Below are 57,671 nucleotides of genomic sequence, written 5' to 3'. Positions count from 1 at the left end.
ATGGGGAAGGCCAATTTAAATTATATCGAACAACTTGCATATGATTATGAAATTGAAAGCGTGCCATGTTTGCTTATTTCTGAACATGGTAAAGTACGCGAAAAAGTGTATGCTTTTCAATCCGTACCAAATTTGTATGAAAAAATTTTAAATAAGTCATTGACGTAAAAATAACAGAGTGTTAAAGTAGGAAGCAACAATAAAACAAAAACTTATGTCGTTACTCTTATTTAGAGAGGTGGAGGGAAGTGCCCTATGAAGCCCGGCAACCGTCGCAATTTGTGATATGGTGCCAAATCACGCAAAGTCTTACTTTGGGAGATGAGAGAACGGTTTGACACGATATGTTAAACCCTTCTGTTACTCTTTAGCAGAAGGGTTTTCTTTTTTTGTTAAAGAAATCCAATAGTAAACATCGTGAATTGTTGGCATATAAATAATCAGAGATTTCGAAAGTTTTAGAATAAGGTGGAGTGACAGTGATACAGTTAGAAAATGTTTCAAAACAATATAAAACAGCAAACGGCTCTCTAACTGCTGTCGATAATGTGAATTTAACAATCCAAGATCGTGAAATCTTTGGCATTATCGGATACAGTGGCGCCGGGAAAAGTACGATGATTCGCTTACTGAACGGTTTAGAACAACCAACATCAGGCGACGTCATTGTGAATGATGTCAATATTTCAAAAGCACGCGGCAATGCGCTACGCAATGCGCGTCACAATATTAGTATGGTGTTCCAACACTTCAATCTATTATGGTCACGTACAGTGGCAGAAAACATCGCCTTTCCACTAGAAATCGCTGGTGTGAAAAAGGCGGCCCGCGCTAAACGTGTCAAAGAATTAATTGCACTCGTTGGCTTAGAAGGTCGCGATGATGCCTATCCATCGCAATTGTCTGGTGGTCAAAAGCAGCGTGTCGGCATTGCCCGTGCACTCGCAAATAACCCGACTGTATTGCTTTGTGATGAAGCAACATCAGCGCTTGACCCCGAAACGACCGATGCGATTTTAGACTTACTAGTGAGCATTAACGACAAACTAGGCTTAACAATCGTCTTGATTACACATGAGATGCACGTTATTCGAAAAATTTGTCATCGCGTAGCGGTTATGGAAAAAGGGCAAGTCGTCGAACAAGGTGATGTGCTTGAAGTATTCCAAAATCCACAAGCGCCGATTACAAAACGTTTTGTGACACAGGTGACATCATCAGGTCAGAAAGAATCGGTGGCGCAAATGCTCGAAGATTACCGCGACGGCGAATTAATTAAATTATTTTTCGTCGGCGACCAAACCGAGCAACCGGTCATTACTGAAATTATTCGTACATTTACGGTAGACGTCAACATCGTCCACGGGAATATTTCACCGACAAAAAGTGGCCCGTACGGCACATTAATCGTTCAGTTAACCGGCGCAGATGCCGATGTCGCCGCTGCGATTCATTATTTAGAAAACAAAGGAATTAAATCGGAGGTGATTCGTGATGCTAACTGATTTATTTCCAAACGTTGAGTGGGACCGCCTTTGGGAGGCGACACTGCAAACACTCTATATGACGGCTGTGTCAACGGTCATCACGTTTATTTTAGGACTCGCATTAGGGATTATCTTATTTTTAACAAGCCCGTATCAACTATGGGCAAATAAATTAGCGAACTGGATTACCGGCGCATTCGTCAACGTCTTCCGTTCGATTCCATTTATCATTTTAGTCATTTTATTAATTCCGTTTACAACATTTTTATTCGACTCGATTTTAGGAGCGAATGCGGCATTACCAGCGTTAATTATCGGCGCTGCACCATTTTATGCACGCATGGTGTTAATCGCCTTACGTGAAATTGACAAAGGCGTCATTGAAGCATCGCGCTCAATGGGAGCTAAAACATCAACGATTATTTTTAAAGTGTTGATTCCAGAATCATTACCGGCACTTGTGTCAGGTATTACGGTAACAGCAGTAGCGCTTGTAGGATACACCGCGATGGCCGGTATTATCGGTGCTGGTGGACTAGGGGACTTGGCGTTTGTCGACGGTTTCCAACGTGGACGTACCGATGTAACATTTGTCGCAACCATTTGCGTGTTAGTGATCGTCTTTATTATCCAATTTATCGGCGACTTCTTCACAGCAAAATTTGATAAAAGATAACGCGAAAGCGTATCAAATATATAGAGGGAAAAGGGGATTTATTATTATGAAAGCTTCAAAAAAATTAGTAGCAAGTTTATTAACAGCATCATTAGCACTTAGCCTAGCAGCATGTGGCTCAGACGACAAAGAAAAATCAGGCGGCGATGCAAATGACACAACGCTAAAAATCATGGCTTCGAACACACCACACCAAGAAATCTTGAAAAAAGCAGAACCAATTCTTGAAAAAGAAGGCGTGGACCTTGAAATCGAAACAGCGCAAGATTATGTTATTCCAAACAAAGCATTAGCTTCAGGTGATATCGATGCGAACTATTTCCAACACATTCCATACCTTGAACAACAAATGAAAGACAACAAAGATTATGATTTCGTCAATGCGGGTGGTATCCACATCGAGCCAATCGCAATCTACTCGAAACAATACAAATCATTAGAAGATTTACCAAAAGGCGCAAAAATCGTTATCTCAAAATCAGTAGCGGACCAAGGTCGTATTTTAACGCTTCTTGAAGCAAATGGCTTAATCAAATTAAAAGACGGCGTTGATAAAACAACAGCTGAAATTAAAGATATCGCTGAAAATCCAAAAGACTTAAAAATCGATCCAGCGGTAAATCCAGAAATGCTCGTACAAACGTACAACAATTCAAAAGATGTAGATGCCGTTGTCATCAACTCAAACTTCGCCATTGATGCAGGCTTAAATCCGAAAAAAGATTCAATTGCGATTGAAGATGATGAGTCACCATACGTAAACGTTATCGCAGTGCGTAAAGACGATAAAGACAGCGAAGCGATTAAAAAATTAGTGGACGTATTACATTCTGAAGAAATCCAACAATTCATTACAGATGAATGGGGCGGTTCTGTCGTTCCTGTAAGTAAATAGAGGCTTTGACAACACATTTCATTAGTTCGCAACGAAAAACCGGAACCGCGCTACCGCGCGATTCCGGTTTTTTTATGCTCATCTGAGAGGGTGTTGTTACACGCCTGTCTCAGCCTCTAATAAGCGCTCCAACCAGCGTCTGCAGCTAATGCTACACCGTTGATTAAATCTGACTCGTCTGATGCTAAGAACAGCGCGATGTTTGCGACATCATCAACTGTACCTGCACGTGACATTAAGTTTGTCCCACGAATGGCTGCTTCCATACCGAATTTATCGACATTGGCCATATTCGCCGCGAAGCCTGTTTGGATTTGTCCTGGAGCGATGGCGTTACAACGCACGCCTTGTGCACCGTATTGTGACGCTACGTTCTTTGTCATGCCGACAATCGCATGTTTAGCCGCTGTATAGCCTAAGCCGCCACGACCGCCAAATAACCCTGAAATCGAAGCCATATTGACGATTGTTCCTTTACCGCGCTCTGTGAAGTGAGGCAGAACTTTACGAATGCCGCGCATAACGCCTGTTACGTTAATGTCAAAGACGCGTTGCCATACGTCATCAGTTACGTTGCCTGCTGCTTGCATATTATCGCTCACACCGGCATTGTTTACTAAAATATCGAGCTGACCAAAGTGTGCAATCGAATCATCAATCATGCGTTGCACATCTTCTTCTACTGCTACGTTCACTTTGACGCCGAATGCTTCATGTCCTGCAGCTTGTAATTCTTTCACAGTGTCTGTTAACGCGGCTTCGTTAAAATCAGCGATAACGATTTTGGCACCTTCGCCTGCAAAACGTTTCGCGATTTCCTTGCCAATCCCTGCACCACTACCTGTAATAAGTGCGACTTTATTATTTAAACGATTCATTTATAAAACCCCTTTCAAAATGCTTGCGTACAGTAGTATAACGCAAAATATTTTAAAATTAAACTAAAACGATTTGGGGTTTCTTCTATTATATAGTATTTAGTGGAAACGCTTTCTTTTTTAGGTTATGAAAAATCCTTCTGAAGCGCTTATCAGAAGGATTTGCATTAACGGAATTGTGTCAGACGCGAGAAAAAATGACCAACGAATTCTAAGAAAATTTCTTCCGATGGTGCGAGTTCACGCGTGCTTGGGAAGATGACACCGACGTTGCGTGTGAATGGTGGCTCGATGAGTGATAGGCGCACGGTGCGTCGCGGCGTGGCGTCATAAAATGCTGACTCTGGCAGTAGCGTAATACCAATGCCCGCTGCAACAAGCCCTTTTAACGCATCCATGTCCTCTCCCTCTGATGTAATATTTGGCGTAAAGCCAACCGACTTACACGCATCTACAACAACTTTATTTAAAATGAAATCCTCTGGGAACAATACGAAGTTTTCGTTGCGTAAGTCACCAAGCTGAATTTCTTTCTTTTCGGCTAGACGGTGGTTTTCTGGAACGAGTGCGGAAATATTTTCGGTAAATAAAATTTTTGTATCGATCAATTCATCTTTTTGTGGCACAGGTCCAAGGAATGCTAAGTTGAGCTCGCGATTTTTAACGGCGTTAATTAAAAAGCGATAAGACCCTTGGCGCAAGTGGAATGACACATTCGGATGTTCTTTTTTAAATGCTGAGATGACAGTAGGTAGCAAAAAGCTTGCTAGGCTCGTCGGGAACCCGATTTTAATCGTGCCTTTCTCAGGATCTAAATATTCATCGACTTGTTTTTTTGCAAAATCAATCGCTTTTAACGCGACGACGGCATGTTCTAAAAACACATGTCCGATTGGTGTTAATTTGACGTTGCGGCCGATGCGTTCAAACAATTCAGCACCTAATTCAGATTCCAAATTGGCGATTTGTCTACTGACAGCAGATTGTGCAACATGTAAATTTTCAGCAGCTTCTGAGATATGTTCACGTTCAGCAACTGCGACGAAATAGCGTAGTTGTCGTAATTCCAAGGCATGTCAACTCCAATTCATCTATTTTTTAGATTGATTCTATATAAAGTATATATTGTTTGCATTGATTTGTGAATTTAAAATAGATTCACAAGGGAGGGATTTTTATGACGTTTCAAAATATTCAGAAAGAACAAGGGCTTTATCATCCAAATTTCGAGCATGATGCATGTGGCATTGGCTTTTATGCGAGCTTAAAAAATGAACCGACACATGACATCGTCGTGCAAGGTTTAGCGATGCTTTGCCGCCTAGACCACCGAGCAGGACGTGGCAGCGACGGTAAAACAGGTGATGGTGCTGGGCTAATGGTGCAGATTCCAGATGCGTTTTTCCGTCAGGTGACAACATGGGCGCTACCACCGAAAGGCGAATACGCTGTAGGTCAGTTGTTTTTCACAACAGATGACGCTCAGCGACGACGAATTGAAGAAAAATTCAACGCGGTCATTGCAGAGGAGGGTCAAACGCTGATTGGTTGGCGTACTGCTCCGACAAATACCGAGTCGTTAAGTGAAACGGCAAAGCAAACAGCGCCGGTTGTTCGCCAACTATTCATTGCTAGTAGTTTGTCAGAAAATTCCCTCGCATTTGAACGAAAACTGTATGTCATTCGCAAGCGTGTAGAAAATTGGGCGAAAGCGCAACATCTCACGTTTTATTGTCCAAGTTTATCAACGCAAACGATGGTATTCAAAGGTTTATTAGCACCTGAGGAAGTGGCACAGTTTTATGTGGACTTACAACATGAGCAGTTTACGTCCGCGATGGCACTTGTGCATTCACGTTATTCTACGAATACATTCCCGTCGTGGGAACGCGCTCATCCGAACCGCTACATTATTCATAACGGCGAAATCAACACCGTACTTGGCAATGCCAATTGGATGAAAGCACGCGAACGACAATTGGTTTCGGAAGCGTTTGGCGATGACCTTGAAAAGGTACTCCCAATTATCAATGCGGAAGGCTCTGACTCAGCGATGGTCGATAATGCGTTTGAGTTTTTCGTATTAGCAGGTCGCTCATTAGCAGAAACAGCGATGATGATGATTCCGGAACCGTGGACAGAAAATCCGCATATTTCAGCTGAGAAAAAGGCGTTCTACCAATACAATAGCACATTAATCGAACCTTGGGACGGTCCAACATCAATCGCGTTCACAAACGGTCAACAAATTGGGGCGATTTTAGACCGCAACGGCTTACGCCCAGCGCGTTATTATGTAACAAAAGACGATTATATTATCTATTCTTCAGAAGTCGGGGTCATTGACGTAGCTGAAGAACAGGTGGCGTATAAAGAACGATTAAGCCCAGGGAAGATGCTTTTAATCGATTTAGAACAACGTGAAATTATTGCCGATGATGTCTTGAAAAAAGACATGGCAGCAGCGAAACCATATCAACAATGGTTAGACGAGCATTTAATGAAGCTCGAACAGCAACGAGAAAAGTCAGAAAATATCGATGATTTATTGCTTCATCAAAAGATTTTTGGTTACACATATGAAGATGTCCATAAATATATCGTGCCGCTTGTAACAGGTAAAACAGACCCATTAGGTTCGATGGGCAATGATACGCCACTTGCGGTTTTATCGGATAAGCCGCAATCTTTATTTCATTATTTTAAACAACTATTTGCGCAAGTAACCAACCCGCCGATTGACTCGATTCGTGAGCATTTAGTGACGTCGACAATGACGCTACTTGGAAAGGAAGGCAATATCCTGCATCCAACAGCAAAAAATTGCGAACGGATTTTTTTAGAAACACCCATTTTAACAAATGGTCAATTTGCGCAGCTAAAACAGCATGACCACAAGCAATCTGCTGTTATTGAGTTAACGATGACGCATGATGTGGCGAGCGATTTAGCGCGCATTGCAGCGGAAGCAGACGTGGCACTTCGCCGTGGTGTCGAACTGCTTATTTTATCGGACCGCAATGTCACAATCGACAAGCCGATGTTGCCGATTTTACTTGCTGCAAGTAGCCTTCATCAGCATCTTGTGCGCACCGGCGAACGCACACAAGCGAGCATTATCGTAGAAGCGGCGGAAGTACGCGAAGTGCATCATCATGCCGCATTAATCGGCTATGGTGTCGATGCCATTAACCCATATTTAGTGTTTGCGACGATTGATAAAGCCATTCGCGATGAGCATTTGGATATGAGTTATGAACAGGCGCTTGCACGCTACGTTTATGCGGCAAGTCAAGGCGTCGTGAAAGTGATGTCGAAAATGGGCATCTCAACAATCCAAAGTTATCGCGGCGCGCAAATTTTTGAAGCAGTCGGCATTTCACAAGACGTCATCGACAAGCATTTCACCGGTACAGCAAGTCAGCTTGGCGGTATCGATCTTCAAACCATTGGTGAAGAGGCACGTCGCCGTCATGAACAAGCAGTTGAGTCGGGTGACAAGGGCTTACCACCGGGCAGTGACTATCAATGGCGAGCAAATGGTGAGCATCATGCGTTTAATCCAAAAACGATTCATACGTTGCAGTGGGCAACGCGTAAAAATGACTTTGGCTTGTTCCATCAATATACAGAAATGGCCAATGAGGAGCGCTTAGGCTTCCTGCGCAATTTATTAACGTTTAAACCAACCGAAAGTATTCCATTAGAAGAAGTCGAGTCCGCTGCATCGATTGTGAAACGTTTTAAAACAGGCGCGATGTCATTTGGCTCGATTTCACAGGAAGCACATGAGGCGCTCGCAATCGCGATGAACCGCATTGGTGGTAAATCGAATTCTGGTGAAGGTGGCGAAGATGCGGCACGCTTTGAGCCCGATGCAAACGGGGACTTACGCCGCTCACAAATTAAACAAATCGCTTCTGGACGCTTCGGTGTCAAATCGCATTATTTAGTGAATGCCAATGAGCTTCAAATCAAAATGGCGCAAGGTGCAAAGCCGGGCGAGGGCGGTCAGCTTCCGGGGAATAAAGTGTATCCGTGGGTCGCGGCGGTGCGTGGCTCAACAACGGGTGTTGGCTTAATTTCACCACCGCCGCATCATGATATTTATTCAATTGAAGATATGGCAGAGCTCATTTATGACCTTAAAAATGCAAACCGTCATGCGCGCATTTCCGTAAAACTTGTCGCCAAAGCGGGCGTTGGGACCATTGCTGCTGGTGTCGCAAAAGGGGCGGCTGATGTCATCGTCATTAGTGGCTATGATGGTGGTACAGGGGCCTCGCCAAAAACGAGTATTAAACATACCGGACTACCGTGGGAGCTTGGTTTAGCAGAAGCACATCAAACGCTCATGCTTAACAACTTACGTGACCGCGTAACGCTTGAGACAGACGGTAAACTGATGACCGGGAAAGACGTCATAATGGCGGCGTTATTTGGCGCTGAGGAATTTGGTTTTGCGACGGCGCCATTAATCGTGTTAGGTTGCGTGATGATGCGTGCCTGTCATTTAGATACGTGTCCTGTTGGTGTTGCAACACAAAATCCAGAACTTCGCGCAAAATTTATCGGCTCGCCAGATCATGTCGTGAACTTTATGCTATTCATTGCCGAAGAAGTACGCGAATATATGGCGAAACTCGGCTTCCGTACATTTGAAGACATGGTCGGTCGTACGGATTTACTTACAGTGAGTGACCGTGCCAACACGCATTGGAAAGCAAGTCAGCTAGATTTATCGAAACTGCTCTATCAAGTAGATGGACCACGTACGAAGCAAGGAGCGCAACAACATAAACTAGAACAGACACTCGATTTACGCGAAATTTTACCGCGTGTTGATTTTGCGATTAAACATGCGTCGCCGATTTCGCTGACGTTCCCGATTAACAATACCGACCGCGCAGTAGGAACGATTGTCGGCAGCGAAATTTCAATGCAGTACGGCGCGGTTGGTTTACCGGAAGATACGATTAAACTGCATTTTACCGGTTCTGCAGGACAAAGTTTTGGCGCCTTTATTCCAAACGGGATGTTGATGTCAGTCGACGGTGATGCCAATGATTACTTCGGTAAAGGGTTATCAGGAGGGAAGGTACTTGTTTCGGCACCGATTAAAGGGCGCGACGAGGCGAATGTCATTGCTGGGAACGTTTGTTTATACGGTGCGACAAGTGGCGAGGCGTTTATTAATGGGCGCGCCGGCGAGCGGTTTGCGGTGCGCAATAGTGGCGCTGACGTTGTTGTTGAAGGCATTGGTGACCATGGGCTTGAATATATGACCGGCGGCAATGTCGTGATTTTAGGGGACGTCGGTAAAAACTTTGGTGCGGGTATGTCTGGTGGTGTCGCCTACGTTCGTCCGACAAATATCGAGGCGTTCAAAGCGGCGTGTAATTTAGAAATGATTGAGTTTACGACACAATTTACACAGCAAGATATGGAATTGTTAAAAGCATTACTCGAAAAACATATTCATTATACGGATAGCTCAAAAGCGAAAGCAATCTTACGTGATTTTGCGACCGCGATGGATGGCTTTATTAAAGTCGTACCAACCGATTATAAACAGATGCTTGCGCAGATTGCCTCGTTTGAACAGCAAGGGTTATCGGAGCAAGAAGCGGCGATGAAAGCATTTGCAGTCGTGACAGCACCGAACGATCGAGCCGTGACAAAATCTTAAAGGAGCGTGACTTAGAATGGGAAAACCAACAGGATTTATGGAATATGATCGCAAGAAAGTAACGGAAAAGGCACCGCTAGCACGCGTTAAAAACTTTGAAGAATATACGGCGCGTTTATCGGATGCCGATTTAACAACACAAGGGGCACGCTGCATGGATTGCGGTACACCGTTTTGCCATATGGGGATTGAGATTCGTGGCTTTGCGGCGGGCTGTCCGATTCAAAATGTTATCCCGGAATGGAATGACCTCGTTTATCATGGGCAGTGGCAGGAAGCATTAGAGCGCTTAATGATGACGAATAACTTCCCAGAATTTACAGGTCGCGTCTGCCCAGCACCATGTGAAGGCTCTTGTACGCTTGGCATTAATGAGCCAGCCGTTGCCATTAAAAGCATTGAGCAGTCGATTATTGATAAAGGCTTTGAAATGGGCTGGGTGCAACCGCGCATTCCACAGCAGCGCACAACGAAAAAAATCGCCATCATCGGCTCAGGTCCAGCTGGTTTAGCAGCAGCCGATGAATTGAATCAATGTGGGCATCATGTGACGGTTTTTGAGCGCGATGATCGTGCAGGGGGCCTGTTGATGTATGGCATTCCAAATATGAAGCTCGATAAAAAAATCGTTGAGCGCCGCATTCACTTACTGCAAGCGGAAGGCATCCATTTTGAGCTAAATACCGCCGTTGGAATAGATATTACAGCAGACGAATTAAAAGCGCAATACGATGCCGTTGTGCTGGCAACAGGCGCCACGAAAGCACGTGAACTACGGATGCCGGGGAGCGAGGCGCAAGGTGTCATTCCAGCGATGACCTATTTACATGGCGTGACGAAAAGCTTATTAGACTCAAACTTTGAAGACGAGCGCGCGCTGAATATGAAAGGGAAAAATGTCCTCGTCATCGGTGGCGGTGATACAGGTGCTGACTGCGTGGCAACAGCTGTGCGCCAAGGTTGTCAATCGGTGCATCAATTTGGGAAGCACCCAGCACTCCCTGTGAAACGTCAACAACAGCAACCGTGGCCAGCAGACCCACAACTATATAAACTGGATTATGCGTATGCTGAAGCGGACGCCAAATTTGGCGGCGACCCGCGCGAATATTGCATTCAAACGAAAAAAATCGTCGCTGATGAACAAGGGCGCGTCAAAGAGCTGCATACGGTTCAAATGAATAAAATTGTTAATGATGAAGGTTATGCCTATTTTGAAGAAATTCCTGGCACTGAAAAAGTATGGCCGGCTGATTATGTCTTTGTGGCGATTGGTTTTGAAGGTACCGAATCGGCACTTGCACAACAATTTGGCGTGAACGTCTTAAACAATCGTTTGTACGCATCAGGTCGTGATTATGCGACAACCGTCGAAGGTGTCTTTGCGGCAGGTGATGCGCGCCGCGGTCCATCGCTCATTGTATGGGCGATTAAAGAAGGGCGCGAAGTTGCCGCACAAGTAGCGAAATATTTAACGGAAACACAGGCGTTAGCACAATAACTACGATAGGAAGGCTCGTAAACATCGCTTACGAGCCTTTTTTTATGACACAAGAAATGTCATTCAAAACGTGATATAATGCGGTTTATCATCATTTTAATAGTGAAAACCAACGATCTTTATTGAAATCAATTCTCAATTAGAAAGCGCTTATTGAAAATGAGAAAATTTTAAAAGAAATGCACTTTTTACGTCGCTACTATTATAGGAAATCTTTTCATAGCAACGATTAAGGAATCTACTTGAGAATGAAATTCAAATGGTTGCAATCACTTTTTAATTAAGTTAAGATTAGAATGATTTAAATTAAGAATGGATACGCCATTCGGGAAACGCAAACGGAGGGTATTAGAATGTCAACTTTAGAAATTAAAGATCTTCATGTTTCAATCGAAGACAAGGAGATTTTAAAAGGCGTTAACTTAACGCTAAATACAAACGAAGTACATGCAATCATGGGTCCTAACGGTACTGGTAAATCAACATTAGCTTCAGCAATTATGGGTCACCCTAAATACGAAGTAACTTCAGGTGAAATTTTACTTGACGGTGAAAACGTATTAGAAATGGAAGTAGACGAACGCGCTCAAGCTGGTCTATTCCTAGCGATGCAATATCCATCAGAAATCGCTGGTGTTACAAACGCAGACTTCTTACGTTCAGCAATCAATGCTCGTCGTGAAGAAGGCGATGAAATTTCAATCATGAAATTCATCAAGCAATTAGATAAAACAATGGACTTCTTAGAAATGCCAGAAGAAATGGGCCAACGTTACTTAAACGAAGGTTTCTCTGGCGGTGAGAAAAAACGTAACGAAATTCTTCAATTAATGATGATTAAACCAAAATTCGCTGTACTTGATGAAATCGACTCAGGTCTTGATATCGATGCACTTAAAATCGTGTCAAAAGGGATTAACGAAATGCGCGGCGAAGGCTTCGGCTGCTTAATGATCACGCACTACCAACGCTTACTTAACTACATCACACCTGACCACGTTCACGTAATGATGCAAGGTAAAGTTGTAAAATCTGGTGGTTCTGAACTAGCACAACGTTTAGAAGCGGAAGGTTATGACTGGATCAAAGAAGAACTAGGCATTAAAGATACAAACGCAGTAGTAGAAGAAGCATAATCGAGGAGGACGAGCACAGATGACGGTTGAAACAAAACTTGCTTTAACAGCCGAAGATGTACGCTCTTTCTCTGAAGCTCAAGGCGAACCAACATGGTTTGCAGAGCTTCGCGAACGTGCTCTTGCGGAAGTTGAAAACTTAGATATGGTTAAACCAGATAAAACAAACATTGAGAAATGGGACTTCTTCAATTTCCCAGCTCATACAGTTGAATCTGACACATACGCTTCATTAGCTGAGCTACCTGAAGCTGTAAAACAAATCGTAGACGTTGAAGGTCAACAAAACGTTTACATCCAACGCAACAACACACCAGCTTTCCTTCAAGTAACTGAAGAGTTAGCAGCACAAGGTGTCATTATGACAGATATTTTCACAGCACTGAAAGAGCATGGCGAGTTAGTACAAAAATTCTTCATGACAGAAGCTGTGACAGTAGATGAGCATAAATTAACAGCATTACACGCAGCATTAATGAACGGTGGCGTATTCATCTACGTGCCAAAAGATGTTGAAGTAGCAGCGCCATTACAATCTGTATTCTACGTTGATAATGCAGATGCTTCATTATTCAACCACGTATTAATCGTGGCAGATACAAACTCAAAAGTAACATACGTTGAAAACTATTTCTCAGGCGTAGCATCTAACAACACACAAGCAAACATCGTAACAGAAGTGATCGCTCGCGATGGCGCGAAAATTACGTTTGGCGCAGTTGATACATTAGATGCAGGCTTCACAACATATGTAAACCGTCGCGGTGAAACATTACGTGATGCTGAAATCGACTGGGCATTAGGCTTAATGAACAATGGTGATACAATCGCAGAAAGCATTACACATTTACGCGGTGATGGTTCTGTAGCAGATACGAAAACAGTTGTTGTTGGTAGCGGCAAACAAAACCAAAACTTCACAACAGAAGTTCGTAACTGGGGTAAAGCATCATTAGGTAACATTTTAACGCATGCCGTTGTAAAAGATTCAGCACGCGCTATCTTTAACGGTATTGGTAAAATCGAACACGGCGCAACAAAAGCAGACGCACAACAAGAATCACGCGTTTTAATGCTTTCAAAAGACGCTCGCGGCGATGCGAACCCAATTCTTCTTATTGAAGAAGACGATGTAACGGCAGGACACGCAGCTTCAGTAGGTCGCGTTGATGAAATGCAACTTTACTACTTAATGAGCCGCGGTATTTCTCGTACAGACGCTGAAAGACTTATCATCCATGGCTTCCTTGAACCTGTTGTTTCTCAACTTCCAATCGAAGGTGTGAAAAAACAATTAATCGAAGTTATCGAAGGGAAAGTAAAATAATGATCAAAGACGACATTCGTAGCTATTTTCCAATCTTAAACCAAGAAATTAATGGTAACCCACTTGTTTATTTAGACAGCGCGGCTACTTCGCAAAAACCGATTCAAGTAATTGAAGCACTTAAAAACTACTATGAGTTAGACAACTCGAACGTACACCGTGGCGTCCATACGCTAGGTAACCGTGCTACAGACGCTTATGAAGGCGCTCGTGAAAAAGTTCGTCAGTTTATTAACGCAAAATCAACTGACGAAGTTATTTTCACACGTGGTACAACTACTGGTTTAAATATGGTGGCAGCAAGCTACGGTCGTGCAAACGTTTCAGAAGGTGATGAAATTGTCATCACGTATATGGAACACCATTCGAACTTAATCCCATGGCAACAACTAGCGAAAGCTACTGGTGCTACATTAAAATATATCGATATGCAACCAGACGGTACATTAGCGATGGCTGATATCGAAAAAACAATTACCGATAAAACAAAAATTGTTGCGATGACATTCGCATCAAACGTTTTAGGTACACATAACCCAATTAAAGAAGTGGCAGCGATTGCTCATAAACACGGTGCAGTCATCGTTGTTGATGGTGCGCAAGGCGTTCCACACTTCCATACAGACGTACAAGATTTAGATTGCGATTTCCTGGCATTCTCAGGTCATAAAATGTGCGGTCCAACTGGTGTTGGTGTATTATATGGTAAAAAAGAACACCTCGAAAAAATGGAGCCTGTCGAATTCGGTGGCGAAATGATTAACTTTGTTGGTTTATATGACTCAACTTGGGCGGATCTTCCAGCTAAATTTGAAGCAGGTACACCAATTATTGCCGGCGCAATTGGTCTTGGCGCAGCAATCGATTTCTTAAACGATATCGGTATGGATAATATTCTTGCGCATGAGCAAGAATTATCAAAATATGCGTTCGAAGCGTTAACAACGATCGATGGCCTAACGATTTACGGCCCTCAAGATCCAATGGAACGTTCAGGTCTTGTGACATTCAACATTGATGATGTTCACCCACATGACCTAGCAACGGCGCTAGACAGCCAAGGTATTGCCGTTCGTGCAGGGCATCACTGTGCACAACCATTAATGAAATGGTTAAATTGCGTAGCGACTGCACGCGCAAGCTTCTACGTGTACAACACGAAAGAAGAAATCGACAAGCTCGCTGACGGGGTGCGCTTCACGAAGGAGTATTTCGGAAATGTCTAATTTAGATCAACTATATCGTTCAGTAATTATGGACCACTATAAAAAACCACGTAACAAAGGAACTCTTGAAGGCTCGAATGTACAGCTTGATATGAACAACCCAACATGTGGTGACCGCATTCATTTAACACTTCAAGTCGATGACAACATCGTAACCGATGCAAAATTCGAAGGCGAAGGTTGCTCAATCTCGATGTCATCTGCATCGATGATGACACAATTGATTAAAGGCAAAACCATTGATGAAGCGGTAGAACTAGCACACACATTCTCAGAAATGATGCTAGGTCACGAGCACGATGAAGATGTAGACCTTGGTGATGTGGAAGCATTACAAGGCGTATCTCAATTCCCAGCACGTATTAAATGTGCAACATTGGCTTGGAAAGCGATGGAAAAAGGGATTAACGAACAAATTAAAAAATAAGCTTTGAACGGAGGAGAAATAATGGCTAAACAAATGCCCGAAATCAGCGAGTACGAATATGGTTTCCACGACAAAGACGTATCGATTTTCCGTACAGAACGCGGTCTTACTCCTGAAATCGTAAAAGAAATTTCTCGTATGAAAGACGAACCACAATGGATGTTAGATTTCCGTCTGAAATCTTTAGATATTTTCTATTCAAAACCAATGCCACAATGGGGTGGCGACCTTTCAGGATTAGACTTCGATGAAATTACGTACTACGTAAAACCATCTGAAGGCGCTGAAAAATCTTGGGATGAAGTACCGGATGAAATCAAAGCAACATTTGATAAATTAGGTATTCCTGAAGCTGAACAAAAGTATCTTGCTGGTGTATCAGCACAATACGAATCTGAAGTTGTTTACCACAACATGAAGGAAGACCTTGAAAAAATGGGTGTCGTCTTCAAAGATACAGATTCAGCACTTAAAGAAAACGAAGAGTTATTCAAAGAATACTTTGGTAAAGTAATCCCTCCTGCAGACAACAAGTTCTCAGCACTTAACTCTGCAGTATGGTCAGGTGGTTCATTCATCTACGTACCAAAAGGTGTTAAATTAGACACACCTCTACAAGCTTACTTCCGTATTAACTCTGAAAACATGGGTCAATTCGAACGTACGCTAATCATCGTTGATGACGACGCATCTGTACACTACGTTGAAGGTTGTACAGCGCCTGTTTACACAACAAGCTCTCTTCACTCAGCAGTCGTAGAAATCATCGTTAAAAAGAACGCTTATTGCCGTTACACAACGATCCAAAACTGGGCAAACAACGTTTACAACTTAGTAACAAAACGTACGGTTGTAGAAGAGCACGGTACAATGGAATGGGTTGATGGTAACATCGGTTCTAAATTAACAATGAAATACCCAGCATGTATCTTAAAAGGCGAAGGCGCACGTGGTATGACATTATCAATCGCTATCGCTGGCCGCGGCCAAAACCAAGATACAGGTGCAAAAATGATTCACTTAGCACCAAACACATCTTCAACAATCGTATCAAAATCAATCTCTAAACACGGCGGTAACGTAACATACCGTGGACAAGTGAAATTCGGTAAAAAAGCGACAAACGCGCGCGCCAACATCGAATGTGATACGTTAATTATGGATAACGAATCAACATCTGATACAATTCCATACAACGAAGTTATGAATGACCAAATTTCTTTAGAGCATGAAGCAAAAGTTTCAAAAGTATCTGAAGAACAATTATTCTATTTAATGAGCCGCGGTATTTCTGAGCAAGAAGCAACAGAAATGATCGTAATGGGCTTCATTGAACCATTCACAAAAGAACTTCCAATGGAATACGCAGTAGAAATGAACCGCCTAATCAAATTTGAAATGGAAGGTTCGATTGGTTAATTAAGTGATGAAAACACCGTTTAGTGCTGACGGGCGTTTATAGTTCCTGACAAGCGGCGTTCTTCGTCGCGTCGGAAGGAACGAAACGACCCGAAGCACTGGTGTTTGAATCCGGATAGGGTCTGCTGGACGCAGACGCGGTAAGCGTTGCCGCAAGTATGCGGCGAAGTTAGCTTACCTTCCTTTGTCACAAAACAAGGACCAATCAGTTACAAAAAGACGAAACTCTTAACGAGAGTTTCGTTTTTTTATTTATTTGAAAGAATATCGGAAGGAACGAAACAACCCAAAGAGTTAGCGCTTGAATCCGGATAGCCAGTAAGTGATGAATCGACTCGTTCTGCTAGACGCTTACCCACCTTAACAAAACCAATTAACTGCATTAAAAAACGAGGTCTCGCTTAGAGATCTCGTTTTTTTGTCTTGGCTTCTCATGAATGCGCCGTTGCACTTTGACACAGTGCCATGCGAACGCGCTTGTCGTATTTGAGCTGTCAGAACTGGCTATGAGCTCAAGAAGCGTGTTTTGGATACAACATAGTTGAGAATAAGTGACAAAACGGGACCATTCACGTGCGAAAAAATATACGTTTACTAAATATAATGCAAATCCTGTCAACAAAAATTTTTATTTAGGATAACAAGCGCATATTTTTAGTAGTTGCAAGCAAGCGAGTGGGGATGTTTTTACCGAAAACAGGACAAAAGCGGTCGATTTTAGCGCTCTGACGGGCATTTTTTGCATGAAATTTCGCGCTAGAACAAGAACGGTGTCATTTATTCAACGCAAAACAAAAAAGCGACATCGCGTAATGTTTTGCGTGGTGTAGTGATGCGAAATCAGCCCGTAAACAACGAAACAGGGTCAAAAATCGTCCTCTAACGGGCATTTTTTGTGCGTTTTTGTTGACGCTGTTTACAATCATTTCACAACTATCGCCATAGAACTAATAATTATATGTCATTTGTAAATAATGAAACAAATAGTTATGAAAAGTGTGAGGCGATGTCCTTAGTGTTGGCGCATAGTTGGAAATATGTCGTATCGAAAACACGCTACTTGGGCTCTCAGCTATTTTTTGATGAATGATTTCTAACGATCGATGAGGTTTTAAATTTTTCGTTTCTTTTGAGTGCAACGCGTAGAGCCAATGAAATAGCTGTGATATGATATTTAATATTAGAAATGGAGGCTGAACATGATGATTTATGTAGGCTTAACGGGTTGGGGAGACCATCCAGATGTTTATAGTGAAACGACATCTGCACGCGATCGTTTATTTGATTATAGTGGTCACTTCCCAGTAGTCGAGGTGGATACATCGTTTTATGCGATTCCATCTGAGAAAAATGTCTTGAAGTGGGTTGATGAGACACCTGATCAATTTAAGTTTATCGTCAAAGGTTATCGTGGGATGACCGGACATTTACGCGGGGAAAAAGATGCTTATTTTGAGACGAAGGACGAGATGTTTGAAGCATTTCGAAAAGCGATTGCGCCATTTCAACGAGCTGGAAAACTAGCAGCAGTTTTGATGCAATTTCCGCCGTGGTTTGATTGCCAGTTTAAAAACGTGAACTATTTGCGTTACGTCAAACAACAGCTTGGCGATTTTCCAGTTGCAGTTGAGTTCCGAAATCGTACGTGGTACACCGAGCAATATATGGACGGAACGCTGACGTTACTGCGCGAGTTAAAATTTATTCATACCGTCTGTGATGAGCCACAAGCAGGTGAAGGCTCGGTGCCACTTGTGCCAATCGCAACGGCAGATACCGCGTTTGTGCGCATTCATGGTCGTAATGTACATGGCTGGTTACAAAATGGGCGCAGTCAAGAAGATTGGCGTAAAGTGCGCTGCTTGTATAATTATAATGATGCGGAGCTCCATGAGATTGCGGCGCACATTCAAAAGCTCGCAAAAACGACGCGGCATGTCTATGTCGTGTTTAATAATAATTCTGGCAAAGATGCGGCGCATAACGCCAAGGAGCTGCTTGAAATTTTAAATGTGCATTATGATGGGCTTGCACCAAAGCAACTTGATTTATTTGAAGGAGACTAACAGATGACGGCAGCATTGTTGATTATCGTATTGGCGATTTTATCAGGCATCGTCGGCGCAGTTGTAGGCCTCGGCGGTGGCATTATTTTAGTACCGGCATTACTGTATTTTGGCATTTCACAAGGATTGATGAGCGATTTAACGCCGCAAAGCATCGTCGGTTTATCGGTTGTCATGATGATTTTTACGGGCTTGTCATCGACGCTTGCTTTTATGAAGGCGAAAACAGTTGATTATAAAAGTGGTTTTATTTTCTTTATCGGCAGCGTTCCAGGGGTTATTTTAGGAGCTGCGGTCAATCGTGTCATGGACGTACCATCATTTGAATTGTATTTTGGTATGTTAATGATTATTCTCGCGCTTATTTTAATCATGCGCGACCGTTTAAAGCCCGTCAATTGGTTTGTCGAGCATGGTACGAAGCGTACGCTCACCGATGCAGACGGGCATACATACACGTATGGCTACCCAATTTGGTTTGCGATTTTGGCGTCATTTTTCATTAGCTTTGCGTCGGGATTATTTGGCATTGGTGGCGGTTCGATGATCGTGCCGATGATGCTAATTTTATTTTTATTCCCGGCACATGTCGCCGTTGCAACGTCGATGTTTTTAGTGTTTTTAACGTCAATTGTCAACTCTGGCGCGCATTGGTATTTTGGTCATATCCCGTGGCATTACGTTATTCCGGTTGTCATTGGGGCAATGATTGGGGGCAAACTAGGCGCAGAGCTAAATAGGCGTCTAAACTCAAAAACCGTCGTATTATTCCTGCGTGTGATGTTATTAATTATGGGGATTCGCTCGATTGTGTCGAGCTTATTATAAAGAGGTGAGTGGACTTGGAAAAAATTCATATTTATCATACGAATGATGTGCACAGCCATCTCGAGTCATGGCCGCGTACGCGAAGCTATTTGCAAGAGCGCCGCGCGTTTCATGAACAGCATGACGAAGCTTGTTTTGTATTAGATATTGGCGATTTTATTGATCGCTCGAATATTTTTACGGAAGCAACATTAGGAAAATCGAGTGTGACATTATTAAATGAAGCAAAGTATGATGCCGTAACAATTGGCAATAATGAAGGCATAACACTGGCGAAAGAGGCGTTAAATCAACTTTATGACCAGGCTGATTTTGATATTATCGTCAACAATTTGAAGGAATCAAATGGCGAGATGCCAGCATGGGCACAGCCCTATCATGTTTATACGCTTGCATCGGGTGTGAAGTTAGCGGTTGTCGCGGCAACTGCGCCATTCCCGGATTATTACAATAACTTAGGCTGGCGTATTGACGATCCGTTTACGTGCTTGCATGAATCGATTGCTGAGGCGCGTAAGAAAGCGGATATTATTGTCTGTATGTCGCATTTAGGTTTAACTGCCGATGAACGACTTGCTGAGCAGGAGGGCGATGTAACGCTTATTTTTGGCTCACATACGCATCATGTGCTTGAGCAAGGGAAATACATCAATCAATCGCTTTTAACCGGAGGCGGCAAATATGGCCGTTATATCGGGCATTCGATTATTCATTTTGATGATGGCGTTCAACACGTTGAAACCGAACTTATCGAGACAGCGAGCTTGCCACCAGAACGCGGCGAGCATCGCGAAGTAGCGGCACAACAGCGCTACGGCGAGGAGTTACTTGATGTCGAAGTGTTTGAAACGACACGCTTTTACAATAAGGAATGGTATCATTACTCGAAGTTGTCGCATTTTTTTGCCGAGGCGCTGCTTGATTTCTCAGATGCGGACTGTGCCTTTTTCAATGCCGGCATCTTTTTAACCGATATGAATAAAGGTGCTGTGACGGCGCTTGATATTCATCGAATGTTGCCGCATCCAATCAATGCGTGCGTTGTGGAATTAACGGAAGCACAACTGCGTGAGATGCTGGCGATTATTGATGACGCGCACGATTGGCCGCGCCGTGAATTGCGTGGCTTAGGCTTCCGCGGGAATGTCGTTGGGAAGATGTTGACGTATCATATAACGCAAAAAGATGGCAATCTAGTTGTAGATGGCAAGCCATTAGTGCCAGGTGACACCGTAAAAGTGGTCACGCTTGATATGTTTACGTTTGGCTGGTTTTTCCCGGAATTAAAAGTATTGCCAAAAACGTATTTATTACCGCAATTTTTGCGCGATATACTAACAATTTATGGTTATAAATACTTTGCGTAATGTAAATTTTAGAAAATTACATATTCTTATAGGCGCGTATAGTATATAATGTATACATGATTATAGAGTAAATGAGGACAAAAGTATGAGGCTTATATCAACGAAAGTTCTACGAGAAGAGATGGTGATCGCCAAAACGATTTGGAATGAAGCAAGTATGCCACTATTACAACAAGGTGTCCATGTTACAAATCGGATTATTCAACGCTTACAACAGTTAAACGTACAGTATGTTTATATCGATGATAAAATTTCAAAAAATATTGAAGTAGCCGAAGCGATTCCGATAAAAATTCGCAAAGAAGCGGTCAGTAAAATTGAGTCATCATTTAAAACATTAAAGCGTTTAAAAGGGACAGATATTACGTATTGCTTAGAAAAAAGCTCAAAAGATTTCACGAATATTATCAATAGTTTAATGGACAGTATTTTTGATAACGAAGAGTTGCTGACGGTGTTAAGCGATGCGTTTATTTATGATGAATACATTTATCAACATTCACTACAAGTAACAATTTATACGATTTCGATTGCTCATGAAATGAAATATAATGCTGAGGAAGTGCGTCAAATCGGCATTGGCGCGATGCTTCACGATGTTGGGAAAATGTTGATTCCACAAGATATTTTACAAAAACCAGGCCGCTTGACGAACGAAGAGTACGATACGATGAAAAAGCATACCGAGTACGGTTTTGATATGTTGCGCAATTTACATACGATTTCGCTGTTATCGGCGCATTGTGCATTCCAACATCATGAACGTTTAGATGGTAGTGGCTATCCGCGTGGGCTTGTCGACTTTGAAATTCATCCATATGCAAAAATTATTGCAGTAGCAGACGTTTTTGATGCGGTGACGTCAAATCGCGTTTACCGCAATAAATTGCTACCATCAGACGGCTTAGCGATAATTAATGAAGGGGCCGGCACATTGTATGATAAAAAGGTCGTCGAGGCGTTTAATCGCATTATTGCCGCGTATCCAAACGGCACCGTTGTATTGCTAAGTAATGGTCACCGAGGCATCGTCTCAAAGCAAAATCCGACGAATACGATGTGTCCGAAGCTGCGTATTTTTGAAGAGCATGGCGAGCTTGTGAAGGCGACATATGAGCTCGCTTTAGCAGACAGTGACGTCACAATCGTCAAAGTTGAAACCGATTATTTAGAAGCGGAAGAACAAGCGCATACAATACAATAACAACGCGGAAGGCATGTGCTTTTCGTGTTTTTTTGTGTGAAAAAATCCGTATTTGAAATTTCCTAATTTACTGTATTATTAACAAAAAATGTGTTACAGTGACAGATGGGGACGTCATTTAATACACATTTATGAGGAGTTGAAGTTCTATGTCATCATGTAAACCGACATCGAAAGACGAAAAACGACAACACGTCCGCAAACCGGATTGGTTAAAAATTAACATTAAGGCAAATAAGCAATATAAAGAATTAAAAACCTTAATGCGTGAGAAAAACTTGCATACTGTATGTGAAGAAGCGCGATGCCCGAACATCCACGAATGTTGGGGAGAGCGCCGCACAGCAACCTTTATGATTTTAGGCTCTGTTTGTACACGCGCCTGTCGTTTCTGCGCCGTCAAAACAGGTTTGCCAACAGAGCTTGATTTAGCTGAACCGGAACGCGTAGCAGACTCCGTTGTATTAATGAATTTAAAGCACGTCGTTATAACAGTAGTAGCCCGCGATGACTTGAAGGACGGGGGCGCGAGTGTACTGGCTGAAACAGTGCGCGCTATCCGTCGTAAAAGTCCGCAAACTTCGATTGAAGTGTTACCATCTGATATGGGCGGCGTGAAGGACAACATTCAAATCCTAATGGATGCGAAACCCGATATTTTAAACCATAATATCGAAACAGTTCGCCGCTTGACTCCGAGAGTTCGTGCGAAGGCAAAATACGACCGTTCGCTCGAATTTTTACGTCGTTCAAAAGAAATGCAACCTGACATTCCTACAAAGTCATCTCTTATGGTAGGATTAGGGGAGACGGAAGAAGAAATTCTCGAAGTAATGGATGACTTACGTGCCAACGATGTAGATATTATGACAATCGGTCAATATTTACAGCCGACGAAAAAGCATTTACCTGTGCAAAAATACTATGCGCCAATCGAATTTGGTCGCCTGCGTAAAATTGCGATGGAAAAAGGCTTTAAACACTGTGAAGCGGGTCCACTTGTGCGTAGTAGCTATCATGCCGACGAGCAAGTAAATGCTGCCACAAAGGAACGCCAAATGCAGGCCGGTATGTAAGTCACCTAGGAGGGTGAACTATGATTGTTGCGGATCAATATGAATATGAAGTCGTGCAAGATTATCGCAACGCCTTTAATGAAGAAGAATTTAAAGGTCGCTATGCCGACATTTTATCAAAATACGATTATATCGTAGGTGATTGGGGCTACGGTCAATTGCGCTTAAAAGGTTTCTATGAAGATCGAAACCAAAAGGCGACATTCGATACGAAGATTAGCACGCTTGAAGACTACTTATATGAATATTGTAATTTTGGATGTGCTTATTTTATCGTACGAAAAGTCGGCAAAATTGTACCGCCAGCACCGGAGAAAGAAGTTACAGAACAAGTGACGGAACCAGTGCAAGAGCCAACGGAAGCTGCGCCTGAATAGGTGTACTTTTGCTGGCTCAATGAAAAACGGGAATCGCTATTTGCGACGCCCGTTTTTTGTTTACACTAATTCATGTAAGTATTCACGTAGCTCCTGCGCTTCGTCAGCAGGGCGGTTGTAGACGTGCTCTAAGTATCCAGGCTCATCTAAATCGTCTGAACCAATGATCGCAAATTTGCTCATTTGCATGTCCATGACGATGATTTTTCCGTAAAAACGCGTGCTTTGCATAATCGCTAAATCATAGCGCTGACTCTCGCCTGTAAAGCTCACAAAGCGCGTTTGTGTATCTTCCATATCATCATATAAGAAAAATCTATCCATGTTTAATTCTCCTTCCGGTGTTAAAGATATGGTACTATAGTGGAGGAAAGACTATCAACTTTTTTCAATTGGAGGAATTGCTGTGTATTTTATCGACAGTAAAAAAATCACAAAGAATTTAGCATATATGGATGACATCACTGCTGTATTTGAGGCGCGTGACAACTGGTTGGAGGATGCGGTTTCAACGCTTGCATTAGAGCGTATCGCAAACGTTTATATTGAAGCGATTATTGATATCGGGAATACGATGATCGATGGCTTTATTATGCGCGACCCAGGTAGTTATGAAGATATTATTGATATTTTAGTAGATGAAAAAGCGGTACCACCAGAATACGATGCCGATTTAAAATTACTTTTAACATTACGCCGCGTGCTCGTGCGCGACATTCTCGAAGTAGATGACGCCGAAGTATTACGCGTATTAATAGCAGTCGTACCAACAATTAAAAAATTACGTGCGGCAATCGAAGCCTTTGTTGAAAAAGAAATGGGTACGGTTGTGACAGCATTTATTCCTGAGGAAGACTAGATGAAGACGTATGAAGCGTATTGCTTTGACTTAGATGGTACAGTTTACCGCGGTGCGGCGGCGATTCCAGAAGCGGTGGCGTTTATTCACCACTTGCAAGCACAAGGAATCGAACCTTTTTATGTCACGAACAATGCGAAATATACGCAAGCAGCTATTCAACAAAAATTAGCGGTAATGAACCTAGTTGTGCCGGCAGAGCGTATTATGACGTCGTCGATTGCGACGGCGAAATATATCGCAAAACACTATCCGAATCAAACGGTAAAAGTGCTCGGTCAGCAAGGGTTACAACAAGCCATCGCAGCGGAAAATATTCGTGTTGTAAGCGAGCAGCCGGATATTGTTGCGCAAGGATTGACCGTAAATATTTCGTATGAGGCGCTAGAAGATATTTGTTATGACATTCAAAACGGAGCGAAGCATATTGCAACAAATGGCGATTTGAAATTGCCAAACGAGCATGGCTTTGCGCCGGGGAATGGCTCATTCGTGCAGCTCGTGCAAAATGTGACGGGTGTCGAGCCGCTTTATATCGGCAAGCCAGCACCGCATATGTTAGAAATTATTCGCGATAGCTTTGGCTTTACGAAAGCGGATATGCTCATGATTGGTGACAACTACGATACGGATATTTTAGTCGGCATTGATTATGGGATTGATACGCTCCATGTCGATACCGGCGTGACGCGTCAAGCGGACGTTCAAACAAAACAAGCACAGCCAACGTACTATGCGAAAACATTAGCAGCGTGGCTATAACAATAAAAAAACGGGTACATGTGTCATAGCATGTGCCCGTTTTTTTTAAAAATCGTAAGCTGAAAACATCGGGTTATTGTCGATGGCTTCGTAAATATTTTTCAGTAATTCTTCTGGTGTGGCCCCTTCGACAATATCCCCTTCAACGACTGCATATAATGATTCTGAGCAACGGGTACAAAAGCTAAGGCAACCGTACTCAAGCACTTCAACGTTTGGGTCTTTTTCAAGTGCTTCATAGACGGATTGCGCGCCCATTGCTAGATTGCTGACACAAAATTCTACTAATGGATTCAAGTTTGTCACCTCTAATAGTGAATCGTACTATAGATTTATGCGCCGCGTCAACGAAACGAAATTTAATTGTGAAAGTTATCACAAAGATATTGTGAAAAGTATCACAATCATTTATACTCGTAAAGGATAGAAAAGTTTGTAACTAAATTGTCACATAAAAAAGGAGCATCCCTGATGAAAAACTTAGTATTATTAGGCGGCGGTTACGGTAATATGCGCGTATTATTACGCCTACTTCCGAACAACCTTCCCCAAGACGTTCAGATTACATTAGTAGACCGCGCCCCATATCACAGTTTAAAAACAGAATTTTACGCACTTGCTGCAGGTACAACACCAGAGAGTCATATTCGTGTACAATTCCCTGAACACGAACGCTTAAAAATTGTCTACGGTGAAGTCGTAAAAATCGATCGTGCAAACAATGCTGTTGTTTTCGCAGATGGTCAAGAATTAGCATATGATGACCTTGTTATTGGCCTAGGTTGTGAAGATAATTATCACAACGTCCCTGGCGCTGAGGAGTTCACGTATTCGATTCAAACGATGGCGAAATCACGCATTGCGTACGATAAAATTAGTGCACTACCAGCTGGCGCAACTGTAGCAGTAGTAGGTGCTGGTTTATCAGGTATCGAGCTTGCATCTGAATTACGCGAAAGCCGTTCAGATTTAAAAATTAAATTATTCGACCGCGGCGCACGTATTTTAAAAGACTTCCCAGAACGTCTTAGCCGCTACGTGCAAAAATGGTTCGACAAAAATGATGTTGATGTCGTATCAGAATCAGACATTACAAAAGTCGAACAAGGCGCACTTTACAACCATGAAGATCGCATCGATGCGGACTTAATCGTGTGGACAGCAGGGATTCTTCCGGTAGCGGTTGCACGTGAAGTCGATGGTGTTGAAATGGAACGCGGCCGCATTAAAATTACAGAACATTACCATTTACCAGTAGATGAGCACGTCTTTGTTGTTGGCGACTGTGCACATTCTTCAGTAGGTGGACCAAGTGCGCAATTAGCCGAAGAACAAGGCGAACGTATTGCGATCGTTCTTCAAAAACGATGGAAAGGTGAAGCCGTTCCTGCACAGCTTGCACCAATCAAATTAAAAGGCTTTATGGGCGCATTAGGTAAAAAACAAGGGTTCGTTAACTTAGGTGATGCGACGGTAACAGGCCGCGTAGCACGTATGATGAAATCTGGTTTATTATGGATGTACAAAAACCAAAACGGTTAAGCAGTTGTTCATGCTGCAACATGGATAAATGCAAAAAGGAGGTATCGCTTCGCGCGATGCCTCCTTTTTTATGTTCTATGTTGCTTATGCTTGTTTTTCGGTAGATGCTGGTGCATCCCATGTCCCTTTTTTCACATGCGCCTCTTTATCGCGGAATGCTAGGATAACGAATAACATGTTGATCACTAATAACACGATAACGGCAATCATCGCTGGCGTGTAGCTACCAGTGAAGTCTAATACATAACCATAACCTGGTAAGGCAACGATTGATGCTACTGCTAGACCAATTGAAACACTTGAATAAATACGGCTATAATCACGTGTACCGAATAACGCTGTTGTTAATGCTGGTGCAAGTGTTGTAATCGATGCAGAAATGAAACCGAACAATACAGCGGCTACAAACAGAATGCTTGGTGTAGAAGCAAAGAGGATAAATAAAAGAATACCGATAATCCCCATAGTCATAGCGCCAATCGCTGTAAATTTAGCACCGATTTTATCGACTAAGACACCAAAGACAAGTGCACCTACTAAAGTACCGATAGCATAGACACTCATTAGTGTACCTGCAAATGCTACACTGTAGCCATTTTGTGCTAAGTACGTTGGAATGTGCACAGCGAAACTCGCAACACTTGTAATAATAAAGAAGAATGCAGCTAATAATAAAAATGCTTTTGATTTTTTCGCGTTTTCAAATGCCATACCAACAACTGAGTCATCGATAGCGCCATCGGCATGTGCTGTTGTTTCTTCAGCGCCTAACGGTAAGATGTTTTTATCTTGTGGACGAGAGCGTAATAATAAGATTGCCACTGGTAAAACGATGGCGATAATTCCTAAACCAACTGAAATATAAGTCATACGCCAGCCGATTGATTCAATCATATTCCCAACAATCGGTTGAATAATCGCTGCTAATAAGCCTGCAACCGCTCCCATAATACCAAGTGCTAAACCGCCATGTGTTTTAAACCAACGAGCGATTAAAATAGGACCTAACAATAGTGTAATTGGTACTGTACCAGCTGCTAGTGGAATCGCAAGGATGTACCAACCCCATACAGAGTTCATTAAACCGAAAGCTGCAAATGAACCACCTTGTAAAATAACGGCGATAGAAATAAGTAAACGAACGTCATACTTTTCAAACAGTTTACCAGCGAATGGTAACATAACGAGTGTCATAATGGCCCCAACGCTTAAATAAAGTGTTAAGTTCCCCATACCAATGCCTAAATCCGTAGAAACAGGTGTTAAAAATAGACTAGCGCCGTTTGTGATAGCACCTTTCGCTAGACCAAGTACAAGACTAATGCCGATTAAAATAACCCAGGCAAAGTGAAATGATTTTTTTTGTGTAGACATATGAATGCCTCCTTAAAGGAATATATTATTTAGCGCTGTATTAATGAGTGCCAAAACTGTACTATATAAAAATCAACTAGTATAGGTATAGATGAGTTTTTTAACTCTTTAATTCTTCACTCCATGAATTTTAATGTTAAAAGTTTTTAAAATAAATGTTTTTGTTTCATGTTTCTACAAAAATACTCGTTTTTCGTCCTTAAAGGTTAAAAATAACGTATATGTGACAGGGATATTGCAATTTTAACGTTACATAGACGTCTTTTTCGCTGAGATTGTTAGCATTTGTTTGCAACTTTTATGTGCATAAACAAAAAAACTGTCATACTATCGAATTTTCGAATAGTGTGACAGTTTCCGCTAAACATTAAGCGTGAAATCCTAATTTTTCAAGTTCTTTGTAAATCGGTTTCAATTGAATATAGCCTTCGCCGATCACTTCATTGTTAATGAGGACAAGTGGATAAAAGAATTCATCGTCTTGTACGCGCGATGCCCAGTCTTTATGGCGTTCATTCTCAATTGGCTGTTCGATATTAATGTAATTGATAGTATAGACTTGCCCGGGATATTTGCGATCAATTGCTGCTTGCAACCATTCATAAGTGTCTTTTGACGATGGCGCATTCACGCAACTAGCGCACTGAACGTCTGCCCCAAAAATTTCAATTTCAATTGGTTCATTTGTCATTTCTTTGCCCTCCGTGTTTCTTTAATGGATTTTTTAGCTTATAGACATTATAATGATTTTAGAGAGAGGAGTCGATACGAATGTTAGATCAAGTACAAGAAGTTCTAGACAAATTACGTCCGTTCCTATTACGCGATGGCGGCGACTGTGAATTAGTAGACATTGAGGATGGCGTTGTAAAATTACGCTTACTAGGTGCATGCGGTAGCTGCCCAAGTTCTACAATTACATTAAAAGCCGGTATTGAACGTGCACTATTAGAAGAAGTGCCAGGCGTTGTTGAAGTAGAGCAAGTATTCTAAGACACAATGAATGACGATATAAATAAGGAGAGCTCGCTAGATGGCGAGCTCTCCTTTTTCGCTATTGTACTTGTCGCATTTCATTCCAGGCGTCTTTAGCCATGTCGATAATTTTTGCTTCATTTGAAGTTCGTTGTTGCTCGATGACGCTTGAAAAATAACGAATGGCTGTTTCGCGGTCGTCTAAACGGCGCGATAATTCGGCTGTTAAATAAGCAACGCGCACCTCGGTCATACCGCTATTAGCATAGTCACCAGTTGAAAAGGACTCGACATATTGATCGCGCGCGATACGCATAAAGCGACGTTCGGCATCATGTTGCTCAAGTGAGCGATAAATCCATGCACAGCGCATCGCTAGGCCAGCGAGTGTCACATGTTTTTCTTTTTTGATTTGACCAGAAACGAGCCCGAGTTGATACGCTTGAAGTGCTTGCTCAGGAGAACGCTTGCCGGAAAAGTCATGATGTACCCATTTGTTGCTAATTTGTTGTTCGATAACATCGGATGTGCCAGGCATAAAATATTTACTGAAATCTTCGGTAAATGCAAAGCCGCAATGCTCGCAGACAAAGACGTTGTAAAAGTAGCCGTTGACATCATTTTCATAAACAGGGCGAAAATCTGTATCGGTTGACGCAATTTTCAGCATTTTTGTACGGATTTTTGTCGTGTTAAATTTCTTTTTACAATGAATGCAATCGACTTGTTTTTCATAGTAAGGAGATACGTCCATTTAGAGTCCTCATTTCTTATATACTATAGTAGGTCTATTATATCATTTGTTTTAAAAAAAGAAACGAGTTCAACTATTTTACGACCGCGCTGAAAATTGATATGATATGACTGTAGAGAAAGCAGGTGTAAATATGACAAAACATGTGGTAGATATTACAGAGGCAGCTGTTTTCCATATTAACGAAATGATGGAAAACAACGATGAACAAAACGCATTTTTACGCGTTTCAGTAAAAGGTGGCGGTTGCAGCGGTTTAACGTATGCAATGGGCTTTGATACAGAAGTGACGCCTGAAGATGAAGCGTATGAAGAATTTGGCTTAAATATTGTTGTCGCAAAACAAGATATTCCTATTTTAAATGGCACAGTAATCGACTTTAAACAATCGCTGATGGGCGGCGGTTTTACAATCGATAATCCAAATGCCATTGCAGCGTGTGGTTGCGGGACGTCATTCCGTACAGCAAAAAATGCTGGTACGCCAGGAAACTGTTAATTACTCAGTCTTTGTACAATCGTGTGCAAAGACTTTTTTTATTCCCTTTTTTTGGGCATCGTGCATTTGTTCATGGTATTGTAATAGTAAATACTTTTTAGAAGGTGGTTCACGCGATGGAAAAAACGAAGATTGTCATTGTTGGTGCAGGATACGGTGGCTTAGCGACAGCCGTCACATTGCAACGTAAAGTGAAAGCAGACAATGTGGACATTACATTGATTAATAAAAATGATTACCATTACGAAACGACATGGTTGCACGAGGCGGCGGCCGGTGTTATTTCAGCGAATGATGTGTGCTATGAAATTGAGCCACTTTTAAAAGAGTCGGTGACATTTGTGCAGGCGACTGTCGAGGAGCTTGATGTCGATAGCAAGCAAGTAGTGACGACGAATGGCACATTTGACTATGATTATTTAGTTGTCGGGTTAGGCTTTGAAGTGCAAGATTATGGCATTCCAGGCATTAAAGCGCATGCGCAGTCCATTTCAAATGCGCTCGCTGCTGCTAAAATTTGGACGCATTTAAATGCGCAATTTGCGATGTATGAACAACAGCAAAGTCCAGAGTATGCGACAATTGTTGTTGGCGGTGCTGGGTTTACCGGCATTGAATTTCTCGGTTCATTGCTCGACCAATTACCGAAACTCGCACAAGTGTATCATATTCCACAAGACGTTCTACGCGTCGTGTGTGTCGAAGCGGATACAACTATTTTACCGGGCTTTTCAGAGGAGTTATCAACGTATGCGAAAGCGCAACTTGAAGCGCGCGGTGTCGAATTTTTAACGCAAACGGCTGTCATTGGGGCGACGGATAAAGCGGTAACGATTCGCTCACAACAACAAGAAGAAGTGATAGCGACAACAACGCTCGTGTGGACAGCTGGCGTAAAAGGCTCTGCTGTCATTGAACGGTCTTCATTACAATCAACAAGCGGGCGCGTACAAGTACTGCCGACATTAAATGTAAAGGGTTACAATGAAGTATTTATCGTCGGCGATTCGGCGATTGTTACGGACCGTTATAACCAAAAAGCGTATGACCCGACAGCGCAAATTGCGATGCAACAAGGGGAAGCGATTGCGAATAATTTACAACATTTATTAGATGGTGAGCCGCTGACACCATTTATGCCAAACTTAAAAGGTTCCGTTTGCTCGCTCGGTAGTGGAGACGGCGTGGCGCTTGTGAAAGAGCGTGAATATACAGGGCGTAAAGCGGCTGTACTGAAAAAAATGATTGATAATCATGCGTTGTTTTTAGTTGGTGGACCGAGCTTGATTGCAAAGAAGGGGAAGTTTAATATCTTTAAGTAGCTAAAATTTTCTTTTTTGCGCATTTCCTCGTACACTAAAGTAGTGAGTTGTAAGAAGGAGATGATCGCCGATGGATAATAATGAACGCAGTCGTGTTTGGCTTGGCGTCGCAGGGTTGGTCGAAAATGAACTTGGTGAATGGCTCGTGGTCATGAAGCGATACGGTGGCCTAGATGGCAAATGGTCGCTTCCGGCGGGTTTTGTAAAACCAGGTGAAACGGTCGATGAAGCATGCCAGCGTGAATTAAAAGAAGAGACGAATGTGCATGCCTCAATGCAAGGGTTTTTAGGATTCCGTACAGGTGTCCTGCAGTATGATATTAGCGATAATTTAGCGGTTTTTTATTTGACGGCACATACAGCAGAGCAACACTTAGAGGCGCAGTTAGATGAGCTTTACGAAGTTCGTTGGATGGCTCCAGAAGACTTGGCGGATGACCCGCGCACATCGCTGATGATTTTAGAATTGCTCGACTTAAAACTACAAGCAAAGCCAATTAAACTCGATGAAATCGAGGATGATAATGTATTTGGCTATACAGCGTATAAATTATTTTTTTAATACGAATGAAAGCGAGATGAGAAGGGGATACCTACTCATCTTGTTTTTTGCATTCATGCGACTATCGACATGGTATAATAAAAGCGGTAAAAATGAGGTGATGCCATGAACTATCGAATAGAACAGCAACAACAGCCGAGCGATGTGATAATCGTCGGTGTTTCGCGTCATCAGCAGGCAGTTCCTAAATGGGCGGAATTTGTCGCGGCGCAACAAGTGCCACTCGATGCGTGGATTAAGTCGGGCGATATTCAGCTATCGACAGGCGCATTGACGGTCATTCCAGTGGCGAGTGGGCGCATTCTTTTTGTTGGGCTTGACCATCGCAAAAAAATTAGCGCAGCAGAGTTAACGGCGATGTTTGAAGCAGTTGGCGCGCTCATGCATGAACGCAAATGGCGCAGCGCCTCGATGATGCTTGAAACATTTTATATGCCGCAATTTACAGCATTAGAAATCGCAGAGCACGCACTCGCAGCCATTCGTTATGGCAGCTATCATGTCTACGGCTATCAAACTTTTTCAAATGAGGCCGATGTATCGGTAGATGAACTTATTTTCATAACGGATAATGCACTTGATTTAACAGAAACACATCGCGCGAGTGAGCAGCTTGCAGTGTGGCGGGCTTATGCGCATGAACCGGTGAATGTGCTGACTGCGGCGCGTATCGAGGAACATGTAGTGGCCTACTGCGTGGCACAACAACTAGCTTGTCATGTGCTCCGTTATGAAGACGCGGCTGAACTAGGATTTGGCGCGCTCTGTGCGGCTTATGAACAAGATGTACGCATCGTTCTCGTCAATGCAACATTGTATGCACAACATACCGTTGTTGGCGCGTTTGCAGTTGGAGAGACGATGCCGCTATGGAATGCACTCGATGCAGTAGTCGCGACGCACTCGATGGCCGTTTTCGCGTTTGGCACATTGAAGACGTTGCCGGCGCAGCATGTCATTACGACAATGAGTGGGAAAACATTAGAATTGCGCGATGGGGCGCTCGCGCGTGATGTCGCGCTTGTCGATGTGTTAGCATTTGCAACGACGCAGCGCGTGCTATCGATCACCAGCGTGTCACCGCTTAGCGCAGAAGGCAAAGTTGTTTTTGGTGCCGATGGGTGTATGGCATACACGACGAGTGAAGCGCCAGCAGTAGATTTAGTCATACAAGCACGTGCTCCTAAACCGAGTGCACTTGCTGATGCGGTCGTAGAAAACCGTACGGAAGGTAGCGTTGTTGCGCGCGCCGCATTGTATCGTTTATTTGCGCCAGCACGCTGGGTTCATTTAGAGTTACCTGCATCTGCAAGACAGCAACAGTCGCTGTTAGGGCAGTGGCTACGAAATTTAGTTAAAGAGGATTAAACATGATTAAAAACCCTTATTTATATAGTTATTTACCATTGATTACGATTATTTTATTTAGCCTGACGTTTGGTTTATATAGCGTGAATGAAGCGGTTATTTTATTCCGTAAAATCGGCGTTTATGGCGGTATGCGTGAGTTTTTATCAGAAGTGCAAATGCGCGTGTTATTACTCATCGTTTTTTCAACGCTGTATTTTATGGTGTTTTCGGCATTGAAACTGATTGGCGAAACGATTCATAATGTCGGCATGCTCTTTTTTACGAAAGATTCGATTGATAGTGCCATCAACAAAACGCGTGGCGGCAGTATCATCTTTTTCTTTGGTTCATTACTATCGGTTGTTGGCGTAACGAATAGTTACATTTTAGTCGCTATTTTCATCGCTACAGCATTTATTTATTTTATTTATGTTACATACAAAATGAGCGACGTGATTTCATTTGGCGCTGTACTTGGCGTTATGTTATTTGAAATCGTGATTTGGGCCGTTATTTTAGCATTGCTCGCCTATACGATTTTTAAGCTATACAACGGGATTGTGTCGAGCTTACCGTTCAATTAAAAAAAGAGGCTTTGACAAAACAGTTCATTTTCCTTTTTTAGCGTTCGCAACGAAAAACCGGAACCGCGCCACTGCGCGATTCCGGTTTTTCTTATGCTCATCTGGGATGGTGTTGTTACACTTATGTCCTAGCCTCTTTTTTATGGACGCATAATCGATGAGAAAATATGCTGTTGAATTTTTGCTTGATCGAGTGCTTCCATACTGCGCGGCGTATCATAGCCAATCCACACGGCCGAGGTGTAGCGATCTGTTAAGCCAGCTGTCCACAAGTCGAAGAAATTATTCGTCGTCCCTGTTTTAGCACCGACATACGTTGCGCCGGGGACCGAGATAGCATTCGCGGTACCCGATGACACCGTTTCTTGCATTAAATCACGCATCGTCGCGGCTGTTGACGCGGCCCAGACTTCTTTTTTCGTATCTGGCCATGTATAGAGCGTGCGCCCATCGCGTGATTTTACTTTACGAATCGCATGTGAACGGTAATATTCACCGTTCACAAAGCTCGTATAAGCATCGGCTAACTCCGATGTTGTGACGCCGTATTCGAAGCCACCAAGCGCTGCTGTGTAGCGGCGGTCGCCAGCCGACACAGAACGGAAATCAAATTGATTTAGCGCACGGAATGCCGTTGGAAGGCCAACGCTATCAAAGAGGCGAACGGCGGCCGTATTGTAGCTGTACTTGAATGCTGTTTCAAGCGACATATCGCCAACCGTGACGCCACCTTTATTTTCTGGACAATAATCTTTGCGACAAAACGGTGCGCCGCTGACGGTTGTGTCAGGCGTTGCACGGAATTTTTCGATATACGGTGCGTAGTCTAAAATCGGTTTAATTGCCGACCCTGGCTGACGTACCGCTTGATACGAACGGTTAAATTCATAACGCTTAAAGTTTTTACCGCCATAGACGCTAACGACTTCACGATTGGCATTGTCAATGACGACCGTTGCGGCTTGTAAGTCGTTATGACCACTAATTAAACGGTCGATACTCTGCGTATCGCGAGCTTGCTTCGTCGGGTCGAGCGCCGTTTCAATAATTAAGCCGTCGTTCACAAGCTTATCAACATGCTTTTTCAATTCTTTGTTAATATTTGCACGCTGTTGCGGCGTTTTTGCGGCATCTAAGCGTTTTTCGTAACCATCGCGTTTCGCCACAAGCCATGTTAATTCATTCATGACATATGAGCTGTAGGCGGGATGATTTTGCTTTTTCTTTTTAATCGTTAAATGAATGTCTTCTTTTTTCCAAATGGCGACTTGTTGCTTTGAGGCGACATGTTTTTCAGCCATCTTATCAAGCAAGCGCTCCTGCCGCTTTTTCGTGTTTTCAAAATTCGTCAACGGATTGTAGAGGCTCGGATTGTTTGGAATTGCAGCTAAAAATGCCATTTGTGCGCGTGATAGCTGATCGAGTGGCTTGTCAAAGTAATAGGACGCAGCCGCGGAGACACCGTAAACACCATTTGCGAAAAACATTTCATTTAAATAGCTATTTAAAATTTCTTCTTTTGATGATTTACGTTCGAGTTCATACGCATAAAAAATTTCAAGCATTTTACGTTCATATGTTTTTTCCTGTGTTAAATACCGCATACGCACAAGTTGCTGCGTAATCGTACTCCCACCTTGCGCTGATTCACCGCTTGAATTGTTGACCATGAATGCACGCGTAATGGCGGCAATATCAAAGCCGACATGATCGTAAAAACTTTCATCTTCACTATAAATAAAAAGGTCTTGCATAAATTCAGGAATATTCGCTAACTTCAGAGGCTCGCGCCACTCAGTATATTCCTCGGCAAAAACTTGCCCATTGCGATCTTTTAAAATCGTTGGCACGACCTGATTTGTTGGCTCGGTAATTTGAACAGCTTGATCAAATTGAGCACTAAATGCCAGACTCGCTTTCAGTTCGAGACCGATTTTTTGAAATAGCACGACAAGCAGGGCGATACTCGCAATAATGAACAAGGAACCAAATACTTTTTTCACGAGAAACCTCCCTAGACTAGATTAAAATACTCATTAAAAGAATAGCACAATTTTCCCGGTTGTCATGCGAATTTATCGAAAATACGATGAATTCGAAGCTTATAACTGAAATTACGAGCTATGTATGATAGACTATGAGCGTAAAATATTTCTGACATAAGGAGCGATACGATGTATCCACAATTAACACCAGAAGTTCAAGAAAACGAAATTAAAGTAGTAATGGACACAACAATGGGTCCAATCACATTCAAGCTATTCCCAGAAAAAGCACCAAAAACAGTTGAAAACTTTGTAACACATGCGAAAAACGGTTACTACGATGGGCTTATTTTCCACCGTATTATCGACACATTCATGATTCAAGGTGGTGACCCAACTGGTACAGGTATGGGCGGCGAATCAATCTGGGGTTCTTCATTCGAAGATGAATTTGACCCAGAATTATTCAACATGCGTGGCGCATTATCAATGGCGAATGCAGGTCCGAACACAAACGGTTCTCAATTCTTCATCGTACAAGCACCAAAAGTTGATAACTCATTTATTAAACAAATGGAAGTACGCAACTGGCCTGCAGATGTTGTAGCTGGTTACAAAAACAACGGTGGTACACCTTGGTTAGACGGTAAGCATACGGTATTTGGTCAAGTAATCGAAGGCTTAGACGTTGTGGATGCAATGGCAAAAGTTGAAAAAGGTTTCCAAGACAAACCAGTTGAAGATGTTAAAATCAACACAATTACAGTAGAAGGCTAATGGCCAATAAAAAATCCTCTCTTCATTGCGAAGAGAGGATTTTTTTTATGGTTACATAAAGACGCTTTTCATGCGTGAAACGGCTTGTTCAAGTGTTTCTTTTGGACAGGCGATATTAATGCGCAAGAAGCCATTGCCATGCTCGCCATATTTTGTACCCGGGTCTAATGCAACACCGGCATCTAAGAGGCGTGCCATGACATCTTTTTCAGCGAGTTTTGTCTCGCGATAATCAAGCCACATTAAATACGTTGCGGCATTTTCATGCACGTATAAGCCGTCGATAGCATTTAATTGTTCGGCTGTATAACGAATGTTATCGCGTAAATAATCTTTTAGTTCGGCTAACCAAGTAGCACCTTCTTCGCTAAACGCACCTTCAATGGCTGCCATCGCAAAAATATTAAGGCCGCCTTGTGCATGGCTTTGCATCGTCGTTTGAAGTTGTTGGCGTTTGTCAGCGTCTGGCACAAACATCATCGCCGCATGAATACCAGCAATATTAAATGTTTTTGTTGGCGCAAACAGCGTGATGACATTGTCCTTATGTGCACTTATTTTTAATAGTGGTGTATGTGTGCCAGTGAGTACAAGGTCGCTATGGATTTCATCAGATAATAACAAGACGCCATGTTTTGCACAAAGCGCATCGATTTGACGTAGCTCATCATTGCTCCACGTAAAGCCAATTGGATTATGTGGGTGGCATAAAATGAAAAGTTTCACGTTTTCTGCTGCAAGCGCTGCATCAAGTTTTGTCAAATCAAGCGTGTACTGTCCTTGTGCTTCATCAAGCGCACAAAAAACGACTTCACGCTGCAGTTGCTTCGGTGAATTGAAAAATGGCGGATAAATAGGTGCGGTTGTCAGTACAGCATCGCCAGGCGCAGTAAAGGCTTCGACAACAGACGCAATCGCTGGTACGACGCCTTGGTGATATAACACCCAATCTACTTCAATATCCGTCGCGTGATGTTGTTTCAACCAAGCAATCGTCGCAGCCGTACATGTTTCGCCTTCAAATGAATAGCCGTAGACTGGATTGTCTAGTCGTTTTTGAATCGCTTGCGTAATGCTTTTTGGTGCCGCAAAATCCATATCTGCTACCCACATTGGGATAATACCATCGACATTATCACGATCATAAACGAATTTTAATTTGTCCCATTTTAGTGAATCTGTCTGTTGACGCGCGTAAACTTTATCGAATAAACTCATTGCTTTGACCCCATTTCTTTTTGCATTCGTTGATATTATGTTATTATATCGAGTATCAATGGAAATAGATAGGTGAAAACAATGGACAATGTAGACATACAGCGCCAAGTTGCGCATATGTTAATCGAATGGAATCCACTTCAACTAAAGGAAGCGGCATATAAAGCACAATCAACTGAGGTCGTCAAAGCATTACAACAAACAGTTGACCCGTCTATACTAGGCAGTCAAATTCAACGTATTTATGAGGCGTCGTTTCAAAAGTGGTTACCAATTGAAGAATGTATTACGACGGCACGTAAGCTAATTTCGTTAAAGCTTACGGATATGACACATAATGATTAAAAAAAGAGGACTGCTACCAATAGTAAGGTAGCAGTCCTCTTTTTTTAACCGCGCACGCCTTGAATAAATACGATGATAATCGCAATGGGTGCGACGTAGCGTACAAGTACACGCCATAGCGTAAACAACCACGGCGTCACATTTAATTCAAGTTGTTGCTGTTCACGTGATAATTTGTAGCCGGCAAAGATCGATACGAGTAGGGCACCAAGCGGCATGCCGACATTACTCGTAAAGTAGTCTGCAAAGTCAAAAATCGATTTGCCCATAATCGTAATATCCGATAATAAGCCGAATGATAACGCACTTGGAATCCCAACGATGAAAATACCTAAACCGCATAACCAGGCAAATTTTGTCCGTTTGTTATGTTTAGGACCCATTGCTGTAGCAACGACGATTTCAAGCATCGCAATCGCCGATGTTACCGTAGCGAATAATAATAAGATGAAGAAAATAATCATCCAAAATGAGCCAAGCGGAATTTGTTGGAACACTGCTGGCAAGATAATAAAGATAAGCCCAGGGCCAGAGCTTGGTTCAAAGCCTAACGAGAATACAGCAGGGAAGATGACAAGACCTGCTAAAATCGAAATACCGATATTTAACCAAGCAACGTTCATGGCAGATGACACTAAGTTTACTTTCTTATCTAAATAAGAAGCATAGGTCATCATCGAAGCCACGCCGACAGATAATGAGAAGAAGGCCATACCGAGCGCCATTAAAAACGTTTTACCAGTAAGTAATGACCAGTCAGGTACGAACATGAATTTTAAACCATCGATAGCACCATCTAATGTGACCGAGCGAATAGCTAACACTACAAAGAATATGAATAACAGTGGCATCATCCATTTACTTGCGCGTTCAATTCCTTTTTTAACACCAAACGAAATGATGGCAATAACGAGGATCATAAATAGACCTTGTGCGATTACTGCTTGCCATGGGTTTGCTGTCATGTCGCCAAATAATTGACCATATGTTTCAGGATTATCACTTGTTAAATCAAATGTAATTGATTTCCAAATATAAATTAAAATCCAGCCACCTACAACTGAATAGAACGATAAAATAATCGAAGAAAAAATAAAGCCAAGCCATCCAGTTAAGAACCATGGAGTCCCAGGTGCTTGCTTTTTAAATGATGTGACCGCGTCGGCTTGACCGCGACGACCAATCATAAATTCGGCGATTAAAATCGGTAAGCCAATTAGGAGCGTACATAAGATAAATAGAAAAATAAAGACGCTCCCACCATTAGTACCAGCCATGTAAGGGAACTTCCAAATGGCCCCTAACCCGATGGCACTTCCGGCTGCTGCTAAAATAAAGCCGATTTTTGATGCGAATTGATCTCTGTTAGCCACGAAAAAAATCCTCCTTTAAAACAATATCCATTCATGATACATCAACAAGACTGAAAATTATAGATATTTAAAGCATTTTAAGCGATTTCACACGAAAAAAGATATTTTCAGAAATAATCGAGAACTTTTGAAGCACGAAATCGTCTATGCTATAATGACAGTGGATATATACAAAAGCATAATGGCTATTTAGAAAGTAGGATGACGATGTCTAACAAGTATAAGGTTGGCGATATTGTTTCAGGCAAAGTCACTGGTATTCAGCCGTATGGCGCATTCGTTGCATTAGATGCTACGACGCAAGGTTTAGTTCATATTTCTGAAATTACTTATGGGTTTGTTAAAAGCATTGCAGACCATTTGACCGTCGGCGACATTGTTCGCGTGAAGATTTTAGATATCGCGGATAATGACGAAAAAATTAGTCTGTCATTGCGCGCTTTACAGGAAAAACCTACGAAGCGAAAAGAGCAATTGCCACGTAAATCGTTACAAGATCGAGTCGACGAAAAAGACTCGGTTGGGTTTAATTCATTAAAAGAGAAGCTCGGCGAATGGATCGAACAATCCGGTTTGAAATAACGCGCTTGTCGCTAAAAAAAAGGTAGTCTCATATGAGGCTGCTTTTTTTTCGATGAATTGTAAGCGTTTTAAAAAAATACGTGAAAAAAAGAGAAATAGTCAGCATGAGTGAGCTTTCTATGTTACAATATGGGCGATATTGGTAATCTAATACTTAGTAAAGAGGCGAGGAATGTATAATGGCAGAGAATCTAAATCTATTCACATCTACACAAAAAATTATTAAAGAAGCATTGCAAAAATTAGGTTATGATGAGGCGATGTATGAGCTTTTAAAAGAGCCATTACGCATGTTGCAAGTACGCATCCCTGTCCGTATGGATGATGGTACGGTCACGGTATTTACAGGTTACCGCGCGCAGCATAATGACGCTGTTGGTCCGACAAAAGGGGGCGTTCGCTTCCATCCGAATGTCACGGAAGAAGAAGTCAAAGCATTATCGATGTGGATGACGCTAAAAGCAGGTATTGTCGACTTACCATATGGTGGCGGTAAAGGCGGCGTTATTTGTGACCCACGTCAAATGTCAATGGGCGAGCTTGAACGTTTAAGCCGCGGCTATGTACGCGCAACAAGTCAAATCGTTGGTCCAACAAAAGATATTCCAGCGCCAGATGTATTTACAAATGCACAAATTATGGCATGGATGATGGATGAATATAGCCGTATGGATGAATTCAACTCTCCAGGGTTTATTACAGGGAAGCCAATCGTTCTTGGTGGTTCACAAGGACGCGACCGCGCGACTGCACAAGGCGTGACAATCGTCATCAAGGAAGCGGCAAAACGTCGTGACTTAGCGATTGAAGGTGCGCGCGTTGTTATTCAAGGTTTCGGTAATGCCGGAAGTTTCTTAGCAAAATTCATGAATGATTTAGGCGCGAAAGTAGTCGGCATTTCAGATGCAAACGGCGCTTTATACGACCCAGAAGGCTTAGATATTGATTACTTATTAGATCGTCGCGATAGTTTTGGTACGGTAACAAACCTATTCGAAAATACTATTACTAATGAAGAATTACTGGAGCTTGAATGTGATATTTTAGTACCAGCTGCGATTGAAAATCAAATCACAGCGGACAATGCACATAATATTAAAGCGAATATCGTTGTCGAAGCAGCAAACGGTCCAACAACAGCTGAAGCAACAAAAATCTTAACAGAACGTGGCATTCTTCTTGTGCCAGACGTACTAGCATCTGCTGGTGGCGTGACGGTATCTTACTTTGAGTGGGTACAAAACAATCAAGGTTACTATTGGTCAGAAGAAGAAGTAAACGACAAGCTATACAAAAAAATGGTCGAAGCATTCGACAACATTTACAACGTCGCAACATCGCGTAAAATCGACATGCGCTTAGCGGCTTATATGGTCGGTGTACGTAAAACAGCCGAAGCATCACGCTTCCGTGGTTGGGTATAGCCATTAAAAAAGAGGCTGGAACATACGTGTAACAACACCATTCAGATGAGCATAAGAAAAACCGGAATCGCGCTGTGGCGCGGTTCCGGTTTTTTGTGGTGAACGCTAAAAAAGGAACATGAACTGTTTTGTCAAAGCCTCTTTTTAATGTGCATTAATCGAGATAACGTGGCGTTCAGGTAATACAAGACAATGAAGTGCGCCGCCAAATACCGCACCACCATCTAAGCCGATAATATTGTTGTCACCGAAATACGGTGCAAAATTGCCGCGTTCTTTATGGAGACGAGGCGTTGGGGTATGACCAAAAACAACGGTTTTTTTGCCGCGATAATTGTCGTGGAATTCACTGCGAATCCACATCAGGCGATGTTTCGGCGTAATGCTGAGTGGAATTTCTGGGTCGACGCCACCATGTACAAAAATATAGTCATCGCGCTCAACATACGTCTCTAGTGAACGGATAACATCGAGATGCGCCGCGATTTCCGCTGTCAGGAAGCCATCGCTCGACATACTATGTTCAATCGCCTCGCTGCCAAAGCCATAGCTTTTCAGTGTTGCCACCCCACCAGCCGTATGGAGCCAGTGCAGCCAATCATCGGTCGAGCGATGTTCAAATGCCTCAAGCATGAGCTGCTCGTGATTGCCCGATAAACAAATGGCCCCATGCTCTTTTAATGATTGTACAAAATCAAGTACACCTTTTGAATCGGGACCTCGGTCAATATAATCTCCTAGTAAAATGAGTTCATCTGTTGTTGCATCGTACGCTACTTTTTGCAGTAGCTCTTTTAACATCGTTAACTCTCCATGAATATCACCAATTACCAATGTACGCATTCCGTCAGCTCCTCATTCAATGAAAAAAGGAATTGCCGCACTGTGCAATTCCTTTTTCTATCACAATAAAAAATAGAATAGCATGATGCTGTTACTACTTTGATGTTAAATTTGCATGCTCTGTTTTTAACGATTCTGGTCGCTCACCGATATGACTCCAGTTCGTCACACCATCATCCTCATCAAAGTAAATTGTAGCACGTGACACACCTTTTTGCGCTAAAATAAGCTTCATTAAATCGTCGCGCACATCATCGGCAAAAGCGACTGTCACAGACGGATTAATTTCGGCCATGAGTTCTACATGCAGTGCTTCTCCTTCTTTAATGACTTCAAGGCGACGAATATCTTTCACGTGCTCATTATCCGATACTAGATAGGCGATATGATTGAGCATTTCTTCATCGGTTTCGCCAATGGCCCCGCGCGCATTTTCTAAAAAGACTGTGCCGACGACGATGAACATCATAGCACCAATAATCATCGATACAATCCCTTCGATTTGTACGAATGGTGTGTAATGAGCGATGAGTACAGCGATAAAGGCGAGTACATTCCCGAGCGTTGCGACAGTATCTTCCATAAATACGAGTTTTGTCGCTGGTTTCGCGCGCCCCAAATTGTGAATCGCTTTGATAAATGCTGTCATTCCTTTTGCTTGGACACCGACTTCGGTATTAATTTCGTGACATGCCTTTAGCAAGACCGCCCCTTCTAAAAGAATGCCGAGCGCTAATACGCTAAGCACAATCCATACGCCGGTAGAAGTTGTTGGGTTTAAAATATGATGAAAGCCTTCTAAAATCGTTTCGTATGCTAAAATGCCGACAATGATAACGGCGAATAAACATACTAAGTTAATGACGCGTCCAAAACCAGTTGGGAATTTACGTGTTGGCGCCTTTTTCGATAAAGCCGAACCGACAAAAACAAAAAATTGATTGGCGGCGTCGCCAAGCGAGTGCATCATTTCGGCAAACATTGCCACATTGCCGGTAAAGAAATACGCCACTCCTTTAATGATTCCTAAAATTAAATTGATGAAACCCGCCATCAGCGAGGGCTTGTTACCATGTTTTAACAATGAAAAAAATTCACTCATGAGTTACCTCCTAAGATTGAAGTTCAATTTCTACTGTTTCAACATAATCGAGCTTACGAATCGTGCGGTACATCGTGAAGGCATCTTCTTCTGGTAGCAAAGAAAGCTGTGCAGTTATGACATGTTTGATGCGGTCTGAATCTTTGAAGTCTTTAATGTGCAGGTCATCAATTGTAAAGTCATGCTCCTTTAAATAATGTAAGAGCTGGTCGATGTTCTCTACGTTTGCAATAACGACCGTTAAAAAAGCTTCGCGACGATGTAAATGTGCTGGACCTAAGCGGAAAAACAAGGGGGCAATTACTTCAACGCCAAGCAAGACGATAAAGACGGCGATAATTGCTGGAATGTAAAATCCTGCGCCAACAGCAATCCCAATCCCAGCCGCACCCCAAATCATCGCGGCCGTTGTTAAGCCGGTAATGCTATCATTTGTGCGGTGTAAAATAACACCAGCACCGAGGAAGCCGATACCACTGACGATTTGTGCCGCTAAACGAAGCGGGTCCATCGTGACATTGATTCCTTCAACCGGTGTTGCACGTAGCACCGATTCCATTGAAATAATCGTCAATAAACAACTGAATGTTGCGATGACGAGGCTTGTTTTTAAACCAACAGGCTTTCTTTTTAATTCCCGTTCCACCCCGATAATTAAACTTAAAGTAGCAGCGATGGCCATCTTAATGCTGGCTTCTTCTAGTAAGCTATAATCCGTTAACCATTCCATTAAAATCCTCCTAATAATGATATTGTCAGTTTATATGTTTAATGAGAGAATAAGCTATTGCTTCATTGTACATTAGATAAGTGGAGTATTTAACCAAATTTGCAAGGAGAAAGAAAATGCATCCATACTTCGCTATAATTATAGGCGTTTTGTCGGTTGCAGCCTCTGCTATTTTTGTAAAACTTGCTACTGCAGAAGCTGGCGCCATCGCCTTTTACCGTATGCTATTTTCGGTAATACTTATGTTGCCGTTATTTTGGTTCAAACATCGCCAAGAATTGCGCATCATCAATTGGAAACAGTGGGGCATTATGACGCTATCGGGAATTTTCCTCGCATTCCACTTTATTTTATGGTTTGAATCACTAAACTACACATCCGTAGCGAGCTCAACAGTACTTGTCACGTTGCAACCATTATTTGCAATTGTTGGCACGTATCTTCTATTCAAAGAAAAAGTTACGACTAAAACGATGATTGCTGCGATGATTGCCATTTCAGGAAGTGTCTTACTAGCATGGGGAGACATCCAAGTAGGTGGTACAGCATTATTTGGTGATTTATTAGCATTAGTTGCCTGTGCGTTGATTTCCTTCTATATGTTATGTGGCCAAAGTGTTCGCCAAAATATTTCATCAACAACGTATACGATTAATGTTTATGCGATAAGTACAGTCGTGTTAGCTATTTATATGCTAGCAAAAGGAGAAAGCTTTGGACCGTATCCACCGGTGGATTGGTTCTGGTTTGTGTTATTAGCGATTATCCCTAATTTATTAGGTCACAACTTATTTAATTGGGCTTTAAAATATGTATCAGCTAATGCGATTTCCATTGCCATTTTATTTGAACCAGTTGGCGCTTCTATATTGGCATACTTCGTTTTCAATGAACATTTACGTTCAACGCAAGTGATTGGTGGCATCATTGTGTTAGCTGGTATTATTTTCTACACAATCGATGAAAAGAAAATCAAAAAATATTTTAGAAAAACTATTGACGAATAATAGTTTCATGGTTTATAGTATTAATTGTCGTTAAGGCGACGCACAAAACTTTATAAAAATAACAATTAAAAAAGCACTTGCTTTTCGAAAGTTATCGTGATAAAGTAAATGAGTCGCTAACAAAGCGATACAATGAACCTTGAAAACTGAACAAGCAAGATGTAATCACAATAAATTCGGTTCAATTAAGAATCGAAACAAAATGTTATCAAGCAAGATAACGCTAGCAAAGCAAATGAGCTTTCAAACACTTTTTATGGAGAGTTTGATCCTGGCTCAGGACGAACGCTGGCGGCGTGCCTAATACATGCAAGTCGAGCGAGGTTATTTGGAATGCTTGCATTTCAAACAACCTAGCGGCGGACGGGTGAGTAACACGTGGGCAACCTGCCCTGTAGACTGGGATAACTTCGGGAAACCGGAGCTAATACCGGATAATTCTTTTAGCCTCATGGCTTTAAGCTAAAAGGCGCTTCGGCGTCACTACAGGATGGGCCCGCGGTGCATTAGCTAGTTGGTAGGGTAACGGCCTACCAAGGCAACGATGCATAGCCGACCTGAGAGGGTGATCGGCCACATTGGGACTGAGACACGGCCCAAACTCCTACGGGAGGCAGCAGTAGGGAATCTTCCACAATGGACGAAAGTCTGATGGAGCAACGCCGCGTGAGTGATGAAGGTTTTCGGATCGTAAAACTCTGTTGTAAGGGAAGAACAAGTGCGTTAGGTAATGAACGCGCCTTGACGGTACCTTATTAGAAAGCCACGGCTAACTACGTGCCAGCAGCCGCGGTAATACGTAGGTGGCAAGCGTTGTCCGGATTTATTGGGCGTAAAGCGCGCGCAGGTGGTTTCTTAAGTCTGATGTGAAAGCCCACGGCTCAACCGTGGAGGGTCATTGGAAACTGGGGAACTTGAGTGCAGAAGAGGATAGTGGAATTCCAAGTGTAGCGGTGAAATGCGTAGAGATTTGGAGGAACACCAGTGGCGAAGGCGACTGTCTGGTCTGTAACTGACACTGAGGCGCGAAAGCGTGGGGAGCAAACAGGATTAGATACCCTGGTAGTCCACGCCGTAAACGATGAGTGCTAAGTGTTAGGGGGTTTCCGCCCCTTAGTGCTGCAGCTAACGCATTAAGCACTCCGCCTGGGGAGTACGACCGCAAGGTTGAAACTCAAAGGAATTGACGGGGGCCCGCACAAGCGGTGGAGCATGTGGTTTAATTCGAAGCAACGCGAAGAACCTTACCAGGTCTTGACATCCCAATGACCGTCTTAGAGATAAGACTTTCCCTTCGGGGACATTGGTGACAGGTGGTGCATGGTTGTCGTCAGCTCGTGTCGTGAGATGTTGGGTTAAGTCCCGCAACGAGCGCAACCCTTATTCTTAGTTGCCATCATTTAGTTGGGCACTCTAAGGAGACTGCCGGTGACAAACCGGAGGAAGGTGGGGATGACGTCAAATCATCATGCCCCTTATGACCTGGGCTACACACGTGCTACAATGGACGGTACAGAGAGCTGCAAGCCCGCGAGGGTTAGCCAATCTCATAAAACCGTTCTCAGTTCGGATTGTAGTCTGCAACTCGACTACATGAAGCCGGAATCGCTAGTAATCGCGGATCAGCATGCCGCGGTGAATACGTTCCCGGGCCTTGTACACACCGCCCGTCACACCACGAGAGTTTGTAACACCCGAAGCCGGTGGGGTAACCATTTATGGAGCCAGCCGTCTAAGGTGGGATAGATGATTGGGGTGAAGTCGTAACAAGGTAGCCGTATCGGAAGGTGCGGCTGGATCACCTCCTTTCTAAGGATTATTACGGAATAGATGACTCGGTCATCTACGATTACACTTGCTGTTCAGTTTTGAAGGTTTATGAATCTTCTAAAACTTGTTCTTTGAAAACTGGATAAAACGACATTGAAAGTAACAAACAAATTTCTATTATAGATTTTTTTATTATTAAGTTTTAATTTTTAGGCTTAATAACTTATATAGGTTAAGTTATTAAGGGCGCATGGCGGATGCCTTGGCACTAGAAGCCGATGAAGGACGGCACTAACACCGATATGCTTCGGGGAGCTGTAAGTGAGCTTTGATCCGGAGATTTCCGAATGGGGGAACCCACTGTTTTTAATAGGACAGTATCTACACGTGAATTCATAGCGTGATGATGGCAGACTCAGGGAACTGAAACATCTAAGTACCTGAAGGAAGAGAAAGAAAATTCGATTCCCTTAGTAGCGGCGAGCGAAACGGGAAGAGCCCAAACCAAGGAGCTTGCTCCTTGGGGTTGTAGGACACTCTATACGGAGTTACAAAGGAATGAGTTAAGCGAAGCGGCATGGAAAGGCCCACCAAAGAAGGTAACAGTCCTGTAGTTGAAAGTTCATTCCCTCCAGAGTGGATCCTGAGTACGGCGGAACACGTGAAATTCCGTCGGAATCTGGGAGGACCATCTCCCAAGGCTAAATACTCTCTAGTGACCGATAGTGAACCAGTACCGTGAGGGAAAGGTGAAAAGCACCCCGGAAGGGGAGTGAAAGAGATCCTGAAACCATGTGCCTACAAGTAGTTAGAGCCCGTTAATGGGTGATAGCGTGCCTTTTGTAGAATGAACCGGCGAGTTACGATCCCATGCAAGGTTAAGCTGATAAGGCGGAGCCGTAGCGAAAGCGAGTCTGAATAGGGCGAATGAGTATGTGGTTGTAGACCCGAAACCAGGTGATCTACCCATGTCCAGGGTGAAGGTAAGGTAACACTTACTGGAGGCCCGAACCCACGTACGTTGAAAAGTGCGGGGATGAGGTGTGGGTAGCGGAGAAATTCCAATCGAACCTGGAAATAGCTGGTTCTCTCCGAAATAGCTTTAGGGCTAGCCTCGCGGCTAAGAATCTTGGAGGTAGAGCACTGTTTGGACTAGGGGTCCATCCCGGATTACCGAATTCAGACAAACTCCGAATGCCAATGATTTATACGCGGGAGTCAGACTGCGAGTGATAAGATCCGTAGTCAAAAGGGAAACAGCCCAGACCACCAGCTAAGGTCCCCAAGTAATCGTTAAGTGGAAAAGGATGTGACGTTGCTTAGACAACCAGGATGTTGGCTCAGAAGCAGCCATCATTTAAAGAGTGCGTAATAGCTCACTGGTCGAGTGACGCTGCGCCGAAAATGTATCGGGGCTAAACGATTCACCGAAGCTGTGGATGGACATCTCAGATGTCCGTGGTAGGAGAGCGTTCTAATCGCTGTGAAGTCAGATCGTAAGGACTGGTGGAGCGCTTAGAAGTGAGAATGCCGGTATGAGTAGCGAAAGATGGGTGAGAATCCCATCCACCGAATGACTAAGGTTTCCTGAGGAAGGCTCGTCCGCTCAGGGTTAGTCGGGACCTAAGCCGAGGCCGATAGGCGTAGGCGATGGATAACAGGTTGATATTCCTGTACCACCTCCTCACCATTTGAGTAATGGGGGGACGCAGTAGGATAGGGTAAGCGCGCTGTTGGTTATGCGCGTCTAAGCAGTGAGGTGTGAGTGTAGGCAAATCCGCACTCTTTAACATTGAGCTGTGATAGCGAAGCTCTTAGAGCGAAGTTCCTGATTTCACACTGCCAAGAAAAGCCTCTAGCGAGGTGAGAGGTGCCCGTACCGCAAACCGACACAGGTAGTCGAGGAGAGAATCCTAAGGTGAGCGAGAGAACTCTCGTTAAGGAACTCGGCAAAATGACCCCGTAACTTAGGGATAAGGGGTGCTCTGGTAGGGTGCAAGCCCGAGAGAGCCGCAGTGAATAGGCCCAAGCGACTGTTTATCAAAAACACAGGTCTCTGCTAAACCGTAAGGTGATGTATAGGGGCTGACGCCTGCCCGGTGCTGGAAGGTTAAGAGGATTGGTTAGCGCAAGCGAAGCTGAGAATTGAAGCCCCAGTAAACGGCGGCCGTAACTATAACGGTCCTAAGGTAGCGAAATTCCTTGTCGGGTAAGTTCCGACCCGCACGAAAGGCGTAACGATTTGGGCACTGTCTCAACGAGAGACTCGGTGAAATTATAGTACCTGTGAAGATGCAGGTTACCCGCGACAGGACGGAAAGACCCCATGGAGCTTTACTGTAGCTTGATATTGAATTTTGATACATTTTGTACAGGATAGGTAGGAGCCTGAGAGACCGGAACGCCAGTTTCGGTGGAGGCGTTGTTGGGATACTACCCTAAATGTATTGAACTTCTAACCCGCACCCCTTATCGGGGTGGGAGACAGTGTCAGGCAGACAGTTTGACTGGGGCGGTCGCCTCCTAAAAGGTAACGGAGGCGCCCAAAGGTTCCCTCAGAATGGTTGGAAATCATTCGCAGAGTGTAAAGGCACAAGGGAGCTTGACTGCGAGACCTACAAGTCGAGCAGGGTCGAAAGACGGGCTTAGTGATCCGGTGGTTCCGCATGGAAGGGCCATCGCTCAACGGATAAAAGCTACCCTGGGGATAACAGGCTTATCTCCCCCAAGAGTCCACATCGACGGGGAGGTTTGGCACCTCGATGTCGGCTCATCGCATCCTGGGGCTGTAGTCGGTCCCAAGGGTTGGGCTGTTCGCCCATTAAAGCGGTACGCGAGCTGGGTTCAGAACGTCGTGAGACAGTTCGGTCCCTATCCGTCGTGGGCGTAGGAAATTTGAGAGGAGCTGTCCTTAGTACGAGAGGACCGGGATGGACACACCGCTGGTGTACCAGTTGTCTTGCCAAAGGCATCGCTGGGTAGCTATGTGTGGACGGGATAAGTGCTGAAAGCATCTAAGCATGAAGCCCCCCTCAAGATGAGATTTCCCATTACGCAAGTAAGTAAGACCCCTGAAAGACGATCAGGTAGATAGGTTCGAGATGGAAGTATGGCGACATACGGAGTTGACGAATACTAATAGGTCGAGGACTTAACCAAATATACTTTCATGTCACATTTTATCCAGTTTTGAAAGAATAATTATTTTTCTAAAAAAGTAATTGACTTTCACTCAAAATGATGTTAAAATAATTAATGTCCTTGAGAAAAGGTAATTAAATAGTCTAGTAATGATGGCAAAGAGGTCACACCTGTTCCCATTCCGAACACAGTAGTTAAGCTCTTTAGCGCCGATGGTAGTTGGGGGTTTCCCCCTGCGAGAGTAGGACGTTGCTAGGCTGTTATATATGGAGGATTAGCTCAGCTGGGAGAGCACCTGCCTTACAAGCAGGGGGTCGGCGGTTCGATCCCGTCATCCTCCACCATTTTATTATGCCGGTGTAGCTCAGTTGGTAGAGCAACTGACTTGTAATCAGTAGGTCGAGGGTTCGACTCCTTTCGCCGGCACCATTTATATCACAATTACATTTATTGTGAGTCATTAGCTCAGTTGGTAGAGCATCTGACTTTTAATCAGAGGGTCGCTGGTTCGAATCCTGCATGACTCACCATTTTTTCTAACGCGGGTGTGGCGGAATTGGCAGACGCACTAGACTTAGGATCTAGCGCCGCAAGGCGTGGGGGTTCGACTCCCTTCACCCGCACCATTTATATTTTAAAACTTTATATTGCCAGATTAATTTTTAATCTTTGCATAATGCGGAAGTAGTTCAGTGGTAGAACATCACCTTGCCAAGGTGGGGGTCGCGAGTTCGAACCTCGTCTTCCGCTCCAAATTATGCCGGGGTGGCGGAACTGGCAGACGCACAGGACTTAAAATCCTGCGGTAGGTGACTACCGTGCCGGTTCGATTCCGGCCCTCGGCACCATTTTATTTTAAATTTAATATTATTTTTTGCGCCCATAGCTCAATTGGATAGAGCGTCTGACTACGGATCAGAAGGTTGTGGATTCGACTTCTGCTGGGCGCACCATTTTTTGTTCGGAATGTAGCTCAGCTTGGTAGAGCACTTGGTTTGGGACCAAGGGGTCGCAGGTTCGAATCCTGTCATTCCGACCATTTTCATGGGGCCTTAGCTCAGCTGGGAGAGCGCCTGCCTTGCACGCAGGAGGTCAGCGGTTCGATCCCGCTAGGCTCCACCAATTTTTTAACTAACCAATTATTATTATGGCGGCCTAGCTCAGCTGGCTAGAGCGTCCGGTTCATACCCGGGAGGTCGGGGGTTCGATCCCCTCGGCCGCCATATTACCTAAAGAAGGACCTTTAGCTCAGTTGGTTAGAGCAGACGGCTCATAACCGTCCGGTCGCAGGTTCGAGTCCTGCAAGGTCCACCATAACAAAAAACTCGATTTATTTTTTTCTTTTTATACATGGAGGTATACCCAAGTCTGGCTGAAGGGATTGGTCTTGAAAACCAACAGGCGGGTCAAACCGCGCGGGGGTTCGAATCCCTCTACCTCCTCCATTTTTAATTTAATATTCATTATCGCGGGGTGGAGCAGTTCGGTAGCTCGTCGGGCTCATAACCCGAAGGTCGCAGGTTCAAATCCTGTCCCCGCAACCAATGGTCCGGTAGTTCAGCTGGTTAGAATGCCTGCCTGTCACGCAGGAGGTCGCGGGTTCGAGTCCCGTCCGGACCGCCATTTTTATATGGGTTTGTAGCTCAGTTGGTAGAGCATTAGATTGAAGCTCTAAGTGTCGGCGGTTCGATTCCGTCCAAACCCACCACGCGGGTGTAGTTTAGTGGTAAAACCACAGCCTTCCAAGCTGTTGTCGGGAGTTCGATTCTCCTCACCCGCTTATTTTTTTATACACGGGCCTATAGCTCAGCTGGTTAGAGCGCACGCCTGATAAGCGTGAGGTCGATGGTTCGAGTCCATTTAGGCCCACCATTATATTATTCCGTTGTAGCTCAGTTGGTAGTAGCATCTGACTGTTAATCAGAGGGTCGTAGGTTCGAGTCCTACCAACGGAGCCATATGGAGTAGTACTCAAGAGGCTGAAGAGGCGCCCCTGCTAAGGGTGTAGGTCGGGTAACCGGCGCGGAGGTTCAAATCCTCTCTACTCCACCATTTTTTGTTAGACGGCCCCTTGGTCAAGCGGTTAAGACACCGCCCTTTCACGGCGGTAACACGGGTTCGAATCCCGTAGGGGTCATACATAATGAAAACCTGAAGAATAAATTCTTCAGGTTTTTTTGTATTTACGCTTGCCTTTGACGTTACGTCAAGCTGTACGATAGATATAAGAAGTTTAAATTTACAGGAAAAGAGGTGTTGTGGATGTATACGATTCACGAATTAGCAACGCTGGCAAATATCACAACAAGAACGCTACGTTATTATGATCAAATCGGTTTATTACACCCGACAAATTATAGTGAATGTGGCTATCGTTTATACGATCAACAAGAAGTAAAGCGATTGCAACAAATTTTATTTTACAAAGAATTTGGACTGTCATTAGAACAGATTACACGTGTACTTGACGATGAGCAACAACTTCAGAAACTTCTTGAGAAGCAACAACAACTTATTTCAGCGCAACAGCAGCAATTACACCGATTACAGCAAAATATTCAGCGAACATTACAAGAGTTAAGGGAGGAACAGTCAATGAATGATAACGAGCGTTTTGACGGTTTTAAAAAAGCATTGATTGAAGAAAATGAACAGCAACATGGTCAAGAAATTCGTGCAAAATATGGAGAGGAGACCATTGACGCAAGCAATGCAAAATTAATGGGAAAAACAGCAGCGCAATATGCGGATATGCAACAATTAGAACAACAGTTGTTTGAACAACTACAATTAGGCTTACAAGCAGGACTTGATTCAGATTATGCGAAAACAGCAGCGCAACTGCATAAGAAATGGTTGATGCACAGCTGGACGAAATATACACCTGATATGCATAAATCAGTAGCAGATATGTATGTTTATGATGAACGCTTTAAAGTGTATTATGACCAACACACAGAAGGTATGGCACAATTTTTACACGATGCAATCCATAAACATCTTTAGGAATATAATTTAAATTTTGTTGTTAAAGGAATTATGTTAAGAACAACAAAATGTATTGTAGCAATTAGCGTAAGTAACAAGAATGTGGCACAACAGAAAGCTATTCAACAAATCACTAAAAAGAGAGGCTGAAATAGTGCCTCTCTTCTTTCATGTGTTTTTGTTATAATAGAGAGAATACTAACATAAAGAGAAGGTAACAAACTATGCGAATAATTGATTTACATTGTGATGTGTTATATCAACTATCATCACGCGAGCAACCGACAGATTTCAGAACAGATGATACGCTGCAATGCGGGTTCGTCAATTTACAAAAAGCACAAGCTAAAGCGCAAGTATTTGCGATTTTTATTGATGAGGTCATTCCGGTAAAGGAACGTTATATGGAAGCGCTACGCCAAATTGAATTGTTCCAAGCGCAAGTGTTAGCGCAACCGGAAATGGTTCATATTACAGAGTGGCAACAGCTATCAACGCTAGAAGATGGCCAAATTGGCGCTATTTTAAGCTTAGAAGGCTGCGATGCTATTGGGGCAGACTTACATAAATTAAAGACGCTATTAAATGCAGGTGTCAAATTGGTTGGTCTGACGTGGAATTATGAAAATGCGGTCGCTTTTGGCGCGCAAGAGGACCCAACAAAAGGGTTAACGGATTTTGGCAAAGAAGTTGTCGCGTGTTTAAATGATTACGATATTATTATCGACGTGTCACATTTGAATATGCAAGGTTTTTGGGATGTCTTGCCGCTTGCTAAACACGTTATTGCAAGTCATTCAAATGCGCGTACGGTGTGTGAGCACGTGCGTAATTTAACAGATGAACAAGCAACAGCACTTGTCGAGCATGGCGGTCATATTCATGTCGTCTACAACCCACCATTTATTGTTGAAGATGGCTTAGCGGACGTTACATTAGACGATTTAGTGAAGCACTTCCGTTATTTAGCGGACTTAGTAGGTGTCGAGCATTTAGGATTGGGTTCTGATTTTGATGGCATTGAGCATACCGTTAACAACTTGCACCATATAGGGGACACACCACAGCTATTAACGGCGTTAGCACAAGCATTTACAGCAGAAGAAATTGAAGGCATTGCTGCCGGAAATTTTGAGCGATATGTACAAGCGTTTTAGCCATTTTACAAGGCGCTCTAGCTGGCGTCTTTTTTTGTGTAATAAGGGCTAATATGTGCCGAAACGTATAGAAAGTTGTATGATAGATAAGGATAATTTAGTTTTACAAATAGGTTTTCGTACGAGCAAAATCTATTGACGGAGGGAATTTGTATGAATCAACAGTTGTCGATTACAAATGGCGACCATCATATCGAACAAACGGCTAAACTATCGTTTTACATTGATACGATGAAGATGGATAGTTTATCGCCACGTGCATTTTATGAGGCGGGCGCTACGAAGTTTCAAGGAAAACGATTCTTCTGGCAAAACCGTGAAAAAACATTTACATTGGTCGGCCTAGGTCATGCGTATACTGTAACGAGCGATGACCACGAAAATCGCTATGCATTAGTTGAAAATGCATGGCAAAATTTAATTCAACATGCGGACCTTGAAGCGCATGAACAACAACCCATTTTATTTGGAAGCTATACATTCGATCCCGAAAAAACACCAGCGGAAGAATGGCAAGCATTCCCAGAAGCTTATTTTGCAGTGGCGACGCATCAACTCGTCATTCGTAATGAGCAAACATTTATTAATACGTTTTATGTGAGTGAGCAACCGATTACCGAGGCGCAAAAACAAGCGCTGCGCACAGAACGTGATGAATTATTGCATAGTGCACAAGTAAATGGCGTAGCATCACATACGAAACCACAAATTACACAAACGATTGAGCGCCATAAAGCAGCGTACTTACAATCGATTGAGAACGTCACAACGCTAATCAAACATGAAGATGCCGATAAGGTCGTTATTGCGAGGTCGCTCGCGTTGGCGTTTGACGGGGCGATTACATCAGAAATGATGCTCGCACAAATTACAGCCGAGCAACCGGAGAGTTATTTGTTTGTTATTGAACATGGCGATGACTTCTTCTTCGGGGCTTCACCAGAGCGCCTTGTGATGGTAAAAGACCATGATGCCTACTCGTCATGTGTCGCGGGTTCGATTAAACGAGGCTCGACAAAGGAGCAGGATGACGCCTATGGTAGCGAGCTATTACAGGATACAAAAAACTTGCAAGAGCATCAATACGTTGTCGATATGATTCGTCAATCATTTGATGAAAACTGTGCGAATTATACATTGCCAAATGGACCGCAGCTGTTAAAAATTCGCGACATTCAACATTTATTTACGCCAATTGAAGGTCAATTAAAAGAAGAGGCGAGCATTTTACGCATGGTGAAAAACTTACATCCAACGCCAGCGCTTGGCGGGGCACCACGTGAGCGTGCAATGGAAGTCATTCGCGAATATGAGCCGACAGACCGCGGTCTTTACGCTGCACCAATCGGTTGGATGAATGCAGAAGGTGACGGTGAGTTTGCGGTGGCGATTCGTTCGGCACTCGTCCATGACAATAAAGCTTACTTATATGCAGGTGGTGGCATTGTAGCAGATTCGGAACCACAGAGTGAATATGACGAAACTTTAGTAAAGTTCCGCCCGATGCTGCGTGCTTTTGGAGGTACGTTACATGGAGAATAACAAACAGTTAAGCGACTATGTTTATAATATTGTCGCTACCTTATATGAAGCGGGTGTTAAAAAAGTTGTCGTGAGTCCAGGCTCGCGTTCAACGCCGCTTGCGTACGGCTTTGCATCAACAAAGGAATTTGAATTGTATCGTCAAGTTGATGAGCGTTCAGCAGGCTTTTTAGCACTCGGACTTGCGAAGGAAAGTGCAGAGCCGGTCGTGCTTATTTGTACATCAGGTACGGCAGCAGCGAACTATTTCCCAGCGATTGTTGAAGCTTATTATGCACGCTTACCATTGATCGTTTTAACGGCGGATCGACCACATGAATTACGAGAGGTTGGGGCACCACAAGCAATTGCACAACCAGGACTTTATGGACATCATGTGAAATGGGCGGTGGACTTACCTATTCCAGATGATGCCCAAGCGACGTTACCGTTTGTTGAACGCCATATGGCACGAGCTGTTGCAGTAGCGACACAAGCGCCATTTGGACCGGTACAAGTCAATGTCCCATTCCGTGAACCGTTATTAATCGACTTTGCCGACAAGCTACCAGCACGTACATTTAAGCAGCATTTTCACGCTGATGTACGTCCTGCTAAAGCGGCAGTCGATTTTTTAACGACAACGATGCAAGCGACCGAACAAGGGTTTATTATTGCTGGCGAAATGGCACAAAATACGCATACAGAGGCGCTATGGGCATTTGTGCGTAAAACGCAGTGGCCTGTATTAGTCGAAAGCTTATCGCATATGCGTACAAATATTCCAGCGGATTGCATGCCGTATGTTATTGAGCAGTATGATGCCATTTTAAAAAATGAATCGTTTAAAAAACAGATGATGCCACAAACGGTCATTCGTTTTGGTGCACAGCCTGTGTCAAAGCCGCTGATGTTATTTTTAACAGCAGTGAAGCCGGCGCATTATATCATCATTGATGAAGATGCAAAATTCCGCGATTCATTACATGTCGCGACGCATCATATTGAAGCGGCGATTGGCAACTGGATTGCGGACGTTGCCGTGCGAGCGACAGCCGCACAGCAAATGTATACTGCACAGTGGCAACGCGCAAATGCGATTGCTGCTCGCCACCGTGCGAATTATGTCGCGACGCAGCATGATGAAGGCGCACTTGCCGCCGTATTATTTAGCCAGTTACCTGAGCATAGCGATTTAGTCGCTAGCAGCAGTATGCCAATTCGTGACGTCGATACATTTTTTGAAAAAACGACGCGTGATATTCGTATTTTTTGCAACCGCGGCACCAATGGTATTGACGGTGTTGTGTCAACGGCATTTGGCTTACAATATGCCTCACAGCGCGACACGTATTTATTAATTGGGGATTTAGCTTTTTTACACGATTCAAACGGTTTAATTGCGAGTCGCTACCAGCCGAGTGAGTTGACGATTGTTGTCATGAACAACGACGGCGGTGGAATCTTCTCGTACTTGCCACAATCGACAGTCGACGCACATTATGAGCAACTGTTTGGCACACCAACAGCGCTTGGTTTTGAACAT

48 protein-coding genes, 20 tRNA genes, 3 rRNA genes and 1 riboswitch (1 of these 72 running past the window's edge) are annotated in these 57,671 nt (G+C 43.3%); of the genes, 58 read left to right on the top strand and 13 right to left on the bottom strand.

The window, feature by feature from the left end; genetic code table 11:
* From V514_RS0108755 to V514_RS0108740, 4 genes are all read left to right on the top strand, one after another.
* Positions 1–168, top strand: the 3' portion of a protein-coding gene (locus V514_RS0108755; RefSeq protein WP_029499581.1) for a thioredoxin family protein. It extends 147 nt beyond the left edge of the window; the window shows 168 of its 315 coding nt (coding positions 148–315); its start codon lies off the left edge, out of view; the stop codon is at positions 166–168.
* A 55-nt stretch (positions 169–223) separates the two neighbouring features.
* A riboswitch (SAM riboswitch) is annotated at positions 224–328 on the top strand.
* A 151-nt stretch (positions 329–479) separates the two neighbouring features.
* Positions 480–1,505, top strand: a complete 1,026-nt coding sequence (locus V514_RS0108750; RefSeq protein WP_029499580.1) for a methionine ABC transporter ATP-binding protein — start codon at positions 480–482, stop codon at positions 1,503–1,505.
* Positions 1,495–2,163 (top strand): methionine ABC transporter permease, encoded by a 669-nt coding sequence (locus V514_RS0108745; RefSeq protein WP_029499579.1) that lies wholly within the window; start codon positions 1,495–1,497, stop codon positions 2,161–2,163. Before V514_RS0108750 ends, V514_RS0108745 begins: the two co-directional genes overlap by 11 nt.
* 46 nt (positions 2,164–2,209) lie before the next feature.
* The gene (locus tag V514_RS0108740) at positions 2,210–3,058 is read left to right on the top strand and encodes a MetQ/NlpA family ABC transporter substrate-binding protein (RefSeq protein ID WP_029499578.1); all 849 of its coding nucleotides are present in this window, start codon (positions 2,210–2,212) and stop codon (positions 3,056–3,058) included.
* 116 nt (positions 3,059–3,174) lie between these two features.
* Here the strand turns inward: V514_RS0108740 and V514_RS0108735 are convergent, their stop codons facing one another.
* Both V514_RS0108735 and V514_RS0108730 read right to left on the bottom strand, forming a co-directional pair.
* Entirely contained in the window at positions 3,175–3,936 is a 762-nt protein-coding gene (locus V514_RS0108735; RefSeq protein WP_029499577.1) for an SDR family NAD(P)-dependent oxidoreductase, read from the bottom strand.
* Positions 3,937–4,103: 167 nt separating this feature from the next.
* Positions 4,104–5,006, bottom strand: a complete 903-nt coding sequence (locus V514_RS0108730) for a LysR family transcriptional regulator (RefSeq protein WP_029499576.1) — start codon at positions 5,004–5,006, stop codon at positions 4,104–4,106.
* Positions 5,007–5,113: 107 nt separating this feature from the next.
* Between V514_RS0108730 and gltB the strand changes: the two genes are divergently transcribed.
* The 13 genes from gltB to V514_RS0108665 all read left to right on the top strand — a co-directional run bounded on the left by gltB (position 5,114) and on the right by V514_RS0108665 (position 23,579).
* Positions 5,114–9,625, top strand: a complete 4,512-nt coding sequence (gene gltB, locus V514_RS0108725) for a glutamate synthase large subunit (RefSeq protein ID WP_029499575.1) — start codon at positions 5,114–5,116, stop codon at positions 9,623–9,625.
* A gap of 16 nt (positions 9,626–9,641) precedes the next feature.
* Positions 9,642–11,126, top strand: a complete 1,485-nt coding sequence (locus V514_RS0108720; RefSeq protein WP_029499574.1) for a glutamate synthase subunit beta — start codon at positions 9,642–9,644, stop codon at positions 11,124–11,126.
* A gap of 353 nt (positions 11,127–11,479) precedes the next feature.
* Entirely contained in the window at positions 11,480–12,262 is a 783-nt protein-coding gene (sufC, locus tag V514_RS0108715; protein ID WP_029499573.1) for a Fe-S cluster assembly ATPase SufC, read from the top strand.
* Between the two features lie 19 nt (positions 12,263–12,281).
* Complete coding sequence (gene sufD / locus V514_RS0108710; protein WP_029499572.1) at positions 12,282–13,589, top strand: Fe-S cluster assembly protein SufD; 1,308 nt, start codon at positions 12,282–12,284, stop codon at positions 13,587–13,589.
* On the top strand, positions 13,589–14,815 hold the full coding sequence (locus tag V514_RS0108705) for a cysteine desulfurase (protein WP_029499571.1): 1,227 nt from the start codon (positions 13,589–13,591) through the stop codon (positions 14,813–14,815). The genes sufD and V514_RS0108705 overlap by 1 nt, the downstream gene beginning before the upstream one ends.
* Positions 14,808–15,242: a Fe-S cluster assembly sulfur transfer protein SufU gene (gene sufU / locus V514_RS0108700; protein WP_035944541.1), complete on the top strand. Its 435-nt coding sequence runs from the start codon at positions 14,808–14,810 to the stop codon at positions 15,240–15,242. Before V514_RS0108705 ends, sufU begins: the two co-directional genes overlap by 8 nt.
* A 21-nt stretch (positions 15,243–15,263) precedes the next feature.
* Positions 15,264–16,661, top strand: coding sequence for a Fe-S cluster assembly protein SufB (sufB, locus tag V514_RS0108695; protein ID WP_029499569.1), 1,398 nt, complete (start codon positions 15,264–15,266; stop codon positions 16,659–16,661).
* A 1,202-nt stretch (positions 16,662–17,863) separates the two neighbouring features.
* Entirely contained in the window at positions 17,864–18,727 is an 864-nt protein-coding gene (locus tag V514_RS0108690) for a DUF72 domain-containing protein (RefSeq protein WP_029499568.1), read from the top strand.
* 3 nt (positions 18,728–18,730) lie between these two features.
* Positions 18,731–19,555, top strand: a complete 825-nt coding sequence (locus V514_RS0108685; protein ID WP_029499567.1) for a sulfite exporter TauE/SafE family protein — start codon at positions 18,731–18,733, stop codon at positions 19,553–19,555.
* Positions 19,556–19,569: 14 nt separating this feature from the next.
* Positions 19,570–20,922: a bifunctional metallophosphatase/5'-nucleotidase gene (locus V514_RS0108680; protein ID WP_029499566.1), complete on the top strand. Its 1,353-nt coding sequence runs from the start codon at positions 19,570–19,572 to the stop codon at positions 20,920–20,922.
* 85 nt (positions 20,923–21,007) lie between these two features.
* Entirely contained in the window at positions 21,008–22,126 is a 1,119-nt protein-coding gene (locus V514_RS0108675) for an HD-GYP domain-containing protein (RefSeq protein WP_029499565.1), read from the top strand.
* Positions 22,127–22,275: 149 nt separating this feature from the next.
* Positions 22,276–23,202 (top strand): lipoyl synthase, encoded by a 927-nt coding sequence (lipA, locus tag V514_RS0108670; protein WP_029499564.1) that lies wholly within the window; start codon positions 22,276–22,278, stop codon positions 23,200–23,202.
* A 20-nt stretch (positions 23,203–23,222) separates the two neighbouring features.
* Positions 23,223–23,579 (top strand): YutD family protein, encoded by a 357-nt coding sequence (locus V514_RS0108665; protein ID WP_029499563.1) that lies wholly within the window; start codon positions 23,223–23,225, stop codon positions 23,577–23,579.
* A gap of 60 nt (positions 23,580–23,639) precedes the next feature.
* Here V514_RS0108665 and V514_RS0108660 read toward each other — a convergent pair whose 3' ends face one another.
* Complete coding sequence (locus V514_RS0108660) at positions 23,640–23,903, bottom strand: DUF3055 domain-containing protein (protein ID WP_029499562.1); 264 nt, start codon at positions 23,901–23,903, stop codon at positions 23,640–23,642.
* Between the two features lie 82 nt (positions 23,904–23,985).
* On the opposite strand from V514_RS0108660, the gene V514_RS0108655 reads away from it, so the two are divergent.
* Together V514_RS0108655 and V514_RS0108650 are read left to right on the top strand one after the other, a co-directional pair.
* Positions 23,986–24,438, top strand: coding sequence for a DUF86 domain-containing protein (locus V514_RS0108655; RefSeq protein ID WP_029499561.1), 453 nt, complete (start codon positions 23,986–23,988; stop codon positions 24,436–24,438).
* A complete protein-coding gene (locus V514_RS0108650) occupies positions 24,439–25,200 on the top strand; it encodes a TIGR01457 family HAD-type hydrolase (RefSeq protein WP_029499560.1) in 762 nt (253 codons plus the stop codon). It abuts the gene before it with no gap.
* A 45-nt stretch (positions 25,201–25,245) separates the two neighbouring features.
* On the opposite strand, the gene V514_RS0108645 is transcribed toward V514_RS0108650, so the two are convergent.
* The gene (locus V514_RS0108645; RefSeq protein WP_029499559.1) at positions 25,246–25,497 is read right to left on the bottom strand and encodes a YuzB family protein; all 252 of its coding nucleotides are present in this window, start codon (positions 25,495–25,497) and stop codon (positions 25,246–25,248) included.
* Positions 25,498–25,671: 174 nt separating this feature from the next.
* Here V514_RS0108645 and V514_RS0108640 point away from each other — a divergent pair, with 174 nt between their 5' ends.
* Positions 25,672–26,742: an NAD(P)/FAD-dependent oxidoreductase gene (locus V514_RS0108640; RefSeq protein WP_029499558.1), complete on the top strand. Its 1,071-nt coding sequence runs from the start codon at positions 25,672–25,674 to the stop codon at positions 26,740–26,742.
* An 84-nt stretch (positions 26,743–26,826) separates the two neighbouring features.
* Here V514_RS0108640 and V514_RS0108635 read toward each other — a convergent pair whose 3' ends face one another.
* Both V514_RS0108635 and V514_RS0108630 read right to left on the bottom strand, forming a co-directional pair.
* The gene (locus V514_RS0108635) at positions 26,827–28,116 is read right to left on the bottom strand and encodes an MFS transporter (RefSeq protein ID WP_029499557.1); all 1,290 of its coding nucleotides are present in this window, start codon (positions 28,114–28,116) and stop codon (positions 26,827–26,829) included.
* Between the two features lie 367 nt (positions 28,117–28,483).
* Positions 28,484–28,807: a YuzD family protein gene (locus V514_RS0108630; RefSeq protein ID WP_029499556.1), complete on the bottom strand. Its 324-nt coding sequence runs from the start codon at positions 28,805–28,807 to the stop codon at positions 28,484–28,486.
* Positions 28,808–28,887: 80 nt separating this feature from the next.
* Here V514_RS0108630 and V514_RS0108625 point away from each other — a divergent pair, with 80 nt between their 5' ends.
* The gene (locus V514_RS0108625; protein ID WP_029499555.1) at positions 28,888–29,109 is read left to right on the top strand and encodes a NifU family protein; all 222 of its coding nucleotides are present in this window, start codon (positions 28,888–28,890) and stop codon (positions 29,107–29,109) included.
* Between the two features lie 61 nt (positions 29,110–29,170).
* On the opposite strand, the gene V514_RS0108620 is transcribed toward V514_RS0108625, so the two are convergent.
* The gene (locus V514_RS0108620) at positions 29,171–29,845 is read right to left on the bottom strand and encodes a DUF2225 domain-containing protein (RefSeq protein WP_029499554.1); all 675 of its coding nucleotides are present in this window, start codon (positions 29,843–29,845) and stop codon (positions 29,171–29,173) included.
* A 133-nt stretch (positions 29,846–29,978) separates the two neighbouring features.
* On the opposite strand from V514_RS0108620, the gene V514_RS0108615 reads away from it, so the two are divergent.
* The 5 genes from V514_RS0108615 (at position 29,979) to V514_RS0108595 (ending at position 34,162) form a co-directional block, all read left to right on the top strand.
* Complete coding sequence (locus V514_RS0108615; RefSeq protein WP_029499553.1) at positions 29,979–30,344, top strand: HesB/IscA family protein; 366 nt, start codon at positions 29,979–29,981, stop codon at positions 30,342–30,344.
* A 116-nt stretch (positions 30,345–30,460) separates the two neighbouring features.
* A complete protein-coding gene (locus V514_RS0108610; RefSeq protein ID WP_029499552.1) occupies positions 30,461–31,666 on the top strand; it encodes an NAD(P)/FAD-dependent oxidoreductase in 1,206 nt (401 codons plus the stop codon).
* Positions 31,667–31,736: 70 nt separating this feature from the next.
* Positions 31,737–32,228: an NUDIX domain-containing protein gene (locus tag V514_RS0108605; RefSeq protein WP_029499551.1), complete on the top strand. Its 492-nt coding sequence runs from the start codon at positions 31,737–31,739 to the stop codon at positions 32,226–32,228.
* A gap of 105 nt (positions 32,229–32,333) precedes the next feature.
* The gene (locus V514_RS0108600) at positions 32,334–33,596 is read left to right on the top strand and encodes a hypothetical protein (RefSeq protein ID WP_029499550.1); all 1,263 of its coding nucleotides are present in this window, start codon (positions 32,334–32,336) and stop codon (positions 33,594–33,596) included.
* Positions 33,597–33,598: 2 nt separating this feature from the next.
* Positions 33,599–34,162 carry a DUF5366 family protein gene (locus V514_RS0108595; RefSeq protein ID WP_239584686.1) on the top strand — a complete coding sequence of 188 codons (564 nt, stop codon included), beginning with the start codon at positions 33,599–33,601 and terminating at the stop codon, positions 34,160–34,162.
* A gap of 140 nt (positions 34,163–34,302) precedes the next feature.
* On the opposite strand, the gene V514_RS0108590 is transcribed toward V514_RS0108595, so the two are convergent.
* On the bottom strand, positions 34,303–36,165 hold the full coding sequence (locus V514_RS0108590) for a transglycosylase domain-containing protein (protein WP_029499548.1): 1,863 nt from the start codon (positions 36,163–36,165) through the stop codon (positions 34,303–34,305).
* A 171-nt stretch (positions 36,166–36,336) separates the two neighbouring features.
* Here V514_RS0108590 and V514_RS0108585 point away from each other — a divergent pair, with 171 nt between their 5' ends.
* Positions 36,337–36,924 (top strand): peptidylprolyl isomerase, encoded by a 588-nt coding sequence (locus V514_RS0108585; RefSeq protein ID WP_029499547.1) that lies wholly within the window; start codon positions 36,337–36,339, stop codon positions 36,922–36,924.
* Positions 36,925–36,975: 51 nt separating this feature from the next.
* On the opposite strand, the gene V514_RS0108580 is transcribed toward V514_RS0108585, so the two are convergent.
* Complete coding sequence (locus tag V514_RS0108580; protein WP_029499546.1) at positions 36,976–38,142, bottom strand: MalY/PatB family protein; 1,167 nt, start codon at positions 38,140–38,142, stop codon at positions 36,976–36,978.
* Between the two features lie 81 nt (positions 38,143–38,223).
* Between V514_RS0108580 and V514_RS0108575 the strand changes: the two genes are divergently transcribed.
* A complete protein-coding gene (locus V514_RS0108575; protein WP_029499545.1) occupies positions 38,224–38,487 on the top strand; it encodes a DUF1871 family protein in 264 nt (87 codons plus the stop codon).
* Positions 38,488–38,531: 44 nt separating this feature from the next.
* Here V514_RS0108575 and V514_RS0108570 read toward each other — a convergent pair whose 3' ends face one another.
* Positions 38,532–39,860, bottom strand: a complete 1,329-nt coding sequence (locus V514_RS0108570) for a sodium-dependent transporter (protein WP_029499544.1) — start codon at positions 39,858–39,860, stop codon at positions 38,532–38,534.
* A 207-nt stretch (positions 39,861–40,067) separates the two neighbouring features.
* Between V514_RS0108570 and yugI the strand changes: the two genes are divergently transcribed.
* Positions 40,068–40,442 (top strand): S1 domain-containing post-transcriptional regulator GSP13, encoded by a 375-nt coding sequence (gene yugI, locus V514_RS0108565; RefSeq protein WP_029499543.1) that lies wholly within the window; start codon positions 40,068–40,070, stop codon positions 40,440–40,442.
* Positions 40,443–40,621: 179 nt separating this feature from the next.
* A complete protein-coding gene (locus tag V514_RS0108560; protein WP_029499542.1) occupies positions 40,622–41,866 on the top strand; it encodes a Glu/Leu/Phe/Val family dehydrogenase in 1,245 nt (414 codons plus the stop codon).
* A gap of 144 nt (positions 41,867–42,010) precedes the next feature.
* Here the strand turns inward: V514_RS0108560 and V514_RS0108555 are convergent, their stop codons facing one another.
* The 3 genes from V514_RS0108555 to V514_RS0108545 all read right to left on the bottom strand — a co-directional run bounded on the left by V514_RS0108555 (position 42,011) and on the right by V514_RS0108545 (position 44,541).
* Complete coding sequence (locus tag V514_RS0108555) at positions 42,011–42,709, bottom strand: metallophosphoesterase family protein (protein WP_029499541.1); 699 nt, start codon at positions 42,707–42,709, stop codon at positions 42,011–42,013.
* Between the two features lie 94 nt (positions 42,710–42,803).
* Positions 42,804–43,811, bottom strand: a complete 1,008-nt coding sequence (locus V514_RS0108550; protein ID WP_029499540.1) for a cation diffusion facilitator family transporter — start codon at positions 43,809–43,811, stop codon at positions 42,804–42,806.
* Positions 43,812–43,821: 10 nt separating this feature from the next.
* Positions 43,822–44,541: an MgtC/SapB family protein gene (locus V514_RS0108545; protein WP_029499539.1), complete on the bottom strand. Its 720-nt coding sequence runs from the start codon at positions 44,539–44,541 to the stop codon at positions 43,822–43,824.
* Positions 44,542–44,657: 116 nt separating this feature from the next.
* Between V514_RS0108545 and V514_RS0108540 the strand changes: the two genes are divergently transcribed.
* The 28 genes from V514_RS0108540 to menD all read left to right on the top strand — a co-directional run.
* Positions 44,658–45,548 carry a DMT family transporter gene (locus tag V514_RS0108540; RefSeq protein WP_029499538.1) on the top strand — a complete coding sequence of 297 codons (891 nt, stop codon included), beginning with the start codon at positions 44,658–44,660 and terminating at the stop codon, positions 45,546–45,548.
* Positions 45,549–45,801: 253 nt separating this feature from the next.
* Positions 45,802–47,357: ribosomal RNA gene (locus V514_RS0108535) — 16S ribosomal RNA — on the top strand.
* 191 nt (positions 47,358–47,548) lie between these two features.
* A 23S ribosomal RNA gene (locus V514_RS0108530) occupies positions 47,549–50,477 on the top strand.
* 124 nt (positions 50,478–50,601) lie between these two features.
* Positions 50,602–50,717 (top strand): 5S ribosomal RNA (gene rrf / locus V514_RS0108525).
* Together the 16S, 23S and 5S rRNA genes with 20 tRNA genes alongside form the textbook arrangement of a ribosomal RNA operon.
* A gap of 10 nt (positions 50,718–50,727) precedes the next feature.
* Positions 50,728–50,803, top strand: a tRNA-Val gene (locus tag V514_RS0108520).
* A 9-nt stretch (positions 50,804–50,812) separates the two neighbouring features.
* Positions 50,813–50,888: transfer RNA gene (locus tag V514_RS0108515), tRNA-Thr, on the top strand.
* A gap of 25 nt (positions 50,889–50,913) precedes the next feature.
* Positions 50,914–50,989: transfer RNA gene (locus V514_RS0108510), tRNA-Lys, on the top strand.
* Between the two features lie 11 nt (positions 50,990–51,000).
* Positions 51,001–51,085, top strand: a tRNA-Leu gene (locus V514_RS0108505).
* A 52-nt stretch (positions 51,086–51,137) separates the two neighbouring features.
* Positions 51,138–51,212: transfer RNA gene (locus V514_RS0108500), tRNA-Gly, on the top strand.
* A gap of 6 nt (positions 51,213–51,218) precedes the next feature.
* A tRNA-Leu gene (locus tag V514_RS0108495) sits at positions 51,219–51,307 on the top strand.
* A 28-nt stretch (positions 51,308–51,335) separates the two neighbouring features.
* Positions 51,336–51,412, top strand: a tRNA-Arg gene (locus tag V514_RS0108490).
* A gap of 9 nt (positions 51,413–51,421) precedes the next feature.
* A tRNA-Pro gene (locus V514_RS0108485) sits at positions 51,422–51,498 on the top strand.
* A 7-nt stretch (positions 51,499–51,505) separates the two neighbouring features.
* A tRNA-Ala gene (locus V514_RS0108480) sits at positions 51,506–51,581 on the top strand.
* 27 nt (positions 51,582–51,608) lie between these two features.
* Positions 51,609–51,682 (top strand) — tRNA-Met (locus tag V514_RS0108475).
* Positions 51,683–51,696: 14 nt separating this feature from the next.
* Positions 51,697–51,773: transfer RNA gene (locus tag V514_RS0108470), tRNA-Ile, on the top strand.
* A 38-nt stretch (positions 51,774–51,811) separates the two neighbouring features.
* A tRNA-Ser gene (locus tag V514_RS0108465) sits at positions 51,812–51,904 on the top strand.
* 22 nt (positions 51,905–51,926) lie between these two features.
* Positions 51,927–52,003 (top strand) — tRNA-Met (locus V514_RS0108460).
* 2 nt (positions 52,004–52,005) lie between these two features.
* Positions 52,006–52,082 (top strand) — tRNA-Asp (locus tag V514_RS0108455).
* A gap of 9 nt (positions 52,083–52,091) precedes the next feature.
* Positions 52,092–52,167: transfer RNA gene (locus V514_RS0108450), tRNA-Phe, on the top strand.
* A gap of 1 nt (position 52,168) precedes the next feature.
* Positions 52,169–52,239, top strand: a tRNA-Gly gene (locus tag V514_RS0108445).
* A gap of 15 nt (positions 52,240–52,254) precedes the next feature.
* Positions 52,255–52,331, top strand: a tRNA-Ile gene (locus V514_RS0108440).
* Positions 52,332–52,340: 9 nt separating this feature from the next.
* Positions 52,341–52,417: transfer RNA gene (locus tag V514_RS0108435), tRNA-Asn, on the top strand.
* A gap of 3 nt (positions 52,418–52,420) precedes the next feature.
* Positions 52,421–52,511, top strand: a tRNA-Ser gene (locus V514_RS0108430).
* 13 nt (positions 52,512–52,524) lie between these two features.
* A tRNA-Glu gene (locus tag V514_RS0108425) sits at positions 52,525–52,596 on the top strand.
* 125 nt (positions 52,597–52,721) lie between these two features.
* Complete coding sequence (locus V514_RS0108420) at positions 52,722–53,465, top strand: MerR family transcriptional regulator (RefSeq protein WP_029499535.1); 744 nt, start codon at positions 52,722–52,724, stop codon at positions 53,463–53,465.
* Positions 53,466–53,671: 206 nt separating this feature from the next.
* A complete protein-coding gene (locus V514_RS0108415; RefSeq protein ID WP_029499534.1) occupies positions 53,672–54,604 on the top strand; it encodes a dipeptidase in 933 nt (310 codons plus the stop codon).
* A 153-nt stretch (positions 54,605–54,757) separates the two neighbouring features.
* On the top strand, positions 54,758–56,146 hold the full coding sequence (locus tag V514_RS0108410) for an isochorismate synthase (protein WP_029499533.1): 1,389 nt from the start codon (positions 54,758–54,760) through the stop codon (positions 56,144–56,146).
* A partial coding sequence (menD, locus tag V514_RS0108405) for a 2-succinyl-5-enolpyruvyl-6-hydroxy-3-cyclohexene-1-carboxylic-acid synthase (protein WP_029499537.1) occupies positions 56,136–57,671 on the top strand: 1,536 nt, incomplete at its 3' end. The genes V514_RS0108410 and menD, both read left to right, overlap by 11 nt.

Origin of the sequence: Kurthia huakuii LAM0618, assembly GCF_000505545.1 — a bacterium.
In the GTDB taxonomy this organism is placed as follows: Bacteria; Bacillota; Bacilli; order Bacillales_A; family Planococcaceae; genus Kurthia; species Kurthia huakuii.
Note: the sequence above shows the minus strand (reverse complement) of the source record. Positions and strands in the feature narration are given on the sequence as shown.

Coding starts and splice junctions, on each gene's coding strand:
- V514_RS0108415 (WP_029499534.1), top strand. CDS start 53,672: ATGCGAATAATTGATTTACATTGTGATGTGTTATATCAACTATCATCA.
- V514_RS0108420 (WP_029499535.1), top strand. CDS start 52,722: ATGTATACGATTCACGAATTAGCAACGCTGGCAAATATCACAACAAGA.
- V514_RS0108550 (WP_029499540.1), bottom strand. CDS start 43,811: ATGAGTGAATTTTTTTCATTGTTAAAACATGGTAACAAGCCCTCGCTG.
- V514_RS0108660 (WP_029499562.1), bottom strand. CDS start 23,903: ATGGATAGATTTTTCTTATATGATGATATGGAAGATACACAAACGCGC.
- V514_RS0108620 (WP_029499554.1), bottom strand. CDS start 29,845: ATGGACGTATCTCCTTACTATGAAAAACAAGTCGATTGCATTCATTGT.
- gltB (WP_029499575.1), top strand. CDS start 5,114: ATGACGTTTCAAAATATTCAGAAAGAACAAGGGCTTTATCATCCAAAT.
- V514_RS0108630 (WP_029499556.1), bottom strand. CDS start 28,807: ATGACAAATGAACCAATTGAAATTGAAATTTTTGGGGCAGACGTTCAG.
- V514_RS0108705 (WP_029499571.1), top strand. CDS start 13,589: ATGATCAAAGACGACATTCGTAGCTATTTTCCAATCTTAAACCAAGAA.
- V514_RS0108560 (WP_029499542.1), top strand. CDS start 40,622: ATGGCAGAGAATCTAAATCTATTCACATCTACACAAAAAATTATTAAA.
- V514_RS0108665 (WP_029499563.1), top strand. CDS start 23,223: ATGATTGTTGCGGATCAATATGAATATGAAGTCGTGCAAGATTATCGC.
- V514_RS0108685 (WP_029499567.1), top strand. CDS start 18,731: ATGACGGCAGCATTGTTGATTATCGTATTGGCGATTTTATCAGGCATC.
- yugI (WP_029499543.1), top strand. CDS start 40,068: ATGTCTAACAAGTATAAGGTTGGCGATATTGTTTCAGGCAAAGTCACT.
- V514_RS0108625 (WP_029499555.1), top strand. CDS start 28,888: ATGTTAGATCAAGTACAAGAAGTTCTAGACAAATTACGTCCGTTCCTA.
- V514_RS0108745 (WP_029499579.1), top strand. CDS start 1,495: ATGCTAACTGATTTATTTCCAAACGTTGAGTGGGACCGCCTTTGGGAG.
- sufD (WP_029499572.1), top strand. CDS start 12,282: ATGACGGTTGAAACAAAACTTGCTTTAACAGCCGAAGATGTACGCTCT.
- sufC (WP_029499573.1), top strand. CDS start 11,480: ATGTCAACTTTAGAAATTAAAGATCTTCATGTTTCAATCGAAGACAAG.
- V514_RS0108595 (WP_239584686.1), top strand. CDS start 33,599: ATGATTAAAAACCCTTATTTATATAGTTATTTACCATTGATTACGATT.
- V514_RS0108540 (WP_029499538.1), top strand. CDS start 44,658: ATGCATCCATACTTCGCTATAATTATAGGCGTTTTGTCGGTTGCAGCC.
- V514_RS0108545 (WP_029499539.1), bottom strand. CDS start 44,541: ATGGAATGGTTAACGGATTATAGCTTACTAGAAGAAGCCAGCATTAAG.
- V514_RS0108720 (WP_029499574.1), top strand. CDS start 9,642: ATGGGAAAACCAACAGGATTTATGGAATATGATCGCAAGAAAGTAACG.
- V514_RS0108740 (WP_029499578.1), top strand. CDS start 2,210: ATGAAAGCTTCAAAAAAATTAGTAGCAAGTTTATTAACAGCATCATTA.
- V514_RS0108585 (WP_029499547.1), top strand. CDS start 36,337: ATGTATCCACAATTAACACCAGAAGTTCAAGAAAACGAAATTAAAGTA.
- V514_RS0108675 (WP_029499565.1), top strand. CDS start 21,008: ATGAGGCTTATATCAACGAAAGTTCTACGAGAAGAGATGGTGATCGCC.
- lipA (WP_029499564.1), top strand. CDS start 22,276: ATGTCATCATGTAAACCGACATCGAAAGACGAAAAACGACAACACGTC.
- V514_RS0108635 (WP_029499557.1), bottom strand. CDS start 28,116: ATGTCTACACAAAAAAAATCATTTCACTTTGCCTGGGTTATTTTAATC.
- V514_RS0108575 (WP_029499545.1), top strand. CDS start 38,224: ATGGACAATGTAGACATACAGCGCCAAGTTGCGCATATGTTAATCGAA.
- V514_RS0108735 (WP_029499577.1), bottom strand. CDS start 3,936: ATGAATCGTTTAAATAATAAAGTCGCACTTATTACAGGTAGTGGTGCA.
- V514_RS0108615 (WP_029499553.1), top strand. CDS start 29,979: ATGACAAAACATGTGGTAGATATTACAGAGGCAGCTGTTTTCCATATT.
- V514_RS0108555 (WP_029499541.1), bottom strand. CDS start 42,709: ATGCGTACATTGGTAATTGGTGATATTCATGGAGAGTTAACGATGTTA.
- V514_RS0108410 (WP_029499533.1), top strand. CDS start 54,758: ATGAATCAACAGTTGTCGATTACAAATGGCGACCATCATATCGAACAA.
- V514_RS0108610 (WP_029499552.1), top strand. CDS start 30,461: ATGGAAAAAACGAAGATTGTCATTGTTGGTGCAGGATACGGTGGCTTA.
- sufB (WP_029499569.1), top strand. CDS start 15,264: ATGGCTAAACAAATGCCCGAAATCAGCGAGTACGAATATGGTTTCCAC.
- V514_RS0108640 (WP_029499558.1), top strand. CDS start 25,672: ATGAAAAACTTAGTATTATTAGGCGGCGGTTACGGTAATATGCGCGTA.
- V514_RS0108600 (WP_029499550.1), top strand. CDS start 32,334: ATGAACTATCGAATAGAACAGCAACAACAGCCGAGCGATGTGATAATC.
- sufU (WP_035944541.1), top strand. CDS start 14,808: ATGTCTAATTTAGATCAACTATATCGTTCAGTAATTATGGACCACTAT.
- V514_RS0108650 (WP_029499560.1), top strand. CDS start 24,439: ATGAAGACGTATGAAGCGTATTGCTTTGACTTAGATGGTACAGTTTAC.
- V514_RS0108690 (WP_029499568.1), top strand. CDS start 17,864: ATGATTTATGTAGGCTTAACGGGTTGGGGAGACCATCCAGATGTTTAT.
- V514_RS0108605 (WP_029499551.1), top strand. CDS start 31,737: ATGGATAATAATGAACGCAGTCGTGTTTGGCTTGGCGTCGCAGGGTTG.
- V514_RS0108580 (WP_029499546.1), bottom strand. CDS start 38,142: ATGAGTTTATTCGATAAAGTTTACGCGCGTCAACAGACAGATTCACTA.